The following is a 53848-nucleotide window of genomic DNA, read 5'->3' as shown; positions in this document are numbered from 1 at the left end:
GAACCATCAGCGCGTCAGAGCGTCTCACTCAACGCTTCCGACGTCCCCCCTGCCGGAGGCCGAACAGACGAAACCGCGGCCCTGGCGCTCATCCCCCTTCAAGCGCCGGGGTGGCGGCGTGAGCCTGGAGGCAGACCATGAGCAAGACCAAGGGCCTCGGTCAGCGGATCGCTGGCAAGGCGAAACAGGCCGTCGGCGAGATCGTCGGCGATCAGGATCTCCATGAGGAAGGCAAGGAGCAAGCGGAGCGCGGCCGGGACGAACAGAGCAAGCCGAGCGAACTCAATCCGTTGAAGAAACTCAATCAGCTGACGTGAACGCCGCCGCGCCGTCGACCATTTCCAATTCAATTCGCACCGGTGATAAAGGCGCCTCACGGCGACGCTCGCGCTGGGTCGCCGCTGCCGAACTCGGCCTGATCAGCAGCACCTTCTCGACCATCGTCAGCCAGCTCTTCGCCGCGCGCATCGGACGCGATGCCGCCGTCGACTGGCTGACGGTGGCCGCCATCCCCGCACGCGATTGGGCGATCAGCGCAGAGCCGTCGTGGAGCGCGATCCTTGCAGGGATCGCCTTCCACCAATGGGCGGATTTCTCCTGGGCGCTGGTGTTCTTCGGTGTGCTCGGGCGCTGGACCGCCGACCTGCGGCCGCTCACGATCCTGCTGCTCGCGCTGCCCTGGGCCGTGTTCTCGTCAAGCATGGAATGGTTCGTGCTGGTGCCGCTGTTTCCGTTCTGGCAGCCGCTGTTCACGCTGCAGCAGCCCTACTGGATCGGCCTGCTCGTCCACAGCTCCTCGGCGGTGATGTACCCCCTGTTCGCCCGGTTGCGCTGGAGACGAGGCGCGGCACCCGCGCGCGATGTTCGCTTCACCAACGCCTGGATCACCGGCGCGCTGGCTTTGATCGCACTGCTCGGCGCGGCCGCGTTGTTCGGCAGCCATGGTTACGAGCCGCCGTGGATGGGCCGCGACAGGGACGCCGACCAGACTTACATCCGTCACATGACCGCGCATCACGCCCAGGGCATCGCGCTGGCGCGGATTGCCGCAGAGCGCGCACAGGACCCGCATCTGCGAAAGCTGGCGATGCTGATGGTCGCAAGCCAGACCGGCGAGAACCGGATTTTCGAAACGTGGTGGCTGAGCTGGTTCGACACCGAGATGCCCGATTGCAGCTCGGACGAACGTGCCGCCATGCCGGGCTTCCTGACACAGGCCGAGATGCGGCAGGTCAAGGCCGCGCCGACGGATCAATTCGACACGCTGTTCGTCGAAACGATGAGCAAGCATCATGCCGGCGCGGTCAGAATGGCCGACCAGATGTGGGAGAGCGCCGGCGATCTGCGCCTGCGTGTGATGGCCCACGCCATCCGCCACGAGCAGCAGGGCGAGATCGCGCTAATGCACGGTGCCAGCGGCATTGCCGCCGTCGCCAGCGCCTTCCACAATATGCTCGGCGACAATGTCAATTGAGCGGATCGTCCCCTACTCCCGCCAGAACTCCGCCAATTCCTCGGCGGTCATCAGATCGACCTGGCCGTGAAAGCGGGTGCGGTACATCGTCATGAGCGCATCATGGCCGACGTCGGACGAGCTGCACAGCGCATCCTCGATGATGACGACCCGAAAGCCGAGATCGACGGCGCTCAAGACCGTCGAGAGCACGCAGACGTCAGTCTCTGCGCCCGTGATCACGACTGTGCCGACGTTCTTCTCGACGAGCAGGCTCGCGAGGCCGGGATTGCTGAATGCCGAATAGGCCGGCTTGTCGATGACGACAGCCGGCGGAACGAAGCGGCTCAGGGCCGGCACGAGTTCGAGACCGGATGGCGGCAGATGTTTGCGGGTCGCTTCGCGCCAGCGACGAAAATAGCGCTGCCACTGTCCGGGCCGATCTTCCGGGTCCTCGGGCGTGATGAATCGCGTGAAGATCGTTCTGGCCTGATGGCGCGAAACGATCGAGGCGATCGTCGGCAAGACCCTCGCCATCCATGGCGTCTCCCAGAGACCGCCAGGAGCGAAAATGTTCTGCATGTCGATGCACAAGTGAACGGCGTCGCTGATGTCGGTCACTTCCGACGCGCTGTCTCTCATCGTCTTTCACCATCAGGAACATGGCCGCGCGCCGGGAGCCGGCATTTCCGCAGCGAGCTCACCGACTGCAATGCGATTCCGACGGCCATCGTTCCCCGGTCATCCGCTCCGGAGGAAGTCCTTGCCGACGCAGACCAATCCAGAGAAGCCCGGCGTGGTGGAATCGGCTTGCGCCGCTTCCCAACCAAGCGTAATTTTCAACTCTACGTAGCTCATTCGAAAGCATCTATCGGGTTCGGCCAAGCGGGAGACAGCAATGGCGGATGTCCCATGGCACCTTTCCGGTGACTATTTCGAGAATTGCAGTTGCAGCATCGTGTGTCCCTGCCTGGTGTCGGCGGCGCCCCCGTTGACCGCGCGACCGACTGAGGGCTTCTGCAACGTACCGCTGATCTTCCACATCGAGACCGGCCGCTATGGCGATATCGCGCTCGATGAGCTGAATGTGCTCGTCATCCTCCACGCACCTGGGGTGATGGCGGACGGAGACTGGTCGGTCGCCGCCTATATCGATCAGCGCGCCAACGATGACCAGACCGAGGCCTTGGCTGCAATCTTCACCGGCGGCGCCGGTGGTCCCATGGCTGCGTTCGCGCCGCTGATCAGCAAGAACCTCGGGGTGCGCAAGGTCCCGATCACGTTCCGGATCGACGGCAAGACGCGGTCCGCGGAAATCCCCGGCATCCTGCACATGTCGGTCAATCCGCTACCGACCATGCATCCGAGCGGCGAGATGTGGACGAACATCGGCCATCCGGTCAGCCCCGACGCAATGGTGATGGCCGTTGGCGCCGCCGGCAATACCTTCAGCGATCATGGCATGCGCTGGGATAATTCCGGCAGAAACGGCCTCTATGCGCCGATCCGCTGGTCGAACCAGGTGTGATGTAACTCCCGATACCGGCCTGCATCGGCGGCCGGCGACATCGATCGCACAACATCGATCGCAAATGACGGACAGCCCCATGGAAGCCGTGCTGCGGCGCGATCGCTGGATCGTCGGCGGCGCGATCGGCGTCATTGTCGCGCTGGCATGGAGCTATGTGCTCTGGCTCGCCAACGACATGGACATGGGCGGCATGGACATGACCGAGTTCCGGATGATCCCGGCCGGGACCGGAATCATGCTGCCGGCCAACGCGCCGTGGCGAACGATCGAGTTCGCCTATGTGTTCCTGATGTGGGCGGTGATGATGATCGGAATGATGGCTCCCTCGGCCGCGCCCATGATCCTGATGTACGCCCGCGTAGGCCGACAGGGCAAAGCGCAAGGCAAGCCATTCGCCGCGACCGGCTGGTTTGCCGCCGGTTATCTTTTCGCCTGGTGCGGCTTTTCGCTGGCAGCCACCTTGCTCCAATGGGCGATCGAGCGGGCCGCCCTGCTGAATTCCCGGATGGCGATCGCGAGCAACGTGCTTGGCGCCATCGTGCTGATCGCGGCGGGCATCTATCAATGGACGCGGCTCAAAGACGTCTGTCTCGCCCAATGCCAGTCGCCGTTTCTATTCCTGATGCGCCACGGCGGCTTTCGCAGCGAGCTGCGAGGATGCGTGCTGCTTGGTTTTCGGCATGGCGGTTATTGTGTCGGCTGCTGCTGGGTTTTGATGGCGCTGTTGTTCGTGGGCGGCGTGATGAACGTACTCTGGATCGCGCTTTTGTCGTTGCTTGTACTTTTGGAGAAAGTCACGCCGGTCGGACGCTGGATCGCGCGCGCTGCCGGCATCGCCTGTGTGGCCGCGGGCACGTGGCTCCTGCTGACCTTGCCGCAGTGATGACGGGTCGCGAACGAGGACCGCGCCGACGGAGCGAACCCTCGGCCGGGAGATCAAAAATCGGAGACTTCTGGAGACCCCATTCCAGGCTTCGCAGCGCGAACCGGGCGGGCACTGAAGATCGCGAAAAGATCCTTCGCGTGTCTGTTTGCTTGGTGCGCTCGGAGGGACTCGAACCCCCACGATTTTACTCACTGCCACCTCAAGGCAGCGCGTCTACCAATTCCGCCACGAGCGCTTTTGGGGATGCCGGCTTGAGGCTTGAAGGCCAACCGGATCAACGGCGCCGATCTAACAAATCCGTCAGAGGGGTACAAGCCTCCAAAGGCCCTGAATTCCACAAGCTTGGCAGGAAAGTTCCGGCTCCTTGCGCCGGGATCGGCCTTTTCCGCCTGCTCGGGCCGCTACTGCGTGCCCGGGCCGCTACCGCGTGCCCGGGATACGTGGCAGCATCTGCTTGACCTCGACCGCGATGCGGTTGCGGTCGACCAGCACGACGCCGGAGGCGACCGGCAGATTATTGGCCAAAACCTTGACCTCGTCGGCCTCGGTTGCGTCCAGCTCGATGATGGCGCCGCGGGAAAGACGCAATACCTGATGGATCGGCATGGTGGTCGTCCCGAGGACGACCATGAGATCCACGGTGACTTTGTCGAGAGTAGGCACTTCAGGACCACCGCAACTTGGGACTAGGACTAGGGACTTGGAATTTGCGCCTGCGATCATCACCTGGTTATGGTTAGCCAATGGTTAATTCACCTCGAAACCCCCGCCAAAACCAGCGTCAAGAGCTCGATTTGACGTCGTTTTCCGCCTCCTCCGGCGAGCCCGTGGAGTGGCGGATTTCGGACGCGCCCGTGCCCTATCCGGAGGCCGTGGCTGACATGGAGGCGCGCGTCACGGCGATCGCGGCCGGTGAAGCCCCGGAGCTGGTCTGGCTGCTGGAGCACCCCCCGCTCTACACCTCCGGCACCTCGGGCAAGGCCACCGACCTGCTCGATGCCCGATTCCCGACCTTTGCCACCGGGCGCGGCGGTCAGCTCACCTATCACGGGCCCGGCCAGCGCGTGGCCTATGTCATGCTCGACCTGAAGCGCCGGCGCCCGGACGTCCGGGCCTATGTCGCGAGCCTGGAGGAGCTGATTCTGCGGACACTCGCCGCCTTCAACATCCGTGGCGAGCGGCGCGAGGACCGGGTCGGTGTCTGGGTGAAGCGGCCCGACAAGGGACCCGAGCACGAGGACAAGATCGCGGCCATCGGCGTCCGGCTGAAGCGCTGGGTCTCGTTTCATGGCATCGCCATCAATGTCGAGCCGGAGCTGTCGCATTTCGCCGGCATCGTGCCCTGCGGCGTCGCCGATCCCCGCTACGGCGTCACCTCGCTGGTCGATCTCGGCCAGCTCGTGACGATGGCCGATGTCGACGTCGCGCTCCGGCAGGCCTTCGAGGAGCTGTTCGGGCCGACCCGGGCGCTTGTGCCGGAAGCGGCGGCCTAACTTCTGGTCTCTCTCATTCTCCGCAAACCCGGAATCAGCTACGCTCGATTCCGGTGTCGCCCACGCCTCCCCCCTCCGCCGGGAAAGTACATTTCATACCGGGCGAATTGATCATCGGACCGACTGTTCGAGCGCCAGGCATAAGGAGGGGTTGCGTTTCAGCTCGCAATGGGAGGTTTAGCGATGAGACTGTCTGCACCCATCTATCATCTGAAGCGAAGAGCGAAGCGCCTGTCCCGCGGGGAAGGCATTCCGCTGCACGATGCGCTCGACCGTATCGCCGCGACGGAAGGATTTTCCGCCTGGAGCATGCTCGCGGCGAAAGCTGCCGCAGCGACGCCGGCCAACAGGCTTTTTCCGCAATTCCAACCGGGTGACCTGGTGCTGGTCGGCGCGCGCCCCGGCCAGGGCAAGACCCTGATGAGCCTCGGGCTTGCCGTGGAGGCGATGCGGTCGGGCCACCGCGCCGCGTTCTTCTCGCTCGAATACACCGAGAAAGACGTTCTGGATCGTTTTCGGGCGATCGGCGCGGATCCAGCGCAATTCGAAAAACTCTTCGAGGTCGATTGCTCCGACGTCATCAGTGCCGATTACGTCGTCAAGCAGATGGCCGCAGCACCGCGCGGCACGGTCGTGGTGATCGACTATCTGCAACTGCTCGATCAGCGGCGGGAAAATCCCGACCTCACCGTTCAGGTGCGCGCGTTGAAATCATTCGCGCGCGACAAGGGATTGATCGTTGTCTTCATCTCGCAGATCGACCGTTCCTATGATCCCTCGCTCAAATCCTGCCCTGACCTGGACGATGTCAGGCTGCCGAACCCGCTCGATTTGAAGCTGTTCGACAAGACCTGTTTCCTGAACAAGGACGAAGTTCAGTTTCGCATAGCGAGCTGACGATCCCTGGCAGCCGGTTGAGGCCGCGGGTGCGGTTGTTCACCCGCGGCCTCGCTCCTCATGCCTTCTCCGGCGAAACCTCGAGCTTGCCGGCGATGTAGCGCCGCTCCTGGGTCAGGCCGCCAAAGCCATAGGCGTCGCCCTTGACCTCGTCGACATGCAGATAGGTCTCGTGATGCAGCGGGCCCAGGATCCCGGCCATGCGCTGGAACATCGCGGCGAGATAGGCGGCCTTCTCGTCCTTGGTGTTGGTGCCTTCGCTGACGTGGATGTCGATCCAGTAGCTCGCGAGCTTTTGCTCCGCGAGCGACTTGCCGCCGGCGAACCAGTCGCCCGCCTCCACCGACTTCACGATGATGGCGGTGACCTCAGGATCCTTGTGCAGGATTTTGGCGGTGAGCTCGGACACGGCGCTCGCGATGTCGGCCTTCAGGGAGGGCGACTGGCGGGAGGTGGTGTAGGACACGGTGATCAGCGGCATGGTCGTTCTCCTCGGATGTCGCGCAGGTGTTGCGCGGCGTTGGGGAGAAGCTAGACCCGCCATCGACATTTTGGTATCTTATCTCTGTTGATACCAGTGATAAGATGTCATAATGACAGCAACGCTCGATATCGCCACCGTCCAGGCCTTCCTGCTGGTCGCCGACCTCCAGAGTTTTACGCGGACCGCCGAAGCGCTTGGCACGACTCAGGCGGCCGTCAGCCTCAAGCTGCAGCGGCTGGAGACACTGCTGGGAAAACGTCTCGTCGAGCGCTCGCCACGCGCGGTCCGGCTCACGGCAGACGGCGCGACGTTCCTCGATCGCGCCCGCGCGCTGATCGCGGCGCATGATCGCGCGCTATCGGGCGAGGCCTCAGTCGCGCAGTCGCTCTCGCTCGGCATCTCCGACCATGCTGCGGGGCCGGAGCTGGTACCGCTGCTTGAACGCCTGCATGCGATGTCGTCGAACCTCACGCTCGCCGTCACCATCGGCTTCTCGCGCGAGATGCAGGAGGCCTATGATGCTGGCCAACTGGATGCGGTGATCGTGCGCCAGGAAGGCAGCCGACGCGGCGGAGAGAAGCTGGCCGAGGACGAATTCGGCTGGTTCGCATCGAGACGCTTCACCGTGCCAAAGGGGCAGCCTTTGCCGCTCGCGACGCTCGCCCCGCCCTGCGGGGTCCGCGCCATCGCCGTGCGCGCGCTCGACAAGGCCGGCCTCGCCTGGCGCGAGCGTTTTGTCGGCGGCGGCGTCACGGCGGTGGTCGCGGCCGCACTTGCCGGACTTGCAATCGCACCGCTGGCGCGGCGGATCGCACCTCCCGGATTGGTCGATGTCGGCCTCGCCAACAAGCTGCCAAAACTCGGCAGCTCGAAGGTGATGCTCCATTCGAAGGTCAGCGATCCCGCCAAGCTCGCGGCATTGCGCGCGGTGGCGGCGACGTTTCGGAGCGTGGCGGCGGTCTGACCCCGTTTACAAGATCGCCTCTAACGCTGCGAGCGTCTGCTGGTTTGCGTCCTGCATACGGGCTCGCAATGTTGCCTAAAAATGTTTCAACCTCCGGGAACAATCCGCCACGTGCTGCGTTTGCCCCCGTTGAGGCAGGGTCCGGGAATGGTCGAGAAGTCTAGTCAGCAGAGGGACTTGTTCGAAAGCGAACGCAGTTTCCGCCTGTTAGTTGAAGGAGTTGCGGACTACGCGCTCTACATGCTGGATCCCACCGGGAGAATCACCAGCTGGAACATCGGCGGCGAGCGCATCAAGGGCTATTCGCCTGGGGAGATCCTCGGCCAGCACTTTTCCCGTTTCTACACCGAGACCGACCGCGCCAACGGCAAGCCCGCCCGTGCACTCGGCATCGCGCGGGAAAAGGGCCGCTATGAGGAGGAAGGCTGGCGCGTCCGCAAGGATGGCACCTTCTTCTGGGCGAGCGTCGTGATCGATCCGATCTACGAGGCCGGCGAGCTGGTCGGCTTCGCCAAGATCACGCGCGACATCACCGAGCGCCGCAACACCCAGCTCAAGCTCGAGGCGATGCAGAAGCAGCTCGCCGAATCCCAGAAATTCGATGCGCTCGGCCAGCTCACCGGCGGGGTCGCCCACGACTTCAACAACCTCCTGATGATCATCAGCGGCAGCCTGCACATGCTGAAGCGAGGGGCCAACGACGAAGCCAAGCTGCTGCGCGCGATCTCGGCGATCGAGACCGCCACCAGGCGCGGCGCGGCGCTGACCAACCAGCTCCTCACCTTCGCACGGCGGCAGAGCGTCAATCCGCAGGCGATCGACTTCGCCGACCGCATCGCGGCGATCCGCGAGGTGCTCGATGCCGGCGTCGGCAGCTCCGTGCGCCTGGCCTTCGACGTCCGCGGCGACGTCTGGCCGATCAGGACCGACGTTTCCGAGCTCGAGACCGCGCTGCTCAACCTCGTCATCAATGCCCGCGACGCGATGCCCGACGGAGGCACGGTGACGATCGCAGCGCGCAATCTCGTGCTCGACGAGGACCCCCTCGTGGGCCAATTCATCGCGATCGACGTCAGCGATACCGGCCTCGGCATTCCCTCCGACGTTCTCGACAAGATCTTCGAGCCGTTCTTCACAACCAAGCCGATCGGAAAGGGCACCGGCCTCGGTCTCTCGCAGGTGCACGGCTTCGCCCATCAGGCCGGCGGCACGGTGCGGGTCGCGAGCGCGCTCGGCAAGGGCACGACCTTCACCATTCTCCTGCCGCGCGGAGAAGACGAACCGTCGCGCGAGGCGGCGGGAGAACCGGCGTTCCAAGGCAGCGGCACGGTGCTGCTGGTCGAGGACAATCCGGACGTCGCCGCCGTCAGCATCGGCCTTCTGGAGCAGCTCGGCTATCAGGTGCGCCGGGTCGCGGACGCCGAAGCCGCTTTGAGCGAGATAGAGAAGAACGGCGTCGACTTCGTGTTCTCGGATATCGTCATGCCCGGCAAGATGGACGGACTCAGCCTCGCCCATCACCTCCGCCAGATCCGCCCCGGCCTGCCGATCCTGCTCGCCACCGGCTACAGCGAAGTCGCCGCCGGCGTGCGCGGCGATTTCCCGATCCTGCGCAAGCCCTACGAGATCCACGAATTGAGCGAAGCGATCGCCAAGCTGCCGCGGTAATTCTTCAGCTACACCGTCGGCAACACCGAAAACGCCTCCCCCGCCCGGCGCAAGTTCAGCTCATCGACATCGGCCGTCTCGCTGGTGACACTGTCGACGCGCGAGGACGGCGGGCCGTGGCGGCACAGCGCCACCATGTCGGCGACGTGCTTCGGCGGCCCCGCGAACAGCGCTTCGACGCTGCCGTCACGGCGGTTGCGGACCCAGCCTTCGAGGCCGCACGTCGTCGCCTGATATTCGAGCCAGGCCCGGTAGCCGACGCCCTGCACGCGGCCGCGGATCATGACCTGGAGGATCGCCCGGCTCATTGTTTCAGTCCGAGGATAAGGGCGCTGCGCGCCTTGACCTCGGCCTCGCGCGTGACGCGGCTGGTCAAGTCCGACGACGGAAGGCCTTTGAGATTCTTCGGCGCAGTGCCGTCGCGCAGCGCCTTCTGCGTCTCGTAGACGGCCTGCGTTGCGGCCGCGATCGGCGCGTGGCCCTGAAGCGCGATGCGCACGCGCTGGCCAGCGAGGTATTCGAGCACGTTCAACTCCTCCGACGCGCCGCCGAGCACGATCGGCAGGCGCGTCGCAGATGCGATGGCCTCGAGCTCGGCGCGCGACTTGATGCCGGTGAAGAACAGCGCATCGACGCCGGTAGCCTCATAAGCCCTGGCGCGGCGGATCGCATCCTCGATCGAGGTGATCGAGGCCGCACCGGTGCGCCCCATGATGACGAGCGAAGGATCGCCGCGGCCGTCGAGTGCCGCCTTCATCTTGCCGACGCCCTCCTCCAGCGAGATCAGCTGCGTCTTCGCTTCGCCGAAGCCAGCCGGCAGCAGCGTGTCCTCGATGGTGAGGCCGGCGGCGCCCGCCGTTTCCAGCTCCTGCACCGTGCGGCGCACGTTGAGCGCGTTGCCATAGCCGTGATCGGCATCGACCAGCACCGGAAGTGCTGCCGCACGCGACATCCGCCGCATCTGCTCGGCAAGCTCGGTGAGCGTGATCAGCGTGATGTCGGGGTCGCCGAGCACCGCGAGCGAAGCCACCGAGCCGCCGAACATGCCGAGCGGGAAACCGAGATCCTCGGCGATGCGGATCGAGATGGCGTCGTAGACCGAGCCGGGATGGACGCACGTCCCGCCCGACAGGATCGATCGCAGTTTTTCGCGGCGGGAACGAAAGGTCATGGTGCCCTCTCAACTGTTGCGACGCAGCCGCAACATACACCGTCATTGCGAGCGCAGCGAAGCAATCCAGAATCTTTCAGCGGAGGCAGTCTGGATTGCTTCGCTGCGCTCGCAATGACGAAGTCAGTGGACCCCTCGCAAGAGTCCCCCCAAACCCTACGCAAACTCCAAAATCAGCGCGTCCACCGCGAGCGTCGCGCCGGCGGTGGCGTGGATCTTCTTCACGGTACCATCCTGCTCGGCGCGCAGCACGTTCTGCATCTTCATGGCTTCGACCACCGCGAGCGTCTCGCCGGCCTTGACCTCCTGCCCTTCGGTCACCGCGATCGAGACCACGAGACCGGGCATTGGACAAAGCAGCTTCTTGCCGGTGTCGGCAGCCGTGGTCACCGGCATCAGCCGCGCCGAGGCTGCTTCCGCTTCGGTCCAGACATAGACCGGCACCTCGACGCCCTGATGCGCGAGGCGGATGCCGTTCGCGATCGGACGCACCTGCACTACGACCACGTGCCCGTCGATGGTGCCCTGCCAGACCGGATCGCCCGGCTTCCACGGCGATTGCAACAGATGCGCATTGCCGGCCTTGCCGTCGGCATCGAGGAAACGCACCGCGACCGCCTCGCCCTCGCGCGCGATCTCCAGCAGGATCTCCTGACGGTCGAGCCAGACCGCACGGCGACGCTCGCGCTGCACGATGCGGCCGCCCATCTGACCCGAGATCTGCCGCTTACGCTCGCCGAGCACGTGATCGATGGCGGCGCCGACCGCGGCAAGCCGCCGTGCGACCTCGCCTTCCGGCACGCGCACGGCAAAGCCCTTGGGGAATTCCTCGGCGATGAAGCCGGTGGAGAGCCGGCCTTCGCGCCAGCGCGGATGATGCATCAGCGCCGACAGGAACGGGATGTTGTGACGGATACCGTCCACGTAGAACGAGTCCAGCGCGGTGGCCTGCGCCTCGATCGCGGCCGCGCGCGACGGCGCGTGGGTGACGAGCTTGGCGATCATCGGATCGTAATGGATCGAGATCTCGCCGCCCTCCTGCACGCCGGTGTCGTTGCGCACGGTGATGCCGTCCTGGCTCGCTTCCGCCGGCGGACGGTATTTCACCAGGCGACCGATCGAGGGCAGGAAGTTGCGGAACGGGTCCTCGGCGTAGAGGCGCGACTCCACTGCCCAGCCGGTCAGCGTGACGTCCTTCTGCGCAATGGCGAGCTTCTCGCCGGCGGCGACGCGGAGCATCTGCTCGACGAGGTCGACGCCGGTGACGAGCTCGGTAACGGGATGCTCGACCTGGAGGCGCGTGTTCATCTCGAGGAAGTAGAAGCTCTTGTCCTGCCCCGCGACGAATTCGACGGTGCCGGCGGAGTCGTAATTCACCGCCTTAGCGAGTGCGACCGCCTGCTCGCCCATCTTGCGGCGGGTGGCTTCGTCGAGCAGCGGCGACGGCGCTTCCTCGATGACCTTCTGGTTGCGGCGCTGGATCGAGCATTCGCGCTCGCCGAGATAGATCACGTTGCCGTGCTTGTCGCCGAGCAGCTGGATCTCGATATGGCGGGGATCGACAATGAACTTCTCGATGAAGACCCGGTCGTCGCCGAACGAGGCCTTGGCCTCGGCCTTGGCGAGGTTGAAGCCCTCGGCGACCTCGGAGGTCGAATGCGCGATGCGCATGCCCTTGCCGCCGCCGCCGGCGGAGGCCTTGATCATCACGGGATAGCCGATCTCGTCGGCGATCTTGACCGCGTGCGTGGCGTCCTCGATGACGCCGAGATAGCCGGGCACGGTCGAGACTTTTGCCTTCGCGGCAGCCCTCTTGGATTCGATCTTGTCGCCCATCGCCGCGATCGCGCCCGGGTTAGGGCCGATGAAGACGATGCCGGCCGCCTCCAGCGCGCGCGGAAACGCCTCGCGCTCGGACAGGAAGCCGTAACCGGGATGCACCGCCTCGGCGCCCATCTTGCGGCAGGCCTCCACGATCTTCTCGATCACCAGATAACTCTCGGCCGCAGCTGGCGGCCCGATCAGCACGGCCTCGTCGGCCATCTCGACATGGAGAGCGTCGCGGTCGGCCTCAGAATAGACCGCGACCGTCTGAACTCCCATGCGGCGAGCGGTCTTGATGACCCGCCAGGCGATTTCGCCGCGATTGGCGATCAGAATGCGTTTGAACATGCTTTTCTTGAGTCTCGACCTTGGGGCGGGACCCTTCCCTGGCCGTTGGAGCCTATGGGATGGGCCGTGTGGCTCCCGTGGTACATCAAAATAGGCCGGAGGCAACGGTCAAAATCCGGCCCCTCTGGCGTACCAGCGCAAGACCGAAGCAAGACCGAAACGGGCTTTGCAGGCTCCCGGACGGCCTACGGCTTCCCGGCCTTGCCCACGTTCCGGACCAGGCCGTGAATGAAGCCGAGCTTGTCGACGACGACCGGCGAGAGGATGAACGGATAGAGGTCGCGCATGCCCATGGCGCGGTTGACGCTGTTCATGGCGAAGGTGAAGGGCAGCCATGCGTTGACGATCGCCTCGACGTCCCTCGCTTCGTAAGGGTTGAAGCGGATGCGCGTCGTCAACTCCCCGTCGCGATCCACCTTGGGCCGCACCTCCATGCCGAACTCGCTAGCCATCTCCAGGGTGTCGACGATGTGAAGATAGTGCGCCCAGGTCTCGGCGAAATCTTCCCACGGATGCGTGGTCGCGTAGGCCGAGACGTAGTTCTGCTGCCAGTCCGGCGGGGCGCCTTCGGCATAGTGGCGCTGCAAGGACTGGCCGTAATCGGCGGAATCGTCGCCGAAGACGGCGCGGCATTCGTCCAGCTTGCCGCCGTCGCGCACCAGCACGTCCCAGAAATAGTGCCCGACCTCGTGGCGGAAATGCCCGAGCAGCGTCCGGTAGGGCTCGCCCATCTCCAGCCTGCGCCGCTCGCGCTCGATGTCGTCGGCCTCGGTCAGCGCGATCGTGATCAGGCCGTTGTCGTGGCCGGTCAGGACCTTCTGCCCGCTCTGCGGATCGTCGGCGAGGAAATTGAAGATCAGGCCATGTTCGGGATCGTCCTGCCGGGTCTGGAGCGGCAGCTTCCAGCGGATCAGGGAATAGAACAGCCGGTGCTTCGCCATCTCCAGCTCACGCCAGCCGGCGAGTTGCGCCTGATCCGACAGGTCCGGCACGACGCCGTTATGGCGGCAGGCGCGGCAATAGCCGGTGGTATCACCTGCATCCGTCAGCCAGTTGCACGAATCGTGCTCGGCATTGCTGCACAGCATGCGACTTTCGCCCTTGGTCGCCAGCGTCTTCCAGGCCTCTCCGTCGGGCTCGATCGCCGACATCGTCTCCTTCTCCGGCAGGAAGGCGACCCGATGGCCGCAGCGTTCGCAGGCGCGGTTCTCGAAATAGAGGACGTTGCCGCAGGCCTGGCAGACAAAAAGCTTCAAGATTTAGCCTCTTCGGAAAGGGAGCTTTTGGCAATGAAAGTTGTGGCGCCCCGGAGATACGCGCCCGGAGGGCTCATCGTTCCAAGGTTCGGAACAAATAGCCAGACTTGGCGTTCGTTGATGCCCACCATACTGCATTCGGCGACGCCTTTCTTTCCATATTCCTTTTGAGCAATGGCCATCACGCGTCGTCTGTGTGAATATCGGTCGGCCACGTGCGCTCCCGCATCACAACGGCCAACGCCTTGAACGATCCTTTGCCCGAGACCATCGCCGCCGAAAGGCTGCGCCAGCACCTGGAAGATGTCGCGCGCGAGCGTGACAACGCCTATCGCGCGCTCCAGGAACGCGAAGCCGAGCTTGCGCGCATCCAGCGCATCGGCAAGGTCGGCGGTCTCGAAGTCGACTTCCGCGAAGGCTTCAAGAACCGCCGTTCGCCGGAATATCTGATGCTCCACGGCCTGCCGCCGGAAGCTGCCGGCGAGTCGCACGAGGATTGGATCAATCGCGTTCATCCCGACGACCGCGACGCTGCGGTAAAGCACTTCATCGATGCGCTGTCCGGCACGAGCGAGGACTACACCGCCGAATACCGCATCATCCGTCCCAGCGACGGCGAGACCCGCTGGATCCGAGTCGTCGCCAAGATCGAGCGCGATCGTGACGGCCGTGCCCTCCGCCTCGTAGGCGCCCATATCGACGTCACCGACCAGATGCTGGTGCGCGAGACCCTGCGCGAGAGCGAGGAGCGCTTCCGGCTGATCGCCGACAGCGCGCCGGTGCCGATCTGGGTCACCAAGCTCGACCGCACACGGTCCTTCGCCAATCAGGCCTATGTCGATTTCGTCGGCCTGCCCTACGACCAGGCCATCTCCTTCGACTGGCGCAAGGTGCTGCATCCGGACGACCTGCCGCATGTGCTGCAGCAGTCCGTCCAGGGTGAAGCATCGCTCAAACCGTTCGTGCTGGAAGCCCGCTACAAGAATTCCGCCGGCGAGTGGCGCTGGCTGCGTTCGGAATCGCAGCCGCGCTGGGACCCGACCGGCAGGCATATCGGCTTCATCGGGGTTGCCCACGACATCACGGTGGCCAAGCAGGCCGAAATCGAGCTCCGGCAGCTCAACGAGACGCTGGAAGAACGCATCGTCGAGCGCACCGCCGAGCTCGAGTCCAACGAGGCGCGGCTGCGCGCGATCCTGGAGACCAGCAACCAATATCAGGGCCTCGTCAATCTCAGGGGCGAGCTGCTTTACGCCAATACGACCGTGCTCGACGCCATCAAGGCGAGCCCCGCGGACGTGATCGGAAAGCCATTGTGGCAGACGCCCTGGTTCAGCACGACGGACGGCATGAGCGCGCGGGTGTGCGAGGCCTTCGACACCGTGCTCAAGGGCGAAGCCGTGCGGCTGGAGATGCGCCTGCGCCTTCCCATCGGCGAGCGCGATTTCGAGTTCGGCATGCGCCCGGTGCTCGACCGCCACGGCAACATCACCGGCGCGGTGCCCGAGGCTGTCGACATCACCGAGCGCCGCCGCGGCGAGGAAGCGTTGCGGCAATCGCAGAAGATGGAGGCGATCGGCCAGCTCACCGGCGGCGTCGCGCACGACTTCAACAATCTGCTCACCATCATCCGCTCGGCCACCGATTTCCTGCGCCGCCGCGAGCTGCCGGAGGAACGCCGCCGCCGCTATGTCGATGCCATCTCCGACACGGTCGAGCGTGCCTCCAAGCTGACCGCCCAGTTGCTGGCGTTTGCGCGCCGGCAGCCGCTCAAACCGCAGATCTTCAACGTCGCCAGCCAGGTTGAAGGCGTCGCGCAACTGGTCCGGCCGCTGGTCGGTGCTCGCATCGAAATCGCGGTGGAGGTTCACGATGGCGACTGCTTCACGGTCGCCGATATCGCGCAATTCGAGACCGCGCTGATCAACCTCGCGATCAACGCGCGCGACGCCATGGACGGCGAAGGCCGCCTCACCATCGCGGTCCGGAAGGTTCAGGGCATCCCTAACCTGCGCGCGCAACCGGCGCGCGGCGGCGACTATGTCGCGATCTCGGTCGCCGACACCGGAAGCGGCATCGCGCCTGAAAACATGGAAGCCATCTTCGAACCGTTCTTCACCACCAAGGAGGTCGGCAAGGGCACCGGCCTCGGCCTGAGCCAGGCCTTCGGCTTCGCAAAGCAGTCCGAGGGCGACATCGCCGTGACGAGCAAGCATGGTGAAGGCGCGACCTTCACCATCTATCTGCCGCGGGCGCAAAGCCCCGCGACGGATCAGGAAGCCGCGGCGCTGACCTATGAGGCCGCGTCCACCGGGCGCGGCTATCGCGTGCTCGTAGTGGAAGACGACGACGAGGTCGGCCGGTTCTCCACGGAGCTGCTGGAAGACCTCGGTTATGTCGTCCGCCGCGCCGCCAACGCCAATGCGGCGCTCGCCATCCTCGGCGAGAACGAGTTCGCCGTCGATCTCGTCTTCTCCGACGTCATCATGCCCGGCATGAACGGCGTCGAGCTCGCCGGCATCATCCGCGAACGCTATCCGGGCCTGCCCGTCGTGCTCACCTCTGGTTACAGCAACGTTCTCGCCGAGAACGCCGATCGCGGTTTCGAGCTGATCCAGAAGCCGTATTCGGTCGAAGCGCTGTCGCGCATCTTGCGCAAGGCGATCACGGCAAAGCTGTCGATGGCGCGGTGAGAGTGAACATCGCGAGACGCCTCCACAGATTCCGTCATTGCGAGGAGCTCTTGCGACGAAGCAATCCAGAACTCGCTCCGCGGAGACAGTCTGGATTGCTTCGCTCCGCTCGCAACGACGGCGCTATCGCGGCGCCCTAACCCCACAGGCTTTTGAGCAACATTGTGGACTGAAGCTCGGGCCGAGACGCGGCAAATCGCAGATAGCCGTCCGCGCCCGCGGGGGAAGACATCGGCATCGGCTTCCGCTATCGCTCCCGAATGAAGCCTTCCCACTTCGAGGACTGACCGTGCCGTCTGACGCCATCCTGGCCTGGAGCATCATCGTCGCCGCGACCGCGGGCGTCATCATCCGGCCCTTTCGCCTGCCGGAGGCGATCTGGGCCGTCATCGGCGCCGGCGCGCTGGTGCTGCTCGGCCTGCTGCCGTGGCAGGATGCGCTCACCGGCATCGAGAAAGGCGTCGATGTCTATCTCTTCCTGATCGGCATGATGCTGATCGCCGAGCTGGCGCGGCTCGAGGGCCTGTTCGACTATCTCGCGGCGCTCGCCGTGGAATATGCCGGCGGCTCGCCGCAGCGGCTGTTCCTGCTGATCTACATCGTCGGCACGCTCGTCACCGTCCTGCTCTCGAACGACGCCACCGCGATCGTGCTGACGCCCGCCGTCTATGCCGCGACGCGCGCAGCCGGCGCCAAGCCGCTGCCTTATCTCTTCGTCTGCGCCTTCATCGCCAACGCAGCAAGCTTCGTGCTGCCGATCTCCAACCCGGCCAATCTCGTCGTGTTCGGGGCCCACATCCCTGCGCTCACCGAATGGCTGCGCCTGTTCGCCCTGCCCTCGGCGGCCTCGATCCTGCTGACCTATGTCGTGCTGCGCCTGACCCAGCACCGCGCCCTGAAGGAAGAGACGATCGCGCGCAGCGTGCCGCATCCAAAACTCGGCCGCGGCGGCAAGCTGACGGCCATCGGCATCGCGGCGATCGGAATCGTGCTGGTCACGGCCTCCGCGCTGGACAAGCAATTGGGCCTGCCGACCTTCGTCTGCGGCGTGGTGACGGCCGCAATCGTGCTGCTGGTCAGCCGGCAATCGCCGGTACCTGTGCTGGGCGGCGTCTCCTGGAGCGTGCTGCCGCTGGTCGGCGGGCTGTTCGTGATGGTGGAAGCGCTGATCAAGACCGGCGTGATCGGGCAACTCAGCGCGCTGCTGCATGAAGCTGTCGGGCAATCCGTGACGAAGGCGGCCTGGAGCGTCGGCATCGCCACCGCGGTCGCCGACAACATCGCCAACAATCTTCCCGTTGGCCTCGTTGCCGGCTCGGTCGCCGCCAGCCATCATTTACCCGCGCCGGTCGTCAGCGCCATCCTGATCGGCGTCGATCTCGGGCCCAATCTGTCGGTGACCGGTTCGCTCGCCACCATCCTGTGGCTGGTGGCGCTGCGGCGGGAGAAGATCGAGGTCGGCGCCTGGCCGTTCCTCAAGCTCGGACTGCTGGTGACGCCACCGGCCCTGATCGCGGCCTTGGCGGCCGCGATCAGGTAGCTTGCGAGATCAATCGTTCTCGTAGCCGTAGACTTCCGGCAGGATGAAGATCGCGGCGAGCAATCCGATCAGCGGGAAGATCGCGACCATCAGCGTGGCATTCGCCTGCCCGATTGCAGCGAACACCGTCGGGAACAGGAAGATCGCGAGGAACGACGGCAACTTCACGAACATGTAGGCGAAGCCGCTGGCGGTGCCGCGGTATTTCGGCTTGGCGACCATGGTCGGGATCGTCATGCAGTTCGACGCGTCCCAATAATGGCCCCACAGCATGGCGGCAGCCGCGAACGGCAGCAGGATCTTGTTGTCGGTGTAGAGCGCGAAGGCGGCAACCAGCAGCGAGGCCAGCACGATCGAGAAGCCCGCGATCGAGATGCCGCGATGGCCGATCTTCGGCGTCAGCAGCGGACCGACCCAGCCCGACACGGCGGCGAAGGAGAACAGCGCCATCGTCACCAGATTGATGCCGAGCACGCTCGACACGCCGACCATCACAAAGAGCACCGGCAGGTAGAACGCGAAGGTCGAGAACTCGCTGGCCTGCGCGAAGCAGGCGATCCAGCCGTAGATCGTGGCGCGCCAGCGGATCGGATCCTTCTTAAGGTCGGCGAGGAACGCGCGGGTCGAGACCTTGGGCACCTCCACGTCATGGTCCGGCAGCATGGCGAGATCGTCGTTGAACATCTCGCGCGCGACCTGCTTGGCCTCGCGGTAGCGTCCCTTCTGCACCAGCCACACCGCCGTCTCAGGCACGTCGTGGCGCATCACCAGGATGATCAGCGCCGGCAGCGCCCCGAGGCCGAGCGTCACGCGCCACAACATCTCGTGCTGCATGTCGATCAGCAGGAAGATCACGATGACGCCGATGGTGAGGACTTCACCGACCGCGAACATGAACTGCCAGCGGTTGCCCATGACCTCGCGCTCGCCCTTGGCCATGGATTCCATGATGTAGGTGTAGCCGGTCGAAATATCCGAGCCGAGCGGAACGCCGAGCAGGAAGCGGATCACGACGAGCCAGCCGACGCTGGGCACGAAGGCCTGCGCCAGCGCCAGCACGATGAACATCACCATCGTCACCAGGAACATGACGCGGCGGCCGATCTTGTCGGAGAGCCAGCCGCCGAGCAGCGCACCGATCATGGCGCCGCCTTGCGTACCGGCCGCGGCCAGGCCCAGCATCAGCGGATCGGGATTGTACTGCTCCTTGATGAAGATCAGCACGAAGGCGATCGAATAGAGATCCCAGGCCTCGACCAGGATCGAGGCCATCATCAGCCAGCCGACCTTGTTGCCCTTGGGGCTGTAGTTCGTGATGAGGTAGCGGACCGCGGCTTCGCTCGCGGTCGGTTGTGGCATCGCCATCGTCGACATCTTTGGTCCTCTCTTCAAAACTTTCTAAAGCGCGATGAGATCAGGATCGTCACCGCGCTTTGGCCTAATTGTTTGAGCACGATCTCTTCGGAAAACCGCTGCACACTTTTCCGGATCATGTGCCAAGCAGCGGCTCGATGCTGCAATCGAGCAGGCGCGGGTCGATCCCGACCTCCATGCCGGTGAACATCTCGCCCATGTAGTCGATCAGTGCATCGCTCGCCTTCACTGCGTCCTCGACGCGGCGGCTGGCGACGGCAGCGAGAATGGCGAGGTGATGATCGATCGTGCCTGACAGCTCGGCCTGTCCCGGCATGAACCGGTGGTGGATGTAGCCGATGCGCCGGTACAGCGTGTGCAACGGCCGCAGCGTGTGCACCAGAAAGGGCTCGCCTGCCGCCTCCAGCACCAGCGCGTCGATGCGGCGGTCGATATGGTTGAACTCATCGAGGGTCAGACTGGCGCGGCGTTCGCGCAGAAAGCGCTCGATGTGCAGCGCCTGATTGCGGTGCGAGAGGCTGGCGCGATCGGCCGCGAGCCGGATCACGAAGCGCTCCATGTCGCGGCGCAAGGCCAGCAGCATGCGCTCGCGTGCCAGATCGATCGGCGCAATGCGCAGACCGTGGCGCGGACGGATGATGATCAATGTATCGGCGGAGAGACGATTGACGGCGTGATGAACTGGCGTACGGCCGAAGCCGGTGATGTGCTGCAATTCCAGCATCGTCATGAACTGGCCGGGCTTGAGCTCGCAATGGACGAGCAGCTCTTCGATCCTCTGATAGGCCAGTTCGAAGAAGTTGAGACGGTTGCGCCGGGAGGGCTTGCCCTCGCCGTCGTCATTCCTCACCACCTCGAGCGCGCGCTTGCGCGTTGCCATGTCGTCTCTCCCCTCAGCCCGCGCCGTCGTTGCAGGGCGGCGCCTTGTTGGTGATATCCCTAAAACATGTTGTGATATATTACAAGCGAGCGTAAGACTCCGCCCGTGCCCGCACCATGCTGCGGTGCAGAATGACAACAAGACGGCGCTGCGCGCCTGCGATGGGAGGAGTATTGCCGTGAAGATCACGTCGATCGAGACGCTGCGCACCGAAGAATTCTCCAACGTCATCTGGGTGCGCGTCCACACCGACACGGGCATGATCGGTCTCGGTGAAACCTTCTATGGCGCCGGCGCAGTCGAGGCCCAGATCCACGACACCTTTGCCGGCCGCCTGCTCGGCCGCAATCCGCTGCACATCGAAGCGATCCACCGCGACATGCTGAACCTGCCGATGGCGCAGTCGTCCACCGGCGTCGAATATCGCGCGGCTTCGGCGATCGACATCGCGCTATGGGACCTGTTCGGCAAAGTCTGCAATCAGCCGGTGCACCAGATGCTCGGCGGCCTCTGCCGCGACAAGCAGCGCATCTACAACACCTGCGCCGGCACCCAATATGTCCGCTCCACCAATATCAGCCCGGTCGCGAATTGGAATCTCGGTGGCTCCAAGGGCCCCTACGAAGACCTGGACGGCTTCATGAACAACGCCGATGCGCTCGCCGAAAACCTGCTGGAAAGCGGCATCTCGGCGATGAAGATCTGGCCGTTCGATCCGGCGGCACAGGAGAACAAGGGTCTCTACATCTCCGCCGCGCAGATGAAGCAGGCGATCGAGCCGTTCGAGAAGATCCGAAAAGCGGTCGGCGACAAGATGGAGATCATGGTCGAGCTTCATTCGCTCTGGAACCTGCCGACCGCGAAACAGATCGCGCGCGCGCTCGAGCCCTACAAGCCGACCTGGTACGAAGACCCGATCCGGATGAACTCGCCGCAGGCCCTGGCCGAATACGCCCGCTGCACCGACGTCTGGGTCTGCGCCAGCGAGACGCTGGGCTCGCGCTTCCCCTACAAGGACATGCTCGACCGCGACGCCATGCATGTGGTGATGGCGGATCTGTGCTGGACCGGCGGCCTCACCGAGGGCCGCAAGATCGCGGCGATGGCCGAGACCTATCATCGGCCCTTCGCACCGCACGACTGCATCGGCCCGATCGGCTTCATCGCCGCCATCCACATGTCGTTCAGCCAGCCCAACACGCTGATCCAGGAATCGGTGCGCGCCTTCTACAAGGGCTGGTACAATGAGCTCGTCACCACCATGCCCACGATCAAGGATGGTTTCGTCTATCCGATGGAAGGCCCCGGCCTCGGCGTCGACCTTCTGCCCGCCGTATTCGACCGCTCCGATTTGACCGTGCGCCGTTCCAACGTCTGAGGATATTCTGAGATGAGCACCGCCCTCTTCGACCTTTCCGGCCGCACCGCGCTCGTGACCGGCTCCTCCCGCGGCCTCGGCCGCGCCATTGCCGAGGGCATGGCCAAGGCCGGCGCCAGGATCATCGTCAACGGCGTCGATCCCAAGCGCGTCGAGCAGGCCGTCGCCGAGTTTCGCGCCGCCGGCTACCTCGCGGAAGGCGCCGCGTTCAACGTCACCGACGAGCCTGCGATCGTCGCCGCCTTCAACGACTTCGACGACAAGGGCATCGCGGTCGACATCCTCGTCAACAATGCCGGCATCCAGCACCGCAAGCCGCTGGTAGAGTTCACCACCGACGAGTGGCGCAAGGTGATCGAGACCAACCTCACCAGCGCCTTCGTGATCGGCCGCGAGGCGGCCAAGCGCATGATCCCGCGCAAGCACGGCAAGATCATCAATATCGGCTCGCTCGGCAGCGAGCTCGCGCGTCCGACGATTGCGCCCTACACCGCCGCCAAGGGCGGCATCAAGAACCTGACCCGCTCGATGGCGGTGGAATGGGCCCAGCACGGCATCCAGGCCAACGCGATCGGCCCCGGCTACATGCTGACCGACATGAACGAGGCGCTGGTCAACAACACCGACTTCAACAACTGGCTGATGGGCCGCGTTCCCTCCAAGCGCTGGGGCCGACCTGACGAGCTGGTGGGCGCGGCGATCTTCCTGGCGTCGGATGCTTCGACCTATGTCAACGGCCAGATCATCTACGTCGATGGCGGCATGATCGCTGCGATGTGAGCCGCGAAACGCTGAAGGGAGCCAACCATGCGCGCCGTCGTGATCCACGCACCGAAAGATCTGCGGATCGATCTCTATCCGGATGCAGCGCCCGGTCCGGGTGAAGTCCGCGTCAAGATCGCGAACGGCGGCATCTGCGGGTCCGATCTGCACTACTATCATCACGGCGGCTTCGGCGTCGTGCGCATCCAGCAGCCGATGGCGCTCGGGCACGAGATCGCGGGCGTCGTCGCAGCCGTCGGTGACGGCGTCACGAACGTGAAGCCGGGCACCCGCGTCGCGGTCAATCCGAGCAAGCCGTGCGGCCAGTGCCTGCATTGCCAGGAAGGCATGCGCAACCAGTGCCTCGACATGCGCTTCCTCGGCAGCGCGATGCGCTTTCCCCATGTGCAGGGCGGGTTTCGCGAATTCATCACGGTCGATGCGGCGCAGGCCGTTCCGATCGCCGACAAGCTGTCGCTGGCGGAAGCCGCGGTCGCCGAGCCACTCGCGGTGTGCCTGCATGCCGGCAAGCAGGCCGGGCCCCTGCTCGGCAAGCGCGTGCTGATCACCGGCTGCGGCCCGATCGGTGCGCTGATGATTTTGGTGTCGCGCTTCGGCGGCGCGGCCGAGATCGTGGTCACCGATGTCGCGGAGGCGCCGCTTGCGGTCGCCAGGAAGCTCGGCGCCACTCACGCCATCAACGTCGCGGCCGATGCCGCCGCGCTCGATCCCTGGCGCGCCGGCAAGGGCGTGTTCGACACGCTGTTCGAAGCCTCCGGCAATCAGGCCGCGCTCCGGACCGCGCTCGATGTGCTCAGGCCCGGCGCCACGCTCGTGCAGCTCGGGCTCGGCGGCGAGATGACGCTGCCGATCAACTCCATCGTCGCCAAGGAATTGCAGCTCCGCGGCACCTTCCGCTTCGATCCCGAATTCGAGCTGGCGGTGCGGCTGATGGGCGAAGGTCTGATCGACGTCAAGCCGCTGATTACGGCAACCATGCCATTCGAGAACGCGGTCGCGGCGTTCGAGCTCGCCAGCGACCGCTCGCAGTCGATGAAGGTGCAGCTGACGTTCTGAGCTAGTGGCTCTCGATCAACCGGTCGCTGACCAGCCGCACCGCGCCCCGCTTCCACGAATAGTCCGCGCCCAGGCGCAGGCCGCTGTCGCCGCGTGCCAGCACGGCGCCGGTTCTGGCGTCGCGCACCTGGAAGCCCAGCGTGTATTCGGTGCGGCTGACCCGCCGCACCACACCAATGAGAGACTGATCCGCACCGAGCCCTTGCGCAATGGCAGCCTCACAGCCGCCGCAGTCGCGTAGAGCGCGCGCCTTCACCGCCTCCTCGTTGGCCCTGCCGACATCGACGACGCGGTAGCGGCCGGATCGGCCGAGGGCGCCGCGGACGCTGCCGGTCACGTCGGCCAGATAGGATGCATCAGCGGCCGCGAGGCCGGCGGCCGGCGCCGCGGTGTTGTCGTCAAGCTCGAATTCGAACACGGCCATCGCAATCGGCGCAGGCGTGGCGAGTGCGGCCATGATCTCGCGGGATACGAACATCTCGGCGCGCTCCCATGATTCATCATTGTCGCCGCGGAAGGTGTAGAGCTTGTCCATCACGACCTTTTTGGCGCCGACGTCGATCACGGCGACCTTGGCCCATTGCACCAGCGTGCTCGTCTTCTGGATGCCGCCGATCACCTTGAACGCGGCGCCGTCCTGGGCCGAGGGCACCAGCCGGTAGCGCCGGTCTCCGCCGATGTCTTGCCGGAGCGCGGCCATGAAGGCCGCCAGCCGTCGCTCGTGGGCGGCGGTCTGGTTGGCGGGTTCAGCCGACGTATCGGTATAACTGAAATCGTCCATGGCGACGCCGATAGCGGTCTCGGCGCCCGCGAGCGCATAAGACACCGGGAGGACGACGAGGAGACAGGCTGAGAGGATCAACCGGCGCAGGTGCATACAAGGGCCTCGTGTGTGACGGAGCGGCGCGCCAATTTGGACGGCGCAATCAGGCCATGCAGCGGCGCCGGTCCCGGCGATGACCGGGAAAATTTCACGACGGTGCAGCGCACTGGCGCCTGGCGGCTTTCCGCCGGATGCGTTCTGCCGTTTAATGCGGTCGCGACAACCCGTTCGCACCAGGTGCCCGCCGATGTGGAACCGCTCGAGGTTCGATCTCAAAGTCCGTCTGACGTTGCGCGTGGCCGCGATATCGGCCGCCTGCTTCGCCGCCATCTCCGCCTATTTCCTGATTACGGCCGACCGCGCGGCGCATGCGCGCCTCGACGATATCGCCGCGATCGTGGCCAAGACGCTGGAGCTGCAGCAGGGCAAGATCCAGTGGGTGGCGAGCCCCCGCTCGGACTTTCCCAACCTCGACCCCGTTTCGGCTTATGTGATGACGCCCGGCCTGTGCCTGGCGTTCCGCGGCACGAGCGGCGACATCCTCCAGCGTTTCTGCAGCGGCGCGCCCGCCCCGGCAAACCCGCCGCCGCAAGCCTTCACGGCCTTCTATCGCAGCCTGTTCGACCCCGGCCGCGAAGCCGCACGGCCTGTGATCGTGCGCGGAGCGAAGCTCGGCGACGCCGTCGTCTCGGTCGAGCCGACCGTGCAGACGGCGGAGGCCTGGCACGAGGCCGGCCGCCTGATGCTGGCGCTCGCGATCGCGCTGCCGCTGCTCTGCGCGCTGGTTTACGCCGCGCTGGCACGCGCGCTGCGCCCCACCCGCATGATCCGCACCGGCCTCGAGCGGATTGCCGCCAACGACCTCACCACGCGGTTGCCGCCGTTCGACCTTGCCGAACTCTCCGCGATCCGCGACGGCTTCAACCATCTCGCCGAAAGCCTCGAGACCGCGCTTGCCGAACGCAGCGAGCTGACGCGGAAGCTGATCGCGCTCCAGGACGAAGAGCGCCGCCATCTCGCGCGCGAGCTGCATGACGAGTTCGGCCAGTCGCTCGCGGCCATCCGCGCGCTCGCCTCCTCCGCCCGGCAGACCGCCGCGCAGGACTGCCCTTCCCTGCTTGGCGAATGCGACGGCATCGCGCGGACCGCAACCGGCATGATGGAGACGTTGCGCGGCACGCTGTTCCGGCTGCGGCCGCCCGATGTCGAGGAACTCGGGCTCGTCGCCAGCCTCGAAGGCCTCGTCGCGGGCTGGAACGGACGCAGCCGCGGCGAGACGCGCTTCTCGATCCGGTTCGACGGCGCATTCGAGACCCTGCCGGCCACGATCAGCGCCAGCCTCTACCGGATCGTGCAGGAGGCGCTCACCAATGCCGCCAAGCATGCCGTCGCCACGCGGGTCAGCCTGGAATTGACGATGGGGGCCAGCGAGATCGCGCTGGCGATCGACGATGACGGACGCGCGAGCGATCCCGTCGCGAAATCCGGAATGGGCCTGCTCGGCATGCGCGAGCGCGTCGCGGCCTTGCGCGGCCAATTGAGCTTCGAGGCCGCGCCGAACGGCGGCTCCGCACTGCGCGTGGTCATTCCGCTCGCAGCCGCCGATCGGCCGCCGCTGGAGCATGCCGCATGAGCGCGGCCGATGCCACCATTCTGCTGGTCGACGACCATTCCGTCGTCCGCGAAGGCTATCGTTCCGTGCTCCAGAAGCAGCCGGGACTTCGCGTCATCGCCGAAGCCGCCGACGGCGCGGAGGCCTATCGTCTCTACAAATCGGAGGCGCCCGACCTCGTCATCATGGATCTGAGCATGCCCGGCATCGGCGGCATCGAGGCGGTCAGGCGCATCAGGCAGTGGGACAAGAGCGCGAGAATCCTCGTCTTCACCATGCATGAAAATGCCGGCTTTGCCGTGCAGGCGATCCGCGCCGGTGCCAGGGGCTATGTCACCAAGACCAGTCCCCCGGAGACGCTGGTGCGCGCCGTGATGGACGTGCTCGCCGGCAAGATCGCGATTAGTCCCGACATCGATCATGAGCTCGCGCTGAGCCGGCTCGCCGGGGAAAGCTCTGCCGCCGACGTCCTCACGCCGCGCGAGTTCGAGGTGCTGCGGCTGCTGCTCGCCGAGAACACGACAGAGGAGATCGCCGAGACGCTCCATGTCAGCCCGAAGACGGTGGCGAACCTGCATTCCCTGATCAAGGACAAGCTCGGCGTCGGATCCGACATCGAGCTAGTCCGGCTGGCGCTGCGTCAGGGCATCTTGACGGAGGTCGATCTCGGCGAGGCCTGATCGCTCAGGCCAGATAGCGCGTGAGATAGCCTTCCATCGCGTAGAGCGCACAGAGCGCGAGGCTCGACCACACGGCGGCGGTGAAATACAGGAACATCCAGGTCAGCTCGCCCTTCCAGTGCGCGATGTCGTGGGTCACGACCCAGCGCGTCGAGACGTCATGCAGGCCTTCGAGGAAGCCGAGCAACCTGTTGCCCTCTTCGTGCCCTGCCCGCCAGCGGCTGAGATACATCGGCACGTCGACGGTGACGAGGAAGGCCAGGAAGCAGGCGATGCCGATGATGCCGGCAATCAGCGCCCACCGCACCGGTCCCTGGAATTCCGGCATCAGTCGGCACAGCGCGATGCCCGCGAGGAAGAATGTCACCGCCCACAGCGAGTTCTCGATCGCGTTGAAGAGGAAGTTGGTCGTCACCACCGCATACCAGGAGAAGCACTCCGCGATGATGATGATGGGCACGATCACCCACGCGATGTTCACGACCGTCTCGGCGCCCGTCATGGTCCCGAGTTGATGCAGGATGACCGCCCATTGCGCGGCGAAGCACAGTTCGGCCACGGTCGCGACCGTGCGGCCGACGAAGACGCTGGAGAGCCAGGTGTCGAACAGACAGATCCGCTGCACGTCGGCGCGCGGCAGGAACGAGCGGAACGCACAGCCGAAGACATAGCCGGCGCAGAGCAGGAACATCAGCCCGATGTCGGAGCCGCCACTGAGGCTGCCGGCGGGCGTCGGGTAGAATTCGCGGTACAGCATGAACCAGACGAGAATGTTGGCAGCACTGACCAGCGTCAGGGACCCCCACCACCATGCGAGGGGATTTGTCCGCGCCTGCCACTGCAACATGAATCGCTCCGCTGTAGTCAAATTTGACATCCAAGGTAGCAATTCTGTCATAAATCCGTCGTTCCAAGCGACAAAAACTTCGTTATCGCGCTGTCATAATTGACCTGCGCGCTGTCATATTCGTCGTTGCGGCGATATTCCGGAGGCCCTCGTCGAGCCTCCGGACGAGCGTTGGCGCTACCTCTTCATTCCGCCCACATAGGCCGCGAGCTTGTCGAGCGTCTGGTAGCCGTATTCGACGGCACCGAAGCTGATCATACCGTCGCGCTGCACCGTGCTCGACGCCAGCTGCCGCATCATCAGAACCGTCTTGCCATTGCTCTGTTCGGCGAAAGTGATGGTGAAACGGAACAGGCCGGGATCGTCGTCCTGGTCGGCGCCATGGTCCATCTCCATCAGCGACGGCCGTTCGATGCGGCGGAAGCGCATGCGGTTCGGGTAGACCGTGCCGTCCGGGCCGATCATGTTGAAGCGCCAGACGCCGCCAACCCGCACGTCGATCTCGAAGGTCTCGAGCTTGAAATCCTTCGGCCCGAACCATTGCGGCAAATGCTTGGGGTCAGACCAGGCCTCGAACACCAGATCGCGCGGCGCGTCGATCACGCGCGACATCACGATCTCGCGGTCGAGCGACCATTGCGACAGGGCGGGATTGGCAGAATTCGTCATCATCAGGAACCTTTCCGTTTGATCGTCTTGTTACTTGTCTTGGACGGCCGCTTGGCAGCCGTCCGCTCTTTCTTCAGCTTCATCACATAGGCTTCGAAGCGATCGAGCCGCGCCTCCCAGATCGCACGCTGGTGCTGGAACCAGTCTTCCGCAGTGAGGAGTGCGTCAGGACTGAGGCGGCAGGTGCGCACGCGGCCGGATTTCTCCGACAGGACGAGCCCGCTCGTCTCCAGCACGTGGATGTGTTTCATGAAGCTCGGCAGCGCCATCTCGAAGGGATCGGCAAGCTCGCCGACCGACGCCTCGCCGGCGCAGAGCCGCATCACGATCGCCCGCCGGGTGGGATCGGCAAGGGCCGCGAAAACCTGATCGAGTCGGGATAATTGGTTAGCCATGGAGCTAACTATAGGGCTGCCGCCATCCGGCGTCAATAATTGTTAGCCAATTAGCTAAGTTAAATTTTGCCGACGGGTAACCTGGGTGGAGCGAAGCGTAATCCAGGAATCTCTCCGTGAGGCGATAACCCGGATTGCGCTTCGCTCCATCCAGGCTACGAACCATTCGCGCGGAACCCACCACGCGCAATCGTGAATAGGGAGGCACGGTCCTTCCCGCTACAAGAGACCGGGGGCGCATCGAATCCTGCGCCAGAGCCGTGCCGTCTGTTGTCACCTCATCGTATCTCACCCGACGGGCCCTGGCCCGGGCTGCGCTCGTTCCGCTCGCGCTTGCCTGGCCGCGCGGCGCCGCCGCGGATTCCGACATGATCGCGCAGATGCGCGACATCGTCGCGAACGAGCTGGCGCCGACCGCAACACCGGACCAGCCGGGCGGTCTCGCCGCCGCGCTTTATGCCGGCAGCCATGTCGAGTTCTTCAACTACGGCTTTGCCGACGACGCCACGCAAAGGCCGGTCACGCCGGATACGCTGTTCAACCTCGGTTCCCTGCGTAAGCCGTTCGAGGCGACGCTGGTCGCGCTCGGCACCCTCCGCGGCGAGCTGCGGCTCGACGATCGTCTGGCGAAATATCTCCCGGAGCTCACCGGCGACTATGTCCGCCGCGTCACCGTTGGCGAGCTCGTGACGCACACCTCAGGCATGCTGCTGCCGACCGACCATCCGCCCTGGCCGAGCGACACGTTTTCCCGCGCGCAGCTCATCGACATGTTCAACAGCTGGCGACCGCAAGCCGGCGAGGTGCCGGGCAAGCAGCGCGTCTACAGCCACGCCGGCTATGTACTGCTTCAGCTCGTGCTCGAGTGCTGTTACGGCGCTCCGATCGCGACCCTGCTCGAACAACGTATCCTCAAGCCGATCGGCATGAATGCGACCTCCGTGCCCGAACGCGGCGAAGACGGCCGTGCCGTCATGGACGCGGCCTGGATGCAGCGCGCGGTCCAGGGCTACTCGGATCAGGGCATGGCGATCGGCCCCATCGGCAACCAGCAGAGTTATTTTGATTTTCCCGGCACGGGCCAGATGTTTTCCTCGCCGCGGGATCTCGCGACATTCGTTGCGGCCTGCGTCGACGGGCGGTCGATCGATCCTCACTTGCGCGAGGCATTGCGGATGACACAGCACGAGATCTTCCGCGTCGACGAGAAGTTCGGACAGGGAATGGCCTGGGAGACGGTGCGTCTTCCAGGCGCCACCGTCGTCGATAAGCCGGGTGGGCTCAACAACGCCTCCGGCTATATCGGCCTCGTGCCGGCGCAGCGGATCGGGATCGTGCTGCTCGCCAATCGGGGCGAATATCCCCACGAGATCGCGCGCTACAGGATCCTGCCGGCGTTGGCGCGCCTCGTGGCTTCGCACTGAACCCCCGGCCCGCGAAAACTGGAAAGCCCCGGCCCCAGGCCGGGGCTTTCCAGCCAGGGATGGAACGGGATGCTCAGTATCTGGCGACGACCGGTCCGCCGAATTTGTAGTTCACGCCGACGCGCACGATGTTCGACTTGAGATCGACCGAGTGGGTGAAGAGGTTGGTCGGAAATGCGCCGCCAAGCAGATTGGTGCTGGTCACGGTGCTGCGTCCAAGATCGACGTAGAGATATTCCGCCTTGAGCGACCAACCGCCGCCGACGGCGTATTCGGTGCCGACGCCCGCGGTCCAGCCGAGGCGTGTGTCGCGGAATGCGGTCGACTCCGCCGCCGCGGCGAACGTGTCGGTGAAGTTGAAATTGCCCTTCACCTCGGCGATGGCCGCGCCGCCGGTGGCATAAAGCAGCCAGGTCGGAGCCGCGAGGAAGCCGATGCGGCCGCGGATCGTGGCGAGCCAGTCGGCCGAGACCTGCGAGGACACGGTGAAGCCGGTCGGGGCGCAGCAGGGATAGAGCGCCGAACCCGTCGCGCTGCCCTTGAAGCCGAAATAGTTGATGTCGCCTTCGAGGCCGAGCACGGCGTTATTGAGTTGCCAGTTGTAGCCGGCGGTAAAACCGCCCGTGACGCTGGAGCTGTTGACGCGCTGGGCGCCGACTGCCGCAATCGCGGAAACACTAGAGCTCGCGAAATAGGCGGCGGGATCGAACGCAGTCGAGGTGGCCGGATCGGCGCTGCCCCATTGTCCGCCGACATTGCCGCCGACGTAAAAGCCGGTCCAGTTATAGGCCGTCGCCATCATCGGCGCTTTGGTATAGTGCGCCGCGAGGTCGGCAGCCTGCAAGGATGCGGAGCCCAAGACAACCCCGGCAGCCGCCAGCAAAAACTTCTTCATTCCAGTCTCCTTGCCTCACGCGATTGATCTCGCGTTTCGAATGCGCGCGGGCGGAAGTTGTCCGGCGCAGATCGGGCATAGGGCGTGGACTGCTTGCCGTCTTGGGCTGCGGCGAAGTTCATAGGGACTGTGACGTAGTGCGGGCCGTGCGGCGCGCGAACGCGCGACGGGTGTGACCGAGGGGCCACGAGTTATCCCTCATCCGCGGCGCAGGACGCACGGCCGTGTCGCATCGCGACAAGGGCGCTAAACGCGATTCGAATCCCCGCGTCTCAGACCGAACGCGTCAGTCCGCCGTCGACGCGGATATTCTGTCCGGTGATGTAGGCCGCGCCGTCGGATGCCAGGAACGAGATCGTCGCGGCGATCTCCTCGACCTTGCCGTAGCGCCGCATCGGCACGCTGTCGCGGCGCGCATCTACCTGCGGCAGGCTGTCGATCCAGCCCGGCAGCACGTTGTTCATGCGAATGTTGTCGGCGCCATGGGTGTCGGTGAAGATCTTCGTGAAGGCGGCGAGGCCGGCGCGGAACACCGCCGAGGTCGGAAACATCGCACTCGGCTCGAATGCCCAGGCGGTCGAGATGTTGATGATGGCGCCGGCCTTCTGCGTCTGCATGATCGGCATCACCAGCCGGGTCGGACGGATCACGTTGAGCAGATAGGTGTCGAGGCCGGTGTGCCATTGCTCGTCGGTAATCTCCGTGATCGCCGCCCGGGGCCCATGGCCCGCGCTGTTGACGAGCACGTCGATGCGTCCCCATTTGGCCATCGCGCCATCGACCAGCCGCTTCAGATCGTCGTTCGACTTGTTGGAGCCGGTGACCCCCAGCCCGCCGAGCTCGGTTGCCAGCGCCTCGCCCTTGCCGGAAGAAGACAGGATGGCGATGCGAAAGCCGTCGGCTGCGAGCCGGCGCGCGGCCCCTGCCCCCATGCCGCTGCCGCCGGCGGTCACGAGTGCGACCTTCTCTGCTGCCATCTCTGCTGCCATGACCGATCATCCTCTATGATATCGTGGAGGCGAGCCGCGGGCTCGGCCTATCATGAGGCCTTCTACCGCCGGACCAGCCGGAAGGTCCACCGTCGAAAGCGACCTGAAAGATGAGCGATTTGCAGATCCGCAATTTGCGGCCCGAGGAGATCGCCATCGCGGTCGACTGGGCCGCGGCGGAAGGCTGGAATCCGGGCCTCTCCGATGCCGCCTGTTTCGCGATCCCGGACGCGAGGGGCTTCTTCGTCGGCGAGATCGACGGCGAGCCGGTCGCGACCGTCTCCTGCGTCAACTACGACGATCGCTTTGCATTTCTCGGATTCTACATCGTGCGATCGGGTTTTCGCGACAGAGGCCACGGCCTGCGCATCTGGAACGCGGCGATCGCGCATGCGGGCGCTCGCGTGATCGGCCTCGACGGCGTGGTGGCGCAGCAGGACAATTACAGAAAGTCCGGCTTCCAGCTTGCCTACGCCAATGTCCGCTATGGCGGCTTCGTCGCCGCGCCACCGAGGCCGCCCGCCGATGTCGTTGCGCTCGACACGATCCCGTTTACGTTCGTTGAAGCCGACGATGCCACGGTGTTCCCGGCTCCGCGCGGCGCCTTCCTGCGTGCCTGGATCGGCACATCAGGACATGTCGGTCGCGCGCTGCTGCGCGACGGCAAGCTCGCCGCATGGGGCGTGATCCGACCGTGCCGGGCCGGCCGTAAGATCGGCCCGCTCGTCGCCGACGATCGCGCGGCGGCGGACGCAATCGTGCAGGCCTTGCTGGCGAGCACAAACGGCGGCGAGATCTTCCTCGACGTCCCCGCCGTCAATCGCGAGGCGATTGCGCTCGCGGAAAAGCTCGGGCTGAAGCCGGTGTTCGAGACGGCGCGGATGTACACAGGACCGATCGCGCGGCTGCGGATCGACCGCGTCTTCGGCGTGACCAGTTTTGAGCTGGGCTAGCTCAGTAGCAGCGCATGATGTTGACGGTGTGCTCGCCGCCGCCGCGGCCGGGCACAGTCACCTGCTCCGTCGGACAGCTCGGCACGTAAGGCCGGTCGGACGGCACCACGTTCGGCGGGAAGCGATGCGTCCAATCCCAGGGAACGTCGTACGTATAGGTGTAGCGAACGTCGCTGGAGACGGGCTGGGCGGTCTCGGCGAAAGGCTGACCGTAGCCTGCATTGTCATAGTAGAACCCGCCGCCGCCCGGCCAGTAGACCCAGGGCGTGTTGCGGCCACGGAACCTGGCGCCCGGCGCAATCGGCGGACGCACCGCCGGACCGGAAGGCGTGGCGGCATGTGCGACGGCGCCACCGGGCCTGGCAAAACTGTCGCTGGGGGCAAGGAGCAGCGCGGCTGCGCTGAGCGAGGCGAGCAACGCCCCAAATGATCTGGACATCATGATACGCACCAACTCGTTTGGCTTCGCGGATAGCGGCTCCCCGCGACACGCTAGGCCGGGCTGTCGCCCACCCGCAAACGTATAATTAATTATTGGTTAAGGCACGGGATTAACAGGGAACAGACTGCGGCAAGACGCCCGGGAATCCCGACTGATGTGGCTCGTGTTCCGGGAAAACGGACTTCATAACCAGTTGATCGGAGTTGATCGCTTCGGCCGACAACGCCCGGAACGCTCCCGCACTGCGGTCGTTGGCTCCCGACACCAGCAAGGAGCATCTCCAATGCAGAACAAATCGAAACTCCTCTGCCTGATCACGGCTTCACTCGTCGCGGGCACGGCGGCCGCCTCGGCCCAGGGCTATGATTGGAACGGACCGCGCGCGGGATGGGACCGCACCGCTCCCGCTTACCAACCGGTTCAGCCACGCGCGTACTATCCGGATGTCGCCGGACCTTACGGTGCGCTCAACGGCACCAACCATCCGGCGCCGAGCTCGACGCAGGGCGATGTCGGCCCGGAGGGCAACAACAACGGCACCGTGACCGGCGTCTATCGCAGCTGGTAGCGCTCGCTCACGACGTGGCCCATCGTCCATCACGGACGATGGGCCTTCGTGCGTCAGCGGCCCTGCTGCTTGCGCAGCCAGTCCAGCATATCCTGCGGATTTCCGGTGCCCTGCGACACGATGGCGGTGTTGCCGCCGCTGCGGCGATAGACCGTCGTGCGCCCAGGCTCCTTCTCGATCTTGACCTCGGCCTGCGCCGGATCGCCGCTCTGGGTAATGACGGACGTGCCATTCTCGTCCTGAACAATTGTGGTATGGCCGTCACCCGACTCGCCAGCTCCGGCCGGCCCGGCTGTCATCGCCGTCATGATGCTCATTCCTGCTGCAAGTACGATGAACCTCATGTTGCACCTCACCTTCGCGATCACCGGCTGAACTGAAATATCGACAGCCAGTTGAAGCGCCCGAATTGTCGCACCGTTCCCGTGTTCATATCTCCGATCTGGAGCAGGAGGGCGTTGGTGGAATTGCCGACCTGAGTGATTTCGGCAATATTGCTCACGCCCGACTGACCGATCGCCACATTGGTGGTGCCACCCACCTGGATCACATCGACATAATTGCGCGTGCCGTTCTGGATGATCGTCGCATCGACTGTTCCCGTACCACCGATCTGGATGACACGCGCAATATTGATGCGGCTGTTCTCTTCGATCGTGACCGGCTGGACATCGTTGCCGAATTGCACGATCGTTTCGATGCTTACGTTCCGGTTTGTCACGCCGCGCTGGACGGATCCGGCGGATGCCTCGGACGCGACGCTGACGGCGAACAATGCCGCCAATGCCAGGAGTAGCCTAGCGCATTTCATCGCTTGCCCCCATTCCATTTCTGACGACGAGGCCGCGCCGGCTCAATGGCTATTCTGGACAACAGTCGCCGAGTTGAACGCACCGAACTGGGACAGGAAACTGCTGGTGGACTGGCCGGCCTGGCCGACGAACGCGATATTATTCACGCCCGCCTGCCCGACCGATGCCGACGTCGTCCCGCCGAATTGCAGGATTCCGGTCGCGTTGTTCGTCCCGTTCTGAGTGACGGTCGCGCTGGTGCTGCCGCCGATCATGAACACGCCGGCCATGTTGAGCTGGCTGTTCTGGTTCAGCACGACCGGCGGGCCGCCGAGCGACACGATGGTCTTGATGTCCGCGGTCTGGGCACCGGCCGAGCCGGCGCCCACGCAACACAAGGTGAGAAATGCGCCACAGGCGGCGCCTGAAAAATGCCTCATGACATGCCTCGCTATCGAAAAAGATTTGCGATCAAGGAGTCTGCTGCAAAATCGTCGAGCCGTTCAGAATTCCGAGCTGTCCGACGGCCGCCGCGTTGTTCGCGCCGATCTGGCCGATCAGGCTCGAATTGGAGCCACCGGCCTGGCCGAGTAACGCGGTGTTGGACGCCGTCGCGGTGGTGCCGCCCTGCCCGATTACTGAGGTGTTGACGGTCAGGAGCGAACCCATCTGCAACGTGGTCGCAGTATTGGTGGCGCCGAATTGCATCGTGGTGGCGCTGTTGTTGGTGCCGCCACTCTGCGAGATGAAGGAGTTGTTGGTGGTGCCGAATTGCAGCACGCTGGCCGAGTTGCCGGCCTGGGCATCGACGGCGGTCAGCAGGCTGAACGCGACGATCGTGGCAACGAGATATTTTTGATGCATGACATTTCCTCCGCGAAAGTCGGCGGACAAGCTCTTACCGAGTCGTCCCGCCCGAGGCGGTGCTTTCAAGGATGGCACGGACGCGCCGCAGTTGACGCGTCCGGCCAAACGGGGCTGGCTTAGTGCGCCGTCTGCGAGACGGTGCTGCCGTTGATGCCGAACACGCTGAGCTGTCCGACGGCGGCGGCGTTGTTCTGGAGCGCGGCAGGCCCGAACGAGTTCTGGGTGATCGCGCTGCCGTTGTTGCCCAACGCCACCTGGCCGGTCGTCGCCGAGTTCTGCACGCCGATCTGGTTCACCGTGCTGCCGTTGTTGAGCGAGACCGCGCTGGTGCCCTGCATCGTGGTCGCACTGTTGATGATGCCGAGCTGGCTGGTCGACGAGGTGTCGTTGGTGAGGCCCTGCTGCGAGACGCTGGAACCGTTCACGGCGCCCACTTGCACGGTGGTCGAAGTGTTGGCGGCCTGCGCGGCGGAGGACAGGGCGAGCACGGCAACGGAAGCAAAAAACAATTTGCGCATGGAATATCCTTTCTGGCTAAGTTCTCTGACTGGGTTCGGATGCCGTCTTGGAGGAGGCCGACATCGCAGGACAGACTTTGAACCGATCGTGCTGCGTGCGACAGACTGCAGTTCATGCTAATCGCTACGGACTAGACGTTGCACGGCGGCTTGGTGCCAGCGGCACTAGCTGTAAGGTTGTCCCGTGCCGATTCGTGACGTCTCTTCTTCGCGTCCCATGCTGTCGACCAACCGCACCACCTCGATCGGCGAACGAAGCTCCAGCTTTCGCATCATCCTGGTGCGATGGACCTTGGCCGTCACTTCGCTCACCCCGAGTCTCGCTGCGATCTGCTTGGCGACGAGACCTTCCGCCATCAACAGCAAGATCTCGCGCTCCCTCGCCGTCAGCGTCTCGACGCGCTGGCGAGCTTCGCGCACGCTATCTTCGCGTTCGAGCCGCCTGCGGTCGCGCTCGATGCCATGCCTGATCGCGTCGAGGATCTCCTGCTCGCGAAAGGGTTTTGGAAGAAACTCGACTGCGCCGCGCTTCATGGCCTCAACCGAGACGCGGACGTCGGAATGGCCGCTGATGAAGACGATCGGGATGAGCACGCCGGTCTCGGCGAGCCGGCGCTGAAGCTCGAGGCCGGTCGGCGCCGTGCCGGGAAAGCGGACGTCGAGCACGAGGCATGAAGGTCCGCCGGAAATACTCTCCCCGAGAAACTCGTCGGTCGACGCAAACAATTTCACCTGGTGCCCGGTCTCCTCGCAGAGATTTCCAATCGCAGTTCGAATCTGAATTTCGTCGTCAATAATATAAACTGTAGCTTGACCTGAACTCATGGCAACGGGCTCCCCGGCTTGGGGCTCGATGAACAAGCAACGAGCCATCCATTCTTCTTGCAAGCGAGATCAAGGTGCTTGGATGAATTCGCGGGGATCGAGCGAGTCGCTCCGATCCGCCGCTTCGACGTCTTAGGGCCAACACCCGTTCAAGACGAGTGAAGGCGTTCACATATCGGGTTTCGTGATTGGGGGGATTCGCCCTCGCGACCTGCGGCATCATGGCGAGGCGCAATATCGACAATGCGACAATCGGGAGCGCAACGACCGGGAATGCGACGATCTGGCGTCGGAACTTCGGTATCGCCGACTGCGTCATGGCGTCGCCACCCACGTGCCGACTTGAACGCCCAGCGCTGGCCGCTTCGGCCAGAACAGACGGGACGTTCAGTCAGCTTGTCGAGTTCGATACCGCGCGCGTCATATCGATACGCTCCGTATGCATTTCCGGCAAGTCACGAAAGACAGCACCCCGCGGACTTTACTTCTGGATCATCAAGCGCGCCCGACCGTCGCCCCTACAGCGGCGACACACTGACGATCGACTGCGTTTTCTGAGATTTACAACCATAGCGCGTTTACAACCATAGCGCGATATTTGTCCTTGCCGCCAACGACGCCATTTCAAGAGGCGGGTTTTTGATATGCGATTTGTGCCAGTTATTGCCTTGCTCGGAACTGCATGTGGCCTCGCCGCGGTCTACGCCGCCCGGCCAGCCGTGATCAGCGACGCGGCCGGGAGCGCCGCGGAGAAGGCGGCCCGCGCCTATGAATCGACCCAGCGGCTGCTCAAACCCGTCGGGCGGGACGCACGGAGCTTCGGATCGGACGCCCCCGTATTCCGCTATGCCTCGATCCAGCGCGGCAGCATCGAGCAGACCATCACCGTCACCGGCGCCCTGCAGCCGGTCAAGACGATCGAGGTGGGTTCCCAGTTGTCCGGGCAGCTCGCCCGGGTCTATGTCGATTTCAACGACACCGTCACCAAGGATCAACCGCTCGCCCTGATCGATCCGCGCAGCTTTGCGGCCAAGGTCGACGAAGCCAGGGCGGCGGTGGCGGTGGCGAACTCCTTTGTCGACATCGAGCGGGCCAAGCTCGACCGCGCCAGGATCGATCTGCAAAACGCCAGGGGCAGCAGAGACGTCCTCGTAGCCAAGCTCGACAGCGCGCAGGCGGTCAAGGCGTCGGCGCAGAAGACCTTGCAGCGCAAGCTGGCTCTACAGTCACAAAACGTCGTGGCGGTAACGGCGGTGGATGACGCCCAGACGGAGTTCACCGCGAGGCTTGCCCAAGAGCGCGAAGCCGAAGTCCTCATGTCCCTGAACGCCTACTCAGTCGACGGCGCGCAGGCCGATATCCGCCGGATCGAGGCGGAATTGCAGCAGGCACGCATGGCCGTGCCGGAGAAGGCGGCCGTTCTCGCTGCCGCCCAGGCCGATCTCGACCGCACCGTGATCCGCTCGCCGATCGATGGCGTCGTCGTTGGCAGGTTCGTCAACGAGGGTCAGACGCTCGCGGTCGGACTGGAATCGCGCACCACGTTCGTGGTCGCGCACCGACTGGAGGACATGGAAATTCACGCGCAGGTCGACGAAGCCGATATCGGGCGTATCGCCCCCGACCAGCGCGCCCATTTCACGGTGGATGCCTACCCGGACCGCCGCTTCGAGGCGGTGGTGCGGCAGGTGCGCAAGGCACCGCAGAACCAGCAGCACGTCGTGACCTACACCGTCGTCCTGGCGACCTCCAATCTCGACGGCGCGTTGCTGCCCGGCATGACGGCCCTGGTGAAGATCGTGATCGAGCGGCAGGATGACGTGCTGAAAGTGCCGCTTGCCGCGTTGCGCTTCCAGCCCTCCGGCACGCAGCCGGATGCCGCGGCGCGCAGCGGGGTGTGGGCGCGCACCGCAAGCGGCTCACTCCGGCGTATTCCCGTGACTGTCGGCGCGGCCGGCACCGAACAGGTCGCGCTCAGGAGCGGAGACCTCGTCGAGGGCAGCCAGGTCGCCGTGGGTCAGGCCATCCGGCCAGCCGGCATGGAGTTTCTCGGCATCAGGTTCGGATCATGACGGCCCCCCAGCCCCTCATCAGCTTGCAGTCGGTCTCCAGGACCTATCGCGCCGACGGAGTAGCGGTGGCTGCGGTGCGCAATGTCAGCTTCGACATCGAACGAGGCGAGATCGTCGCGGTGATGGGACCGTCCGGCTCGGGAAAATCGACGCTGATGAACATGATCGGGCTGCTCGACCTGCCGAGCGAGGGTGCGCTCTATCTCGAGGGAGCCGACGTCGCCGATCTCTCGGAAGACCACCGGTCGTCCCTGCGCGCCCGCAGCATCGGCTTCGTATTCCAGTCCTACAATCTGCTCGCGCGCCACAATGCGATTGAGAACGTCGCGCTGCCGCTGGTCTATTGCGGCATCAGCCGCAAGGAGCGTCTGGCCCGCGCCGAGCAGAGCCTGGAGGCTGTCGGCATGGTGCACCGGGCCCACTACTTCCCACGGCAGCTCTCGGGCGGTGAGCAGCAGCGCGTCGCGATCGCGCGCGCTCTGATCGCCTCACCGCTGATCGTGCTCGCCGACGAACCGACCGGCGCGCTCGACAGCCGTACCGGCGCCGAGATACTGGCCCTGTTCGCCGCGCTCAACCGGACCGGCCAGACCATCGTGATGATCACGCATGATCCTGGGATCGCGACCCAGTGCCGGCGCACGATCCGCCTGCATGACGGCGCGCTCGTTGCTGACGAAACGCTGGCTCCGATCCTGCCGAAACGGAGTTCTGCGCCATGACGATGCTCCAGGGCTTTCAGATCGCGTTGCACGCCTTGCGCCTCAATCCGTTGCGCAGCATCCTCACCATGCTCGGCATCGTGATCGGCGTTGCCTCCATCGTGACCGTGTTTGCGATCGGGTCCGGCGCGCAGCTTCGCCTGCAGGAGCAGATTCGCTCGATCGGCGCCAACGTGCTGATGATCAACCCCGGCGCGGTCTACCAGGGCGGCGTGCGTCTCAAGAATGGCAGCAAGCTGACCATGACCGAGAGCGACGTGCAGGCGATTCTCGAGCAGATCCCCGAGATCCAGGCCGCGGCCGGTTCGATTGCAGGAACGGCGCAGGTCATTCACGAGAGCAAGAACTGGAACACGACCATCAACGGGACGACGACCGGGCACTTCATGGTGCGCGACTGGCAGCTTGCGACCGGGCGCTATTTTTCCGGCAGCGAGGAGGCAGGCGCCGGCAAGGTCGTGATCCTCGGCAGCACGGTGGCGCATGAGCTGTTCGCGCCCGGCGAGGACCCGATCGGCGCACAGATCAGGATCATGAAGGTGCCGCTCGAAGTGGTCGGCGTCCTCGATCGCAAGGGACCGGCGCAGGACGACGTTGCCTTCGTGCCGCTCACCACCGCCAAGCTGCGCTTCCTCGGCAGCGCAAGCAACATCAACCGGGATTCGGTCGCCTACATCATCGCCAAGGTGGCTGCGGACGGACAGATGGCGGGGGCGCGAACGGAGATCGAAAACCTGCTGCGGCAGCGGCACCGTATTCCCGCCGGCCAGGAGGACGACTTCAAGGTCCAGGATCCGGCCGCCGCCATGGAAGCGCAGCAGGGAGCGATCCGCACCGTCGCGCTCCTGCTCGTCGCCATCGCCTCGGTCTCGCTGCTGGTTGGCGGCATCAGCATCATGAATGTCATGATCGTGTCGGTCACCGAGCGCACGCGCGAAATCGGAATCCGCCGCGCGCTTGGCGGGCGGATGCGGGACATCCGGCTTCAGTTTCTCTGCGAGGCGCTCGTGCTCTGTCTGCTCGGCGGGGCGATCGGCGTCGGTGCCGGCGTCACGCTCTCGATGACGGTCGCTCGCATGGCAGGATGGATCACCTCGATTGATGGCCAGGCGATCGGCCTTGCCCTCGCCTTCTCGATCGCGACCGGCCTGATCTTCGGTTTTTATCCCGCCCACAAGGCATCCAAGCTCAGTCCGATCGAGGCACTCAAGACGGAGTGAGAACATGCTGGGGTGTTCGCGTCGACCAGAGGCCACGGAGGAGCAGTCATGAGTCCGGATTCGAAACATCCGATCACACCAACGCCACGCGAGCGGGACCTGATGATGCTGATCGCACGCGGAATGCAGAACAAGAACATTGCGTACGAGCTCAAAATCTCGGAGAACACGGTGCGGGCGCATATCGGCAACATCATGCGCAAATACCGCCTCCAGAACCGGACCCAGATCGCGATCATCTTTGCCCTGCAGGCGGCGCCGCCATCGCTTCGCCGCAACCTGGCCAATGGCGGCCGCAATTCCACGGCGGCAGCGCCGGCTAAGGCGGTCGCGCAGAATACGCCGGTGCCGACCGCGCCGGATTGACCGCTCCGGCCACAATCTCTTGCGTCGTCTCAGACGAAACACCCAAATCCGGGGTCAACGGACCGGCGACAAAATATTTCTCTTTATTAGAATTCGGATTTTTGTTAGGAATTTTCTCACTCCGACCCAAGGAAGAGGGGCGTATCGCGATCGTCACGAACGCGGGCCGGACGGCGGTGGACGTGGGCCACATCGGCGCGAACGGCTTCGCAGGGCGGGCAACCGTGAGTGAAGGCTTCGCGCACACGACCGGTGTGATCGGCGTACGGCGAAATCGTGTGGTCCTGGCGCCCGGGGTCTGTGCGCCAAGCGTTGCGGTGATGTGGGGTGCCCAACCGGGCACACGGATCAGCCATCCGCAAGGCGACGGGGGCAATAGTGCATCGCTCCCCGGGGAGAGCGCGACATAAGCCGTAAAACCACTGCGCAGGGAAGGCCGGATGTTTTGGCTTCACCTGTATGCCGCTGTGCATTGTTCTTACGACAATCTCGCACAGTGGACCGCGGGTGCCAGCCGGCACCCGGTCTTCCCTGCGCCCTCTTTCAATCGAGGGTGAGGCGACGAAGCAAAGCTCGGGCGAATGCGCCGCGAGGATGCGAAGGTGCGTCTGCGATCGAAAATGTGAATGGAAGCGTGACGCTGCCACCCAAAGACTCCGTCATTGCGAGCGCAGCGAAGCAATCCAGACTGCCGCCGCGGAAAGATTCTGGATTGCTTCGCTGCGCTCGCAATGACGGTGCTGAAGCAGTTGCCTGCCGACACCGCGATCTCGTGCCCCGGACGCCGCGCAGAGCGGGGCCCCTCCCCTTCTTTGCATGCCGCTCCGCTCTTGTAACAAAACCGTCATGCAGCGAAACTAAACGAAGCCGGGGGCCGCGGTTGGCGGCCAAGCCGCCTCGCAGGGAGAGATTTTGATGCGCCGTTCACTGGTGTTGCTGTCAGCCGGACTGACAGTGTTGTCCGCCGGACTCTCGACCGGATCTGCCTCCGCCGAGAACAACACGCCCCGTAACCTGATCCTGTTCATTCCGGACGGCCTGCGGGCGCTGAAGGTCACACCCGAGACCGCCCCCGCAATGGCCGAAATCCGCGACAAGGGCGTCAATTTCAAGAATTCGCACTCGCTGTTCCCGACCTTCACCATGGCCAACGGCTCGGCGATGTCGACCGGCCATTATCTCGGCGACACCGGCGTGTTCTCCAACACGATCTGGACCAACTACACCTCGGTGCCCGCCGGCGACACCGTCGTCCCCTTCATCGAGAATGACGCCGTGCTCGGCGACATCGACGAGCATTTCAAGGGCGATTATCTCAACGAGGACACGATCCTGAAATTGGCTCGGGACAAAGGCTACAGCACGGCCGCGCTCGGCAAGCACGGCCCGACCTATCAGTTCGACCACACCGACAAGCCCGAAAAGACCGGCCTGCATTCGGTCGTGTTCGACGATGCCACCGGCGGCAAAAATGGCGTGGCGCTGTCAGACGAGGTCAAGGCCGCTCTCACCAAGGCCGGCCTGCCCCTCGCAACGCCGCCGCGCGGCGACAACTCCAAGGCGGGCGATGCCAAGACGCCCGGCACCACGGTGGCCAACGTCGCGCAGCAGGCCTATTTCGCCGACGTCGCGGCCAAGGTCGTGCTGCCGATGTTCAAGGCCCGCAACAAGCCGTTCGTGCTGGTGTTCTGGTCGCGCGACCCCGACGGCAGTCAGCACAACACCGGCGACAGCCTCAACCAGATCATGCCCGGCATCAACGGGCCGACCTCGATGGCCGGCATCAAGAATGCCGACAACAACCTCGCCCAGCTCCGCAAGGCGCTGGACGAGCTCGGCCTTGCAGCAAACACCAACATCATGGTCCAGGCTGACCATGGCTTCTCGACCATCTCCAAGGAAAGCAAGACCAGCCCCTCGGCCAAGCTCAGCTATGACGACACGCCGAAGGACTTTTTGCCGATGGGCTTTCTGGCGCTCGACCTCGCCAAGGCGCTCGAACTGCCGCTGTTCGATCCCAACGACAAGAACGCCAAAGTCGAGGGCAACAAGCATCCCAAGGCCGGCAACGGCGTGCTCGGCAAGGATCCGGAAAAGCCCGATCTCGTCGTCGCCACCAATGGCGGCTCCGACCTGATCTATTTGCCGAACAAGGACAAGAAGCTGGCGGCCAGGACCATCAAGACGCTGCTTGAGCAGGATTACGTCTCCGGCCTGTTTGTCGACGACTCGCTCGGCCGCTTCCCCGGCACCCTGCCGCTGTCGAGCATCAACCTGCGCGGCAAGGCGGCGACGCCGACGCCGGCGATCGTCGTCAACTTCCGCTCCTATGCCAGCGATTGCGGCGAGGCGCCGACCAACTGCTCGGTGCAGGTCGCCGACACCGTGCTGCGCCAGGGCCAGGGCATGCATGGCAGCTTCAGCCGCGGCGACACCATGAACTTCATGGCCGCCATTGGCCCGGACTTCAAAGCCGGCTATGTCAGCGAGATCCCGGTGAGCAATGCCGACGTCGGCATGACGGCCGCCCAGCTCCTCGGCCTGCGCAGTTCGCAGAACGGCGGCCTCGTCGGCCGCGTGATGTCGGAGGCCCTGCCCAACGGCATCATGCCGAAGGCGTACAAAGGGGGCGAGAAGTCGAAGAAGTCCGAGAACGGCCTGCAGACCGTGCTGAACTTCCAGCGCGTCGGCAGCCAGCGCTATTTCGACACTGCCGGCTTCCCGGGCCGCACGCTCGGGCTGGAGCCGGATACCGGCAAACAAAAAACGGCGGGGAAATAACCCCGCCGCTCAAATGCGTCCTCGTGAGAGGCGCAGAATTTACATGCCGATGTCGAACACGTTCGGCAATTGGCCCGCCAGAGGCAGCGCGGTGGCGCCCAGGAAGGTCGCCACCATCGCCATCAGGCGACGGTTGTTGTGGCGCTTGCCGCGCATCTGGCCGGCGATCCACTCCAGCATTTCGCTGTTGACCTTGGAGGCATAGGACGGCGCCCAGCCCTCGATATCGGACTCGGCCGACAGCGCGACGCTGCGCGGCGGTACCTTCAGGCCGGAGGCGCTGGCGGCATAATGGGCCACCGCCTTGGCCAGCAGGTCGTCGAACCGGCCGCCATCGGTACGCTCGGTCGCAGCTTCGTTGATCTCGAACAGCACTTCGGCCTCAGTGCGGCTGATCGGCTGGTCGTTGACGGCCGTGGCGGTCAGGATGCGGGCGCACCAGGCGGTGTCATCGGCATCGAGCGAGCGGGAGAAATGCACCCTTCCCTTGGTGGTCGGACCTTCGCCCGTGATCACGCCGTCGCGCACGATGGTCAGTGCATGGGCCGAGGTATCGCGGCAGGACGGTTCGAGGGACGGCGACTCAATAGACTTATGCGCAGCGGCAGACATAGTTCACTTCCAGATTTCTTCTGATCGGCCAGCATTTTCATGCCGGCGTAAAGGGGTGGTTAATGATTCGGTACGGGGGTCGCGACTTTTTGAGATGGTTGCCAATTGGTCGCTGTCAGGACCATTTCGGTTCTGGGAAGCGACGGGCGAGCGTGATGGAAGTCATAAAAGGCTTTCTCGGGGCAATCGCGCCCGTATAGCCCCGGTGGAGATGTTTCGCCGCAGGCGCGGCTGTAACAAAAAGGTGCTAGGAAATCAGGCCTTCAAAGAAGGAATTCACATTTTACTTGAAGCAGTTCAGTTAGCGTTCACTTGGGATCGTGGAGCCCCTATAATGGTCACCACGGTCCAAGATGAATTCGCAAGTAAATTCAATAACATGAGGTAGAACCATGACACTTCCGATCGGCGCCACCGCCCCCGACTTCGAAGCCGAGACCACCGAAGGGAAGATCAAGTTCCACGACTGGATCGGCAATAGCTGGGCGCTGCTGTTCTCGCACCCCAAGGACTTCACGCCGGTTTGCACGACCGAGCTCGGCGCGCTCGCCAAGCTGAAGCCGGAATTCGACAAGCGCGGCGTCAAGCTGATGGGCCTCTCGGTTGATCCGGTCGACCGCCACGCCAAATGGTCGGAGGACATCAAGGAGACGCAAGGCGCGGCCCCGAACTATCCGATGATCGGCGACACCGATTACAACGTCTCCAAGCTGTACGGCATGCTCCCGGCCGCGATCTCGGGCGATCCCCTCACCCGCACCGCCGCAGACAACCAGACCGTCCGCAACGTCTTCATCATCGGGCCGGACAAGAAGATCAAGCTGGTGCTGGTCTATCCGATGACGACGGGCCGGAACTTCCAGGAGATCCTCCGCGTCATCGACTCGCTCCAGCTCACCGCCAAGCACCGCGTCGCGACCCCGGCCGACTGGTCGCAGGGTGACGACGTCATCATCGCGGGCTCGGTCTCCAATGACGAGGCCAAGACGATCTACCCGCAGGGCTGGAAGGAGCCGAAGCCCTACATCCGGATCGTGCCGCAGCCGAAATAACGGAACTGTCATTCCGGGCGATGCGTCAGCGCCGCCCGGGATGACGATGTTAGCTCTTACGCCGCGCGTACGCGTTCGAGGAAGCCCTCGACCTCGGCCTTCAGATGCAGGCTCTCGCCCGACAACGCCTGGGCGGAGGCAAACATCCGGCTGGACGTCTCACCCGTCTCGTTCGCACCCTCGGCGGCCTGACGGACGTTGACGGCGACATCGGCCGTGCCCGATACCGCCGCGCGAACGCTGGCGACGATGTTTTGGGTCGCGCTCTTCTGCTGCTCGACCGCAGCCGAGATCGACCCCGCGATGCCGCTGATGCGCTCGATGGTCTGGCTGATCGCCTTGATGGCGACAACCGATTCCTCCGTCGCAAGCTGCATGCTGGCGATCTGGTTCGAGATCTCGTCGGTCGCCTTGGCGGTCTGGCCGGCCAGCGTCTTGACCTCCTGGGCCACCACCGCAAAACCGCGGCCGGCATCGCCCGCGCGCGCGGCCTCGATGGTCGCGTTCAGCGCCAGGAGATTGGTCTGCTCGGCGATCGAGGTGATCAGCTTGACGACATCGCCGATGCGCGCGCCCGCCTCGGAGAGCTGCGCGATGCGCTGATCGGTCGCCTCGGCCTGCCGCACCGCCTCAGCGGAAATGACATTCGATTCCTGCACCCGCCGGGTGATTTCGGAGATCGATTGAGACAGCTCGTCCGAGGCCGACGCCGCCGAACGCACGTGCTCGGAGGCGTTTTCGGAAGCTCCGGCCGACCGCGCGGACAGATCGGCGGTGGAGCGCGCGGTGTCGGTGAGCTGCCGCGCCGCGCGCTCGAATTCGCCTGACGATGTCAGCACCTTGTCGAGAATGCCGCCGACACCGCCACGGAACTCCTCGACGAAATTGCGCAGGTCGGATTTGCGCTGATCGGCGGCTGCAGCCGAAGCCGCCGCCTGCTCGCTGCGCATCCGCGCCCGCTCCTGCGAATTGCTCCTGAACACCGCGACCGTGCGGGCGATCTCGCCGATCTCGTCGGCGCGATCCTCGCAATCGATCTCGACGTCGCTTTTCCCTTCGGCGAGCGCGGTCAGCGAGCGCGTCACCGAGGTGAGCGGCTTGGTGACACGGCGGACGACCAGCAAGGTCAGGACCAGCACCAGCAGCGCGGCGAGCCCGGCGGCGGCCGCCATGCTTTCGATGGTGTGGGCTAGCATGCTCTCGAATTGGGCCATCGGGATGCCGACATAGAGGATGCCGGCGACCTTGCCGCTGGCGTCGGCGATCGGGAAATAGGCGGTCATGAAGGTCTTGCCGAACAAGGTGGCCGGGCCCTTGTAGGCCTCGCCACGACGCAGCAGCGCCTGCGCCGGGTGATCGGCGGCAAGCTGGGTCCCGACGGCGCGGTCGCCATTTTCCTTCTTCACGTTGGTCGAGCGCCGCACGAACTGCCCGCTCGCCTCGTCGAACACGAACAGTGTCGCGTTGCCGCCGACATAGGACACCGCGCGATCGACGATGGCGTGATCCCTGAAGTCCGGCATCTTGGGAATCTCGGCGCGCACGACCGCGCCATCCTTCATCGTGATCTTGGCGTCGGGAACGATTTCGGCAAAGGCCAGCGCCAGCGTGCGCAAACTCACCTCGATATCGCGCAGCGCACGATCATTGAAAGCGGAGCTGAGCGACCAATAGCCGGCGCCGACCACGAGCGCCGTATTCATGGCGATCAGCAGCACCGCGCACAGGAGCGCCTTGGTGCCAAGTTTGAATTGCGGCAGAAACTTCGCCGTTGCTCGTCCGTACATGAATGGAATGACTCCTGTAATTCCTGCATATTCGTGCAATCGGCTTACGGCCGCATTAACGCGGTTCCCATCGCGACATGCTTTCCAAATCGTTAACGAGGATACCCCTGACCACGCCCAGAACTACGCTAAGGACTACGCCAAGCGCTCTGCCCATCATCCTCTGGTTTCGCGATGACCTCCGCCTGTCCGATCACCCCGCCCTCCACGCTGCCGCCAAGGCCGCTGCGACGACCGGCGCGCCGGTGATCTGCCTCTATGTGCTCGATGACGCGGCCGGGCGAGCGCCGGGCGCCGCGGCGCGCTGGTGGCTGGAGCAGTCGCTGCAACCGCCCGGACCGGGAGGGGACCTCACATCTGTTACCGCATTTGAGGTTCGGCGAGCTCAGCCCGCGCCAGGTCTGGCACGCCGCGCGGTTTGCCGCGGCGGAAAACTCCGCGATCGGTCCCGGCGTCGACAAGTTCCTGAGCGAGCTTGGCTGGCGTGAGTTCTGCCGGCACCTGCTGCACGACCATCCCAACCTTGCCACCGAAAACCTGCAAGCAAACTTCGATGGCTTCCCATGGAAGCCCGACGCCAAGGCGCTCGCAGCCTGGCAGCGTGGCCGCACCGGCTATCCCATCGTCGACGCCGGCCTGCGCGAACTCTGGCACACTGGCGTGATGCACAACCGGGTGCGAGGTGGTCGCCTCGTTCCTGGTCAAGCACCTCCTGATCGACGTCCCGGCCAAGCTGATCCATCAGCCCTGGGCGGCCACGCCGATCGAGCTTGCGAGCGCCGGCGTCACGCTCGGCAAGAGCTATCCGCAGCCGATCGTCGATCATGCCAAGGGACGTGAGCGCGCGCTCGCCGCCTACGCAAAGATCCGCAAAGGTTGAGCGTTGCTTTGACACAATTATGAAACGCGCTATCGTCATCGCTCCATGCAAACCGTGGGGGACGATATGGACGACGACAAGCCAATGACTGAACAGGCGATGGATACGATCACCACCGCCGTGGAAGCGACCAAGGACGCCGCTGTCACTGCGGTGAAGAAGGTCAGGAAAGCCGCCAAGAAGGCTGCAAAGAAAGTAGCGCCGAAGAAGGCTTCCAAGAAGAAAGCCAAGAAGGCTGCGAAGAAAACTTCGAAAAAGGCCGCCAAGAAGACTTCGAAGAAAGCTGCAAAGAAGTCGTCGAAGAAGGCGGCCAAGAAAGCAAAGAAAACGGCAAAGAAGGCCACCAAGAAAGCTGCCAAGTCGAAAAAGAAGGCCAAGAAGGCCAAGCGCTGATCGCAAAGGCCGAGGTCTCCGGGTGTGGACGCGCCCGGAGACGGCTCCAGGATACCCTACCCTCGCCGCTTGGCTGCACGCCGGCCCGGGTGATGGACGCCTTGCGGATCTCGGAATTCGCTGCGATGACCTCGCCGGTCCTCGGCGTTGAAGCGCCGCCGCTTCTCGGGCGAGCCGAACGCCTTGATCACCTTCCTGCCGTTGACCTTCTTGATGACGTAGCCGCCCTTGGTCATCGCGAACGGCTCTTTCAGCGTTCCCTTGTGGTCGAACTTGGTGCCCGGGCGGTGCTTGAACGGTTCGAACCAGGACGGATAGACGAAGTTCGACATCTCAAAGCCGGCCACGAAGAAGGTGTCCTCTTCCACGGCGTCACAGACCTCATAGGCGTATTGGGTGTTCGGGTTTTTGTCGGCCCAGAGATTGGCCATGGGATCGAGCACCATCTCGAACAGCTCGTGCGAGGCTGCCACGCTGACCGGCTCGTCGCCCAGCGCCTTGACGAAGATCTTTGAGATCGGCTGGCGGCGATGCGTCAGCTCATGGCGGCCGAGCATGTTCTTGTGGGACGCCTTGTCAAAATAGACCAGCTGCCAGTCGCCCGGCTTCGGCTTTTCGGTGACATAGAGGTCGACCGGATAGCCCCACACCGGCAGGAAGTGCTTGTCGTAGCATTTCTGGAGCGCCGCTGTGAGCCTGGCCATCTTGCGGCCGCTGATCATCGGCTCCGCGTAGTTGAGGCAGGCAATCCGGACCGGCTTCAGCGACCTGCCAAGCAATGCGCGTCTCGCTTTCTTCATGGAAAATCACCTGTGAAAGGGGCACTGAAATGCGCCGACCTTAGCACGAACTTGCCGCGCACGTCAGGGATGTATTCCGGCGATCCGGCCCACCGGCCCTAGAAGCGTCGGTTGACCACGAACACCGCGGCCGCGCACATCATCATGCCCGCGATCGCCAGCGCATCGAGCTTTTCTCCGAACAGCAGATAAGCCATCAGCGCCGTCACGGCTGGCACCAGATAGAACAGGCTTGCAACAGACGTGGCGGCGGCGTGGCGGATCAGCCAGTACAGCAGCCCGATCGACCCGATCGAGAGCGCCACGGCGAGCCAGGCCAGCGCGAGCATGAACTCGCGCGTCCAGTGCACCACGCGGTCCTCGAACAGGAAGGCGCCGATCGCGAAGAAGATCGTGACGGACACGTACTGCACGAGATTGCCGGCCCGCCAGTCGATGTGGCTGCAGTAGCGGCGCTGATAGAGCGTGCCGAGGGTGATGCTGATCAGCGAGACCACGGAGGCGAGCCAGCCGAGCCCGGCTTCGCCGGTCATGGGACGGCCGTGCAGGATCAGCACCACGCCGCCGAGGCCAAGCACGAGCCCCGCCCATTGCACCGGCGTCACCTTCTCCCCGAGCCAGCGGTTGGCGATGGTCGAGGTCAGGATCGGCTGAAGGCCCGGAATGAGCGCGGAGAGCCCGGCCGGAATCGAGTGCGCGATCGCGATTGCGGTGCCGCCGAGATAGAAGCCATGGACGAGAATGCCCGCGACCGCGCTGTGCGCGATGCCGATACGGTCCGGCCATTTCGGTCGCGCAACGGTGGCGATGATCGCCATCAGACCGACCACGAACGCCATGCGGATCGCGAGGTAGGTCAAGGGATCGGCATTGTTGACGACGTATTTGGTGCCGATGAAGCCCGTGCTCCAAAGCAGGACGAACAGGATCGGCGCGGCACGGGCGGTCAGGGCTTCTTGATTTTGGTTCATTGCCGCCCTCATTGCCCCACCGGGGGCCAATGCGGCAATGCGAATTTCGGCCAATTCCGTTCAGACGATGCTGCGCTGCGACGGAAGCGGCTGCTCAGCCGCTCACCATTCGTCCGGACAGGGATCGATGATCTTCCAGAGCTCGACGCCGTTCTTGATCTTTTTCATATCGGTGGTGAGCCCGCCATTGCGGCGGATCCAGTCCTTCACCGTGTCGGGGTAATAGGCCATCAGGTCGGACGTCCCCTCCGCGCTGGTGACCTTGATGCCGAAGGTGAAGGCTTTGTCGTAGTAGGCCTGGTGGAAGCCGAGGCTGGCGCGCGGCGTCACGCAGATCTTGTTCATCGGCACGATGCCGAGCACCAGGGTGCAGGCCGAGTTGCAGATGCCGTCGATGATGACGCGCTCGCCCTTCTCGCGGACGCGCTTGTACTTGGCCTTGTACTCCTCGACATAGCCGCCGTGGTCGCGGGTGATGTGCAGTTCGGCGCGCGCCGGCGTGGCGGCGACGACCGAGAGCAACAGCAGGCTCAGAAGCGTGATGCGCATGGCGAGGTGACGGCGAAAGCCTTCAGGAATGGACCGGCCTATGGACCCCAAAAAGCCGGCAACAGGAGTCTTGAGCTAATTCTCTTTGGTCACACTTGTGTGGGGAATTCGTTAAGCATCTCGAAAAGGCCAAAAATGGGCAGGTCTGGACCATAGAACCGGCAATTCTGTCACACCCACCCGGGAATCTGCGGGATTGGCCCCGGTTTTCGGGCGGCAGACGGGTGCTCCGGCCGCCCGAACTGGTTATAAACGGCTGACCTATTCGTGCGGGTTCCGGAGATTCGAGATGAGCAAGTTGAAGCTTGTAGCCGCGATTGCAGCCCTGTCGGCCGCAATCCTTGCCCCCGGCCTCGCAGAGGCGCGGGGACATCACCGGTACCACCGCCACTACGCGAACCCATTGCCCTACCCGATCAGCTATCTGCACAATTACGGGCCCGGCATCACGCCAGGGACGTTCGCCTTGTACGACGGCCCGTCGACCAACCATTGCTACCAGAGCGCAGCCGCCTATGTCGGCCAGGACCGCCGCCGGCACCCCTGCTTCTGAGGAGCGCAGGCGCGTCCTCTGCGGGGGCCGCTATTTGGTCGTCCGTGAACAAGGCTCTAAGCGATTGAGCAGGAGTCAGTTTTCCGGTTGCGGCGGCATTTGAGATTGCAGGGATTGGGGGCTTGAGGCCCCCAAATCTTGCAATTGTCGTTTGTGGATTCCCTTTCGCTGCGGGCCATGATTCTGTGGTGCATCGGAGGGGCCGATGCGACCGAAGAAGCACAGGACGACGGGATCGAACGATCTGTTCCGGGCGCGGCTGGACCAGATCATCAACATGAAGCACGAGCTGGTTCAGCTCGCCGGCAAGATCGATTGGGACTGGATCGACGGCGAGGTCGCGCCGCTCTACAGCGAGAATGGCCGGCCCGGGATCGAGACCCGGTTCATGATCGGGCTGCTGTTGCTCAAGCACACTTACGGGCTGTCCGATGAGGGCGTTTGCGAGCGCTGGGTTCACGACCCGTATTTCCAGTTCTTCACCGGGCAAGAGTTCTTTCAGCATGCCTTCCCGCACGAGCGCTCGGACCTGAGCCATTGGCGCAAGCGGCTCGGCGACAAGTTGGAGCTGCTGCTGGCGGAGAGCCTGCGGGTGGCGCACGAGGCCGGCGCGTTACGCGGCCAGGACCTCAAGCGCGTCACCGTCGACACCACGGTGCAGCCGAAGGCCATCACCTTTCCGACCGATGCCAAGCTGCTCCATGCGGCTATCAAGGGGCTCAACCGCCTGGCGAGAAGGCACGCCGTCAGGCTGCGGCAATCCTATTCTCGTGTGGCCAAGACCGCCGCGATGATGGCGGGCCGCTACGCCCATGCCAAACAGTTCAGCCGGCATCAGCGGCAGTTGCGCATTCTGCGCAGCCGGCTCGGCCGCATCATCCGCGACATCCGCCGCAAGATCGAGGGCCAGCCGGCATTGGAGGAGGCATTCGCCCTCCCGCTTGGCCGGGCCGTGCAAATCCGCTCGCAGCAGCAGCGCCAACGCGGCTGGAAGCTTTATTCCTTCCATGCCCCGGAGGTGGAATGCATCGGCAAAGGCAAGGCCGCCGCGCCTTACGAGTTCGGCGTGAAGGCCTCCATCGTCACCAACAACCGCCGGGCGCCCGGTGGCCTGTTCGTACTGCACGCCAGGTCGCTGCCCGATAATCCCTACGACGGTCATACCCTGCGGGACGTCATCGACCGCACCGAGGCGCTCACTGGCTGTCCGATCGAGCGGGCCTATGTCGACAAGGGATATCGCGGCCACGACACGCAAAATCCCCGTCGCGTCTTCATTTCGGGCCAGAAGCGCGGCGTGTTCGGCGCCATCAAGCGCGAGCTCCGGCGCCGCTCCGCCATCGAGCCCATCATCGGACATCTGAAGGCCGAAGGTCACCTTGGCCGCTGCTATCTCAAAGGCCGCGCCGGCGACGCCGCCAACGTCGTGCTCTCAGCAGTCGGCCACAACTTCCGCCGTATCCTCGCCTGGCTCAGAGAACTCTTGTGCCTCTTCCTGATCCAGCTATCGCATACGCTTGCCTGTCCGCTCCCGCTCAATTCGGCTTCTTAACGGACGACTATTTGGCGGCGCCCGACAGCAGCAATTGCTTCTCGATCTCGTAGACCGGCAGTTTGACGAGGTCCTTGCCGACCTCGCCCTGGAGAGCCTTGCGCACCACGTCCGAATAATCGGCGCGGATCATCCCAAGCGCACGCGGCGAGGCCACCAGGGTCAAGGCCGAGGTCTCGCCTGAGCTAACGGCGGCATCGAGCCGTCCGGCCAGGCCGCGCAGGAAGGCGCGCTCGGCCTCGTCGTGCCAATCAGTCTGCTCTACCGAGCTGCGCGCGCTGCCGGCCGCGCCATGGAGCCTGCCCGGCGCGTCGGTCCCTTGCGCACCGGTCGAGGGATTGGGCTGTTCGTGCACCTCCCTGGTGTGGAGGTTCGGAAACATCTCGTCGCCGAGGTTTTCCAGAATGAGCGCCTTGCGCCCGTCGCACACGACCAGCCAGTCACCCTTGTCGATTCTCATTTTGTCCATTGCACAGCTCCAAAGCGACCTCGCGAGCCGGCTCTTCGAAATGCTCGAAAGGCTGGCCACGACGCCAAGCTTAGGGGCGAAGCTGCACAGTT

At 64.4% G+C, this 53848-nt stretch carries 56 protein-coding genes, 1 tRNA gene and 2 pseudogenes; 29 read left to right on the top strand and 30 right to left on the bottom strand.

Annotated elements, in window-relative coordinates; genetic code table 11:
• Positions 1-137: 137 nt before the first annotated feature.
• Both BRA1253DRAFT_RS38345 and BRA1253DRAFT_RS38340 read left to right on the top strand, forming a co-directional pair.
• Complete coding sequence (locus BRA1253DRAFT_RS38345) at positions 138-317, top strand: CsbD family protein (RefSeq protein ID WP_007603181.1); 180 nt, start codon at positions 138-140, stop codon at positions 315-317.
• The gene (locus BRA1253DRAFT_RS38340; protein ID WP_007603179.1) at positions 314-1474 is read left to right on the top strand and encodes a DUF305 domain-containing protein; all 1161 of its coding nucleotides are present in this window, start codon (positions 314-316) and stop codon (positions 1472-1474) included. Before BRA1253DRAFT_RS38345 ends, BRA1253DRAFT_RS38340 begins: the two co-directional genes overlap by 4 nt.
• 12 nt (positions 1475-1486) lie before the next feature.
• On the opposite strand, the gene BRA1253DRAFT_RS38335 is transcribed toward BRA1253DRAFT_RS38340, so the two are convergent.
• Positions 1487-2095, bottom strand: a complete 609-nt coding sequence (locus BRA1253DRAFT_RS38335) for a cysteine hydrolase family protein (RefSeq protein WP_007603178.1) — start codon at positions 2093-2095, stop codon at positions 1487-1489.
• A 256-nt stretch (positions 2096-2351) separates the two neighbouring features.
• On the opposite strand from BRA1253DRAFT_RS38335, the gene BRA1253DRAFT_RS38330 reads away from it, so the two are divergent.
• Positions 2352-2981, top strand: coding sequence for a DUF1326 domain-containing protein (locus BRA1253DRAFT_RS38330; RefSeq protein WP_007603175.1), 630 nt, complete (start codon positions 2352-2354; stop codon positions 2979-2981).
• A gap of 64 nt (positions 2982-3045) precedes the next feature.
• Complete coding sequence (locus tag BRA1253DRAFT_RS38325; protein WP_035994739.1) at positions 3046-3867, top strand: DUF2182 domain-containing protein; 822 nt, start codon at positions 3046-3048, stop codon at positions 3865-3867.
• A 153-nt stretch (positions 3868-4020) separates the two neighbouring features.
• Here the strand turns inward: BRA1253DRAFT_RS38325 and BRA1253DRAFT_RS38320 are convergent.
• A tRNA-Leu gene (locus BRA1253DRAFT_RS38320) sits at positions 4021-4105 on the bottom strand.
• Between the two features lie 185 nt (positions 4106-4290).
• Positions 4291-4533 (bottom strand): FliM/FliN family flagellar motor switch protein, encoded by a 243-nt coding sequence (locus tag BRA1253DRAFT_RS38315; RefSeq protein ID WP_007603171.1) that lies wholly within the window; start codon positions 4531-4533, stop codon positions 4291-4293.
• An 80-nt stretch (positions 4534-4613) separates the two neighbouring features.
• On the opposite strand from BRA1253DRAFT_RS38315, the gene lipB reads away from it, so the two are divergent.
• Both lipB and BRA1253DRAFT_RS38305 read left to right on the top strand, forming a co-directional pair.
• A complete protein-coding gene (gene lipB / locus BRA1253DRAFT_RS38310; RefSeq protein ID WP_007603168.1) occupies positions 4614-5363 on the top strand; it encodes a lipoyl(octanoyl) transferase LipB in 750 nt (249 codons plus the stop codon).
• Positions 5364-5546: 183 nt separating this feature from the next.
• Complete coding sequence (locus tag BRA1253DRAFT_RS38305; protein WP_007603166.1) at positions 5547-6260, top strand: DNA helicase; 714 nt, start codon at positions 5547-5549, stop codon at positions 6258-6260.
• A 58-nt stretch (positions 6261-6318) separates the two neighbouring features.
• Here the strand turns inward: BRA1253DRAFT_RS38305 and BRA1253DRAFT_RS38300 are convergent, their stop codons facing one another.
• On the bottom strand, positions 6319-6741 hold the full coding sequence (locus tag BRA1253DRAFT_RS38300; protein WP_007603164.1) for a 4-oxalocrotonate tautomerase family protein: 423 nt from the start codon (positions 6739-6741) through the stop codon (positions 6319-6321).
• A 112-nt stretch (positions 6742-6853) separates the two neighbouring features.
• On the opposite strand from BRA1253DRAFT_RS38300, the gene BRA1253DRAFT_RS38295 reads away from it, so the two are divergent.
• Both BRA1253DRAFT_RS38295 and BRA1253DRAFT_RS38290 read left to right on the top strand, forming a co-directional pair.
• Positions 6854-7708, top strand: a complete 855-nt coding sequence (locus BRA1253DRAFT_RS38295; protein ID WP_007603162.1) for a LysR substrate-binding domain-containing protein — start codon at positions 6854-6856, stop codon at positions 7706-7708.
• Between the two features lie 147 nt (positions 7709-7855).
• Positions 7856-9376, top strand: coding sequence for a PAS domain-containing sensor histidine kinase (locus BRA1253DRAFT_RS38290; protein WP_007603160.1), 1521 nt, complete (start codon positions 7856-7858; stop codon positions 9374-9376).
• 8 nt (positions 9377-9384) lie between these two features.
• Here BRA1253DRAFT_RS38290 and BRA1253DRAFT_RS38285 read toward each other — a convergent pair whose 3' ends face one another.
• The 5 genes from BRA1253DRAFT_RS38285 to BRA1253DRAFT_RS44105 all read right to left on the bottom strand — a co-directional run bounded on the left by BRA1253DRAFT_RS38285 (position 9385) and on the right by BRA1253DRAFT_RS44105 (position 14190).
• Positions 9385-9684: an acylphosphatase gene (locus tag BRA1253DRAFT_RS38285; RefSeq protein WP_007603158.1), complete on the bottom strand. Its 300-nt coding sequence runs from the start codon at positions 9682-9684 to the stop codon at positions 9385-9387.
• The gene (locus BRA1253DRAFT_RS38280) at positions 9681-10547 is read right to left on the bottom strand and encodes an oxaloacetate decarboxylase (RefSeq protein WP_007603156.1); all 867 of its coding nucleotides are present in this window, start codon (positions 10545-10547) and stop codon (positions 9681-9683) included. Before BRA1253DRAFT_RS38280 ends, BRA1253DRAFT_RS38285 begins: the two co-directional genes overlap by 4 nt.
• Positions 10548-10703: 156 nt before the next feature.
• Positions 10704-12719: an acetyl/propionyl/methylcrotonyl-CoA carboxylase subunit alpha gene (locus BRA1253DRAFT_RS38275; protein WP_007603155.1), complete on the bottom strand. Its 2016-nt coding sequence runs from the start codon at positions 12717-12719 to the stop codon at positions 10704-10706.
• Positions 12720-12904: 185 nt separating this feature from the next.
• On the bottom strand, positions 12905-13975 hold the full coding sequence (locus tag BRA1253DRAFT_RS38270) for a putative zinc-binding metallopeptidase (protein WP_007603154.1): 1071 nt from the start codon (positions 13973-13975) through the stop codon (positions 12905-12907).
• A complete protein-coding gene (locus tag BRA1253DRAFT_RS44105) occupies positions 13972-14190 on the bottom strand; it encodes a hypothetical protein (protein WP_157158685.1) in 219 nt (72 codons plus the stop codon). Before BRA1253DRAFT_RS44105 ends, BRA1253DRAFT_RS38270 begins: the two co-directional genes overlap by 4 nt.
• Between BRA1253DRAFT_RS44105 and BRA1253DRAFT_RS38265 the strand changes: the two genes are divergently transcribed.
• Both BRA1253DRAFT_RS38265 and BRA1253DRAFT_RS38260 read left to right on the top strand, forming a co-directional pair.
• Positions 14191-16668 (top strand): PAS domain S-box protein, encoded by a 2478-nt coding sequence (locus tag BRA1253DRAFT_RS38265; RefSeq protein WP_007603152.1) that lies wholly within the window; start codon positions 14191-14193, stop codon positions 16666-16668.
• A gap of 289 nt (positions 16669-16957) precedes the next feature.
• On the top strand, positions 16958-18208 hold the full coding sequence (locus tag BRA1253DRAFT_RS38260) for an arsenic transporter (protein ID WP_007603150.1): 1251 nt from the start codon (positions 16958-16960) through the stop codon (positions 18206-18208).
• Between the two features lie 9 nt (positions 18209-18217).
• Here the strand turns inward: BRA1253DRAFT_RS38260 and BRA1253DRAFT_RS38255 are convergent, their stop codons facing one another.
• Positions 18218-19582: an MFS transporter gene (locus tag BRA1253DRAFT_RS38255; RefSeq protein WP_007603148.1), complete on the bottom strand. Its 1365-nt coding sequence runs from the start codon at positions 19580-19582 to the stop codon at positions 18218-18220.
• A 115-nt stretch (positions 19583-19697) separates the two neighbouring features.
• Positions 19698-20462, bottom strand: a complete 765-nt coding sequence (locus BRA1253DRAFT_RS38250; protein WP_007603146.1) for a GntR family transcriptional regulator — start codon at positions 20460-20462, stop codon at positions 19698-19700.
• 178 nt (positions 20463-20640) lie between these two features.
• On the opposite strand from BRA1253DRAFT_RS38250, the gene BRA1253DRAFT_RS38245 reads away from it, so the two are divergent.
• The 3 genes from BRA1253DRAFT_RS38245 to BRA1253DRAFT_RS38235 are packed head-to-tail and all read left to right on the top strand — an operon-like array spanning position 20641 to position 23679.
• Entirely contained in the window at positions 20641-21840 is a 1200-nt protein-coding gene (locus tag BRA1253DRAFT_RS38245) for a mandelate racemase/muconate lactonizing enzyme family protein (RefSeq protein ID WP_007603145.1), read from the top strand.
• A 12-nt stretch (positions 21841-21852) separates the two neighbouring features.
• Positions 21853-22620 carry an SDR family oxidoreductase gene (locus BRA1253DRAFT_RS38240; protein WP_007603144.1) on the top strand — a complete coding sequence of 256 codons (768 nt, stop codon included), beginning with the start codon at positions 21853-21855 and terminating at the stop codon, positions 22618-22620.
• Between the two features lie 27 nt (positions 22621-22647).
• On the top strand, positions 22648-23679 hold the full coding sequence (locus tag BRA1253DRAFT_RS38235) for an L-idonate 5-dehydrogenase (RefSeq protein ID WP_007603143.1): 1032 nt from the start codon (positions 22648-22650) through the stop codon (positions 23677-23679).
• Between the two features lies 1 nt (position 23680).
• On the opposite strand, the gene BRA1253DRAFT_RS38230 is transcribed toward BRA1253DRAFT_RS38235, so the two are convergent.
• The gene (locus BRA1253DRAFT_RS38230; protein ID WP_007603142.1) at positions 23681-24556 is read right to left on the bottom strand and encodes a DUF3280 domain-containing protein; all 876 of its coding nucleotides are present in this window, start codon (positions 24554-24556) and stop codon (positions 23681-23683) included.
• A gap of 193 nt (positions 24557-24749) precedes the next feature.
• Here BRA1253DRAFT_RS38230 and BRA1253DRAFT_RS38225 point away from each other — a divergent pair, with 193 nt between their 5' ends.
• The gene (locus BRA1253DRAFT_RS38225) at positions 24750-26135 is read left to right on the top strand and encodes a HAMP domain-containing sensor histidine kinase (RefSeq protein WP_007603141.1); all 1386 of its coding nucleotides are present in this window, start codon (positions 24750-24752) and stop codon (positions 26133-26135) included.
• The gene (locus tag BRA1253DRAFT_RS38220) at positions 26132-26794 is read left to right on the top strand and encodes a response regulator transcription factor (RefSeq protein ID WP_007603140.1); all 663 of its coding nucleotides are present in this window, start codon (positions 26132-26134) and stop codon (positions 26792-26794) included. Before BRA1253DRAFT_RS38225 ends, BRA1253DRAFT_RS38220 begins: the two co-directional genes overlap by 4 nt.
• 4 nt (positions 26795-26798) lie before the next feature.
• Here BRA1253DRAFT_RS38220 and BRA1253DRAFT_RS38215 read toward each other — a convergent pair whose 3' ends face one another.
• The 3 genes from BRA1253DRAFT_RS38215 to BRA1253DRAFT_RS38205 form a co-directional block, all read right to left on the bottom strand.
• Positions 26799-27641 carry a hypothetical protein gene (locus tag BRA1253DRAFT_RS38215; RefSeq protein WP_007603139.1) on the bottom strand — a complete coding sequence of 281 codons (843 nt, stop codon included), beginning with the start codon at positions 27639-27641 and terminating at the stop codon, positions 26799-26801.
• A gap of 177 nt (positions 27642-27818) precedes the next feature.
• Positions 27819-28310 carry an SRPBCC family protein gene (locus BRA1253DRAFT_RS38210; protein ID WP_035995752.1) on the bottom strand — a complete coding sequence of 164 codons (492 nt, stop codon included), beginning with the start codon at positions 28308-28310 and terminating at the stop codon, positions 27819-27821.
• Positions 28311-28312: 2 nt separating this feature from the next.
• The gene (locus BRA1253DRAFT_RS38205; protein WP_007603136.1) at positions 28313-28705 is read right to left on the bottom strand and encodes a helix-turn-helix transcriptional regulator; all 393 of its coding nucleotides are present in this window, start codon (positions 28703-28705) and stop codon (positions 28313-28315) included.
• A gap of 368 nt (positions 28706-29073) precedes the next feature.
• On the opposite strand from BRA1253DRAFT_RS38205, the gene BRA1253DRAFT_RS38200 reads away from it, so the two are divergent.
• Positions 29074-30129, top strand: coding sequence for a serine hydrolase (locus tag BRA1253DRAFT_RS38200; protein ID WP_035995749.1), 1056 nt, complete (start codon positions 29074-29076; stop codon positions 30127-30129).
• Positions 30130-30202: 73 nt separating this feature from the next.
• Here the strand turns inward: BRA1253DRAFT_RS38200 and BRA1253DRAFT_RS38195 are convergent, their stop codons facing one another.
• The gene (locus BRA1253DRAFT_RS38195; RefSeq protein WP_007603132.1) at positions 30203-31024 is read right to left on the bottom strand and encodes an outer membrane protein; all 822 of its coding nucleotides are present in this window, start codon (positions 31022-31024) and stop codon (positions 30203-30205) included.
• Positions 31025-31296: 272 nt separating this feature from the next.
• Positions 31297-32001 (bottom strand): SDR family oxidoreductase, encoded by a 705-nt coding sequence (locus tag BRA1253DRAFT_RS38190; RefSeq protein ID WP_035994733.1) that lies wholly within the window; start codon positions 31999-32001, stop codon positions 31297-31299.
• Positions 32002-32123: 122 nt separating this feature from the next.
• Between BRA1253DRAFT_RS38190 and BRA1253DRAFT_RS38185 the strand changes: the two genes are divergently transcribed.
• Complete coding sequence (locus BRA1253DRAFT_RS38185; RefSeq protein ID WP_007603129.1) at positions 32124-32966, top strand: GNAT family N-acetyltransferase; 843 nt, start codon at positions 32124-32126, stop codon at positions 32964-32966.
• A 1-nt stretch (position 32967) separates the two neighbouring features.
• Here BRA1253DRAFT_RS38185 and BRA1253DRAFT_RS38180 read toward each other — a convergent pair whose 3' ends face one another.
• The gene (locus BRA1253DRAFT_RS38180; protein WP_007603127.1) at positions 32968-33408 is read right to left on the bottom strand and encodes a hypothetical protein; all 441 of its coding nucleotides are present in this window, start codon (positions 33406-33408) and stop codon (positions 32968-32970) included.
• A gap of 283 nt (positions 33409-33691) precedes the next feature.
• Here BRA1253DRAFT_RS38180 and BRA1253DRAFT_RS38175 point away from each other — a divergent pair, with 283 nt between their 5' ends.
• The gene (locus BRA1253DRAFT_RS38175) at positions 33692-33976 is read left to right on the top strand and encodes a hypothetical protein (RefSeq protein ID WP_007603125.1); all 285 of its coding nucleotides are present in this window, start codon (positions 33692-33694) and stop codon (positions 33974-33976) included.
• Between the two features lie 53 nt (positions 33977-34029).
• Here BRA1253DRAFT_RS38175 and BRA1253DRAFT_RS38170 read toward each other — a convergent pair whose 3' ends face one another.
• The 6 genes from BRA1253DRAFT_RS38170 to BRA1253DRAFT_RS38145 all read right to left on the bottom strand — a co-directional run bounded on the left by BRA1253DRAFT_RS38170 (position 34030) and on the right by BRA1253DRAFT_RS38145 (position 36977).
• A complete protein-coding gene (locus tag BRA1253DRAFT_RS38170) occupies positions 34030-34320 on the bottom strand; it encodes a hypothetical protein (RefSeq protein ID WP_007603124.1) in 291 nt (96 codons plus the stop codon).
• A 20-nt stretch (positions 34321-34340) separates the two neighbouring features.
• Positions 34341-34760, bottom strand: coding sequence for a curlin (locus tag BRA1253DRAFT_RS38165; RefSeq protein WP_305728434.1), 420 nt, complete (start codon positions 34758-34760; stop codon positions 34341-34343).
• Between the two features lie 69 nt (positions 34761-34829).
• Complete coding sequence (locus BRA1253DRAFT_RS38160; RefSeq protein ID WP_035994730.1) at positions 34830-35207, bottom strand: curlin; 378 nt, start codon at positions 35205-35207, stop codon at positions 34830-34832.
• Positions 35208-35238: 31 nt separating this feature from the next.
• A complete protein-coding gene (locus BRA1253DRAFT_RS38155; RefSeq protein WP_035994727.1) occupies positions 35239-35631 on the bottom strand; it encodes a curlin in 393 nt (130 codons plus the stop codon).
• Positions 35632-35750: 119 nt separating this feature from the next.
• Entirely contained in the window at positions 35751-36152 is a 402-nt protein-coding gene (locus BRA1253DRAFT_RS38150) for a hypothetical protein (protein WP_007603123.1), read from the bottom strand.
• Positions 36153-36317: 165 nt separating this feature from the next.
• Positions 36318-36977 carry a response regulator transcription factor gene (locus BRA1253DRAFT_RS38145; protein ID WP_007603122.1) on the bottom strand — a complete coding sequence of 220 codons (660 nt, stop codon included), beginning with the start codon at positions 36975-36977 and terminating at the stop codon, positions 36318-36320.
• Between the two features lie 644 nt (positions 36978-37621).
• Between BRA1253DRAFT_RS38145 and BRA1253DRAFT_RS38140 the strand changes: the two genes are divergently transcribed.
• The 5 genes from BRA1253DRAFT_RS38140 to BRA1253DRAFT_RS38120 all read left to right on the top strand — a co-directional run bounded on the left by BRA1253DRAFT_RS38140 (position 37622) and on the right by BRA1253DRAFT_RS38120 (position 44138).
• Positions 37622-39049 (top strand): efflux RND transporter periplasmic adaptor subunit, encoded by a 1428-nt coding sequence (locus tag BRA1253DRAFT_RS38140; RefSeq protein ID WP_007603121.1) that lies wholly within the window; start codon positions 37622-37624, stop codon positions 39047-39049.
• Complete coding sequence (locus BRA1253DRAFT_RS38135; protein WP_007603120.1) at positions 39046-39771, top strand: ABC transporter ATP-binding protein; 726 nt, start codon at positions 39046-39048, stop codon at positions 39769-39771. The genes BRA1253DRAFT_RS38140 and BRA1253DRAFT_RS38135 overlap by 4 nt, the downstream gene beginning before the upstream one ends.
• Positions 39768-40991 (top strand): ABC transporter permease, encoded by a 1224-nt coding sequence (locus BRA1253DRAFT_RS38130; protein ID WP_007603119.1) that lies wholly within the window; start codon positions 39768-39770, stop codon positions 40989-40991. Before BRA1253DRAFT_RS38135 ends, BRA1253DRAFT_RS38130 begins: the two co-directional genes overlap by 4 nt.
• A 48-nt stretch (positions 40992-41039) precedes the next feature.
• Positions 41040-41357 carry a response regulator transcription factor gene (locus tag BRA1253DRAFT_RS38125; RefSeq protein ID WP_035994724.1) on the top strand — a complete coding sequence of 106 codons (318 nt, stop codon included), beginning with the start codon at positions 41040-41042 and terminating at the stop codon, positions 41355-41357.
• 915 nt (positions 41358-42272) lie between these two features.
• Positions 42273-44138, top strand: a complete 1866-nt coding sequence (locus BRA1253DRAFT_RS38120; protein ID WP_007603117.1) for an alkaline phosphatase family protein — start codon at positions 42273-42275, stop codon at positions 44136-44138.
• 39 nt (positions 44139-44177) lie between these two features.
• Here the strand turns inward: BRA1253DRAFT_RS38120 and BRA1253DRAFT_RS38115 are convergent, their stop codons facing one another.
• Positions 44178-44750, bottom strand: a complete 573-nt coding sequence (locus BRA1253DRAFT_RS38115) for a hypothetical protein (RefSeq protein WP_007603116.1) — start codon at positions 44748-44750, stop codon at positions 44178-44180.
• 392 nt (positions 44751-45142) lie between these two features.
• Here BRA1253DRAFT_RS38115 and BRA1253DRAFT_RS38110 point away from each other — a divergent pair, with 392 nt between their 5' ends.
• Positions 45143-45802, top strand: a complete 660-nt coding sequence (locus BRA1253DRAFT_RS38110) for a peroxiredoxin (RefSeq protein WP_007603114.1) — start codon at positions 45143-45145, stop codon at positions 45800-45802.
• A 56-nt stretch (positions 45803-45858) separates the two neighbouring features.
• Here the strand turns inward: BRA1253DRAFT_RS38110 and BRA1253DRAFT_RS38105 are convergent, their stop codons facing one another.
• Positions 45859-47589 (bottom strand): methyl-accepting chemotaxis protein, encoded by a 1731-nt coding sequence (locus BRA1253DRAFT_RS38105; protein WP_007603113.1) that lies wholly within the window; start codon positions 47587-47589, stop codon positions 45859-45861.
• Between the two features lie 77 nt (positions 47590-47666).
• Between BRA1253DRAFT_RS38105 and BRA1253DRAFT_RS46400 the strand changes: the two are divergent.
• The 3 genes and pseudogenes from BRA1253DRAFT_RS46400 to BRA1253DRAFT_RS38095 all read left to right on the top strand — a co-directional run.
• Positions 47667-47858: pseudogene (locus BRA1253DRAFT_RS46400) on the top strand (deoxyribodipyrimidine photo-lyase); the annotation flags it as partial.
• A gap of 7 nt (positions 47859-47865) precedes the next feature.
• Positions 47866-48469, top strand: a pseudogene (locus BRA1253DRAFT_RS42510) (FAD-binding domain-containing protein); the annotation flags it as partial.
• Positions 48470-48535: 66 nt separating this feature from the next.
• Positions 48536-48862, top strand: a complete 327-nt coding sequence (locus tag BRA1253DRAFT_RS38095) for a hypothetical protein (protein ID WP_035994721.1) — start codon at positions 48536-48538, stop codon at positions 48860-48862.
• Positions 48863-48918: 56 nt separating this feature from the next.
• On the opposite strand, the gene BRA1253DRAFT_RS38090 is transcribed toward BRA1253DRAFT_RS38095, so the two are convergent.
• From BRA1253DRAFT_RS38090 to BRA1253DRAFT_RS38080, 3 genes are all read right to left on the bottom strand, one after another.
• On the bottom strand, positions 48919-49662 hold the full coding sequence (locus BRA1253DRAFT_RS38090; RefSeq protein WP_007603111.1) for a hypothetical protein: 744 nt from the start codon (positions 49660-49662) through the stop codon (positions 48919-48921).
• A gap of 98 nt (positions 49663-49760) precedes the next feature.
• Positions 49761-50633 carry a DMT family transporter gene (locus tag BRA1253DRAFT_RS38085; RefSeq protein WP_007603110.1) on the bottom strand — a complete coding sequence of 291 codons (873 nt, stop codon included), beginning with the start codon at positions 50631-50633 and terminating at the stop codon, positions 49761-49763.
• Positions 50634-50735: 102 nt separating this feature from the next.
• The gene (locus BRA1253DRAFT_RS38080; protein ID WP_007603109.1) at positions 50736-51182 is read right to left on the bottom strand and encodes a hypothetical protein; all 447 of its coding nucleotides are present in this window, start codon (positions 51180-51182) and stop codon (positions 50736-50738) included.
• 289 nt (positions 51183-51471) lie between these two features.
• Here BRA1253DRAFT_RS38080 and BRA1253DRAFT_RS38075 point away from each other — a divergent pair, with 289 nt between their 5' ends.
• Together BRA1253DRAFT_RS38075 and BRA1253DRAFT_RS38070 are read left to right on the top strand one after the other, a co-directional pair.
• Positions 51472-51735, top strand: coding sequence for a hypothetical protein (locus tag BRA1253DRAFT_RS38075; protein WP_007603106.1), 264 nt, complete (start codon positions 51472-51474; stop codon positions 51733-51735).
• A gap of 205 nt (positions 51736-51940) precedes the next feature.
• Positions 51941-53287: an IS5 family transposase gene (locus BRA1253DRAFT_RS38070; RefSeq protein WP_007603108.1), complete on the top strand. Its 1347-nt coding sequence runs from the start codon at positions 51941-51943 to the stop codon at positions 53285-53287.
• A 7-nt stretch (positions 53288-53294) separates the two neighbouring features.
• Here BRA1253DRAFT_RS38070 and BRA1253DRAFT_RS38065 read toward each other — a convergent pair whose 3' ends face one another.
• Complete coding sequence (locus BRA1253DRAFT_RS38065) at positions 53295-53756, bottom strand: host attachment protein (protein WP_007603102.1); 462 nt, start codon at positions 53754-53756, stop codon at positions 53295-53297.
• Between the last annotated feature and the right edge of the window lie 92 nt (positions 53757-53848).

This window comes from Bradyrhizobium sp. WSM1253 (assembly GCF_000244935.1).
Lineage (GTDB): Bacteria > Pseudomonadota > Alphaproteobacteria > Rhizobiales > Xanthobacteraceae > Bradyrhizobium > Bradyrhizobium canariense.
This window is presented reverse-complemented; position numbering and strand designations above follow the sequence as displayed.

Bases quoted from the DNA above. Each gene is read 5' to 3' on its own strand.
- BRA1253DRAFT_RS38230 (WP_007603142.1), bottom strand. From the start codon at position 24,556: ATGCACCTGCGCCGGTTGATCCTCTCAGCCTGTCTCCTCGTCGTCCTC.
- BRA1253DRAFT_RS38345 (WP_007603181.1), top strand. From the start codon at position 138: ATGAGCAAGACCAAGGGCCTCGGTCAGCGGATCGCTGGCAAGGCGAAA.
- BRA1253DRAFT_RS38235 (WP_007603143.1), top strand. From the start codon at position 22,648: ATGCGCGCCGTCGTGATCCACGCACCGAAAGATCTGCGGATCGATCTC.
- BRA1253DRAFT_RS38075 (WP_007603106.1), top strand. From the start codon at position 51,472: ATGAGCAAGTTGAAGCTTGTAGCCGCGATTGCAGCCCTGTCGGCCGCA.
- BRA1253DRAFT_RS38110 (WP_007603114.1), top strand. From the start codon at position 45,143: ATGACACTTCCGATCGGCGCCACCGCCCCCGACTTCGAAGCCGAGACC.
- BRA1253DRAFT_RS38205 (WP_007603136.1), bottom strand. From the start codon at position 28,705: ATGGCTAACCAATTATCCCGACTCGATCAGGTTTTCGCGGCCCTTGCC.
- BRA1253DRAFT_RS38085 (WP_007603110.1), bottom strand. From the start codon at position 50,633: ATGAACCAAAATCAAGAAGCCCTGACCGCCCGTGCCGCGCCGATCCTG.
- BRA1253DRAFT_RS38160 (WP_035994730.1), bottom strand. From the start codon at position 35,207: ATGAGGCATTTTTCAGGCGCCGCCTGTGGCGCATTTCTCACCTTGTGT.
- BRA1253DRAFT_RS38065 (WP_007603102.1), bottom strand. From the start codon at position 53,756: ATGGACAAAATGAGAATCGACAAGGGTGACTGGCTGGTCGTGTGCGAC.
- BRA1253DRAFT_RS38305 (WP_007603166.1), top strand. From the start codon at position 5,547: ATGAGACTGTCTGCACCCATCTATCATCTGAAGCGAAGAGCGAAGCGC.
- BRA1253DRAFT_RS38300 (WP_007603164.1), bottom strand. From the start codon at position 6,741: ATGCCGCTGATCACCGTGTCCTACACCACCTCCCGCCAGTCGCCCTCC.
- BRA1253DRAFT_RS38225 (WP_007603141.1), top strand. From the start codon at position 24,750: ATGTGGAACCGCTCGAGGTTCGATCTCAAAGTCCGTCTGACGTTGCGC.
- BRA1253DRAFT_RS38090 (WP_007603111.1), bottom strand. From the start codon at position 49,662: ATGAAGAAAGCGAGACGCGCATTGCTTGGCAGGTCGCTGAAGCCGGTC.
- BRA1253DRAFT_RS38330 (WP_007603175.1), top strand. From the start codon at position 2,352: ATGGCGGATGTCCCATGGCACCTTTCCGGTGACTATTTCGAGAATTGC.
- BRA1253DRAFT_RS38325 (WP_035994739.1), top strand. From the start codon at position 3,046: ATGACGGACAGCCCCATGGAAGCCGTGCTGCGGCGCGATCGCTGGATC.
- BRA1253DRAFT_RS38175 (WP_007603125.1), top strand. From the start codon at position 33,692: ATGCAGAACAAATCGAAACTCCTCTGCCTGATCACGGCTTCACTCGTC.
- BRA1253DRAFT_RS38070 (WP_007603108.1), top strand. From the start codon at position 51,941: ATGCGACCGAAGAAGCACAGGACGACGGGATCGAACGATCTGTTCCGG.
- BRA1253DRAFT_RS38335 (WP_007603178.1), bottom strand. From the start codon at position 2,095: ATGAGAGACAGCGCGTCGGAAGTGACCGACATCAGCGACGCCGTTCAC.
- BRA1253DRAFT_RS38280 (WP_007603156.1), bottom strand. From the start codon at position 10,547: ATGACCTTTCGTTCCCGCCGCGAAAAACTGCGATCGATCCTGTCGGGC.
- BRA1253DRAFT_RS38135 (WP_007603120.1), top strand. From the start codon at position 39,046: ATGACGGCCCCCCAGCCCCTCATCAGCTTGCAGTCGGTCTCCAGGACC.
- BRA1253DRAFT_RS38295 (WP_007603162.1), top strand. From the start codon at position 6,854: ATGACAGCAACGCTCGATATCGCCACCGTCCAGGCCTTCCTGCTGGTC.
- BRA1253DRAFT_RS38155 (WP_035994727.1), bottom strand. From the start codon at position 35,631: ATGCATCAAAAATATCTCGTTGCCACGATCGTCGCGTTCAGCCTGCTG.
- BRA1253DRAFT_RS38150 (WP_007603123.1), bottom strand. From the start codon at position 36,152: ATGCGCAAATTGTTTTTTGCTTCCGTTGCCGTGCTCGCCCTGTCCTCC.
- BRA1253DRAFT_RS38145 (WP_007603122.1), bottom strand. From the start codon at position 36,977: ATGAGTTCAGGTCAAGCTACAGTTTATATTATTGACGACGAAATTCAG.
- BRA1253DRAFT_RS38185 (WP_007603129.1), top strand. From the start codon at position 32,124: ATGAGCGATTTGCAGATCCGCAATTTGCGGCCCGAGGAGATCGCCATC.
- BRA1253DRAFT_RS38130 (WP_007603119.1), top strand. From the start codon at position 39,768: ATGACGATGCTCCAGGGCTTTCAGATCGCGTTGCACGCCTTGCGCCTC.
- BRA1253DRAFT_RS38095 (WP_035994721.1), top strand. From the start codon at position 48,536: ATGGACGACGACAAGCCAATGACTGAACAGGCGATGGATACGATCACC.
- BRA1253DRAFT_RS38220 (WP_007603140.1), top strand. From the start codon at position 26,132: ATGAGCGCGGCCGATGCCACCATTCTGCTGGTCGACGACCATTCCGTC.
- BRA1253DRAFT_RS38115 (WP_007603116.1), bottom strand. From the start codon at position 44,750: ATGTCTGCCGCTGCGCATAAGTCTATTGAGTCGCCGTCCCTCGAACCG.
- BRA1253DRAFT_RS38080 (WP_007603109.1), bottom strand. From the start codon at position 51,182: ATGCGCATCACGCTTCTGAGCCTGCTGTTGCTCTCGGTCGTCGCCGCC.
- BRA1253DRAFT_RS38215 (WP_007603139.1), bottom strand. From the start codon at position 27,641: ATGTTGCAGTGGCAGGCGCGGACAAATCCCCTCGCATGGTGGTGGGGG.
- BRA1253DRAFT_RS38275 (WP_007603155.1), bottom strand. From the start codon at position 12,719: ATGTTCAAACGCATTCTGATCGCCAATCGCGGCGAAATCGCCTGGCGG.
- BRA1253DRAFT_RS38285 (WP_007603158.1), bottom strand. From the start codon at position 9,684: ATGAGCCGGGCGATCCTCCAGGTCATGATCCGCGGCCGCGTGCAGGGC.
- BRA1253DRAFT_RS38125 (WP_035994724.1), top strand. From the start codon at position 41,040: ATGAGTCCGGATTCGAAACATCCGATCACACCAACGCCACGCGAGCGG.
- BRA1253DRAFT_RS38120 (WP_007603117.1), top strand. From the start codon at position 42,273: ATGCGCCGTTCACTGGTGTTGCTGTCAGCCGGACTGACAGTGTTGTCC.
- BRA1253DRAFT_RS38255 (WP_007603148.1), bottom strand. From the start codon at position 19,582: ATGTCGACGATGGCGATGCCACAACCGACCGCGAGCGAAGCCGCGGTC.
- BRA1253DRAFT_RS38200 (WP_035995749.1), top strand. From the start codon at position 29,074: ATGATCGCGCAGATGCGCGACATCGTCGCGAACGAGCTGGCGCCGACC.
- lipB (WP_007603168.1), top strand. From the start codon at position 4,614: ATGGTTAATTCACCTCGAAACCCCCGCCAAAACCAGCGTCAAGAGCTC.
- BRA1253DRAFT_RS38105 (WP_007603113.1), bottom strand. From the start codon at position 47,589: ATGTACGGACGAGCAACGGCGAAGTTTCTGCCGCAATTCAAACTTGGC.
- BRA1253DRAFT_RS38190 (WP_035994733.1), bottom strand. From the start codon at position 32,001: ATGGCAGCAGAGAAGGTCGCACTCGTGACCGCCGGCGGCAGCGGCATG.
- BRA1253DRAFT_RS38240 (WP_007603144.1), top strand. From the start codon at position 21,853: ATGAGCACCGCCCTCTTCGACCTTTCCGGCCGCACCGCGCTCGTGACC.
- BRA1253DRAFT_RS38180 (WP_007603127.1), bottom strand. From the start codon at position 33,408: ATGATGTCCAGATCATTTGGGGCGTTGCTCGCCTCGCTCAGCGCAGCC.
- BRA1253DRAFT_RS38170 (WP_007603124.1), bottom strand. From the start codon at position 34,320: ATGAGGTTCATCGTACTTGCAGCAGGAATGAGCATCATGACGGCGATG.
- BRA1253DRAFT_RS38250 (WP_007603146.1), bottom strand. From the start codon at position 20,462: ATGGCAACGCGCAAGCGCGCGCTCGAGGTGGTGAGGAATGACGACGGC.
- BRA1253DRAFT_RS38140 (WP_007603121.1), top strand. From the start codon at position 37,622: ATGCGATTTGTGCCAGTTATTGCCTTGCTCGGAACTGCATGTGGCCTC.
- BRA1253DRAFT_RS38290 (WP_007603160.1), top strand. From the start codon at position 7,856: ATGGTCGAGAAGTCTAGTCAGCAGAGGGACTTGTTCGAAAGCGAACGC.
- BRA1253DRAFT_RS38195 (WP_007603132.1), bottom strand. From the start codon at position 31,024: ATGAAGAAGTTTTTGCTGGCGGCTGCCGGGGTTGTCTTGGGCTCCGCA.
- BRA1253DRAFT_RS38210 (WP_035995752.1), bottom strand. From the start codon at position 28,310: ATGACGAATTCTGCCAATCCCGCCCTGTCGCAATGGTCGCTCGACCGC.